Origin of the sequence: Gordonia sp. SGD-V-85 (assembly GCF_001456905.1) — a bacterium.
GTDB classification, from domain to species: Bacteria; Actinomycetota; Actinomycetes; order Mycobacteriales; family Mycobacteriaceae; genus Gordonia; species Gordonia hongkongensis.
In genome coordinates this window covers 230,686-286,969 of the sequence record NZ_LNQO01000005.1, presented here as the reverse complement: position 1 = coordinate 286,969, position 56,284 = coordinate 230,686, and the positions used below count along the sequence as shown (strand labels likewise).

Annotated in this window: 58 protein-coding genes and 1 tRNA gene (2 of these 59 running past the window's edge); 23 read left to right on the top strand and 36 right to left on the bottom strand. The window is 68.6% G+C overall.

Annotated elements, in window-relative coordinates; translation table 11 throughout:
* Both AS181_RS08355 and AS181_RS08350 read left to right on the top strand, forming a co-directional pair.
* Positions 1-1,372, top strand: partial view of a DEAD/DEAH box helicase gene (locus AS181_RS08355; protein ID WP_058251103.1) — the 3' portion only. The gene continues 956 nt to the left of window position 1, outside the view; only the last 1,372 of its 2,328 coding nucleotides appear in the window; the start codon falls outside the window, past its left edge; it ends in the stop codon at positions 1,370-1,372.
* A complete protein-coding gene (locus AS181_RS08350; protein ID WP_058251102.1) occupies positions 1,365-1,916 on the top strand; it encodes a hypothetical protein in 552 nt (183 codons plus the stop codon). The genes AS181_RS08355 and AS181_RS08350 overlap by 8 nt, the downstream gene beginning before the upstream one ends.
* A 17-nt stretch (positions 1,917-1,933) precedes the next feature.
* Here the strand turns inward: AS181_RS08350 and AS181_RS08345 are convergent, their stop codons facing one another.
* From AS181_RS08345 to AS181_RS08305, 9 genes are all read right to left on the bottom strand, one after another.
* Complete coding sequence (locus AS181_RS08345) at positions 1,934-2,305, bottom strand: Rv3654c family TadE-like protein (RefSeq protein ID WP_058251101.1); 372 nt, start codon at positions 2,303-2,305, stop codon at positions 1,934-1,936.
* On the bottom strand, positions 2,302-2,697 hold the full coding sequence (locus tag AS181_RS08340) for a TadE family type IV pilus minor pilin (RefSeq protein WP_058251100.1): 396 nt from the start codon (positions 2,695-2,697) through the stop codon (positions 2,302-2,304). The genes AS181_RS08345 and AS181_RS08340 overlap by 4 nt, the downstream gene beginning before the upstream one ends.
* Entirely contained in the window at positions 2,697-2,957 is a 261-nt protein-coding gene (locus tag AS181_RS08335) for a DUF4244 domain-containing protein (protein ID WP_082652892.1), read from the bottom strand. Before AS181_RS08335 ends, AS181_RS08340 begins: the two co-directional genes overlap by 1 nt.
* 127 nt (positions 2,958-3,084) lie before the next feature.
* The gene (locus AS181_RS08330; protein ID WP_058251153.1) at positions 3,085-3,459 is read right to left on the bottom strand and encodes a VOC family protein; all 375 of its coding nucleotides are present in this window, start codon (positions 3,457-3,459) and stop codon (positions 3,085-3,087) included.
* A gap of 35 nt (positions 3,460-3,494) precedes the next feature.
* Positions 3,495-4,115, bottom strand: coding sequence for a type II secretion system F family protein (locus AS181_RS08325; protein WP_058251099.1), 621 nt, complete (start codon positions 4,113-4,115; stop codon positions 3,495-3,497).
* Entirely contained in the window at positions 4,112-4,963 is an 852-nt protein-coding gene (locus AS181_RS08320) for a type II secretion system F family protein (RefSeq protein ID WP_058251098.1), read from the bottom strand. Before AS181_RS08320 ends, AS181_RS08325 begins: the two co-directional genes overlap by 4 nt.
* The gene (locus AS181_RS08315; protein WP_082652891.1) at positions 4,960-6,168 is read right to left on the bottom strand and encodes a TadA family conjugal transfer-associated ATPase; all 1,209 of its coding nucleotides are present in this window, start codon (positions 6,166-6,168) and stop codon (positions 4,960-4,962) included. Before AS181_RS08315 ends, AS181_RS08320 begins: the two co-directional genes overlap by 4 nt.
* Positions 6,165-7,226 (bottom strand): septum site-determining protein Ssd, encoded by a 1,062-nt coding sequence (gene ssd, locus AS181_RS08310; protein WP_058251151.1) that lies wholly within the window; start codon positions 7,224-7,226, stop codon positions 6,165-6,167. The genes AS181_RS08315 and ssd overlap by 4 nt, the downstream gene beginning before the upstream one ends.
* A 955-nt stretch (positions 7,227-8,181) precedes the next feature.
* On the bottom strand, positions 8,182-8,937 hold the full coding sequence (locus tag AS181_RS08305; protein ID WP_058251097.1) for a hypothetical protein: 756 nt from the start codon (positions 8,935-8,937) through the stop codon (positions 8,182-8,184).
* A 396-nt stretch (positions 8,938-9,333) separates the two neighbouring features.
* Here AS181_RS08305 and acs point away from each other — a divergent pair, with 396 nt between their 5' ends.
* The 3 genes from acs to AS181_RS08290 all read left to right on the top strand — a co-directional run bounded on the left by acs (position 9,334) and on the right by AS181_RS08290 (position 13,020).
* Entirely contained in the window at positions 9,334-11,274 is a 1,941-nt protein-coding gene (gene acs / locus AS181_RS08300; protein WP_058251096.1) for an acetate--CoA ligase, read from the top strand.
* Positions 11,275-11,442: 168 nt separating this feature from the next.
* Positions 11,443-11,952, top strand: coding sequence for a phage holin family protein (locus AS181_RS08295; protein WP_058251095.1), 510 nt, complete (start codon positions 11,443-11,445; stop codon positions 11,950-11,952).
* 3 nt (positions 11,953-11,955) lie between these two features.
* Complete coding sequence (locus tag AS181_RS08290) at positions 11,956-13,020, top strand: alpha/beta fold hydrolase (protein WP_058251094.1); 1,065 nt, start codon at positions 11,956-11,958, stop codon at positions 13,018-13,020.
* Here the strand turns inward: AS181_RS08290 and AS181_RS08285 are convergent.
* The 4 genes from AS181_RS08285 to nth all read right to left on the bottom strand — a co-directional run bounded on the left by AS181_RS08285 (position 12,935) and on the right by nth (position 16,348).
* Positions 12,935-14,128: a MarP family serine protease gene (locus AS181_RS08285; protein WP_058251093.1), complete on the bottom strand. Its 1,194-nt coding sequence runs from the start codon at positions 14,126-14,128 to the stop codon at positions 12,935-12,937. The two genes, AS181_RS08290 and AS181_RS08285, sit on opposite strands and share 86 nt — an antisense overlap.
* Complete coding sequence (locus AS181_RS08280; RefSeq protein WP_058251092.1) at positions 14,125-14,961, bottom strand: NUDIX hydrolase; 837 nt, start codon at positions 14,959-14,961, stop codon at positions 14,125-14,127. Before AS181_RS08280 ends, AS181_RS08285 begins: the two co-directional genes overlap by 4 nt.
* Positions 14,958-15,578, bottom strand: coding sequence for a TlpA family protein disulfide reductase (locus AS181_RS08275; protein WP_249145213.1), 621 nt, complete (start codon positions 15,576-15,578; stop codon positions 14,958-14,960). Before AS181_RS08275 ends, AS181_RS08280 begins: the two co-directional genes overlap by 4 nt.
* A gap of 80 nt (positions 15,579-15,658) precedes the next feature.
* Positions 15,659-16,348 carry an endonuclease III gene (gene nth / locus AS181_RS08270; RefSeq protein WP_223258841.1) on the bottom strand — a complete coding sequence of 230 codons (690 nt, stop codon included), beginning with the start codon at positions 16,346-16,348 and terminating at the stop codon, positions 15,659-15,661.
* A gap of 333 nt (positions 16,349-16,681) precedes the next feature.
* On the opposite strand from nth, the gene AS181_RS08265 reads away from it, so the two are divergent.
* Together AS181_RS08265 and AS181_RS08260 are read left to right on the top strand one after the other, a co-directional pair.
* On the top strand, positions 16,682-16,945 hold the full coding sequence (locus AS181_RS08265; protein ID WP_058251089.1) for a hypothetical protein: 264 nt from the start codon (positions 16,682-16,684) through the stop codon (positions 16,943-16,945).
* A gap of 179 nt (positions 16,946-17,124) precedes the next feature.
* The gene (locus tag AS181_RS08260; protein ID WP_004022089.1) at positions 17,125-17,799 is read left to right on the top strand and encodes a Crp/Fnr family transcriptional regulator; all 675 of its coding nucleotides are present in this window, start codon (positions 17,125-17,127) and stop codon (positions 17,797-17,799) included.
* A 264-nt stretch (positions 17,800-18,063) separates the two neighbouring features.
* Here the strand turns inward: AS181_RS08260 and AS181_RS08255 are convergent, their stop codons facing one another.
* The 7 genes from AS181_RS08255 to AS181_RS24930 form a co-directional block, all read right to left on the bottom strand.
* A complete protein-coding gene (locus AS181_RS08255; RefSeq protein ID WP_058251088.1) occupies positions 18,064-18,885 on the bottom strand; it encodes an MBL fold metallo-hydrolase in 822 nt (273 codons plus the stop codon).
* Positions 18,886-18,961: 76 nt separating this feature from the next.
* Positions 18,962-20,104, bottom strand: coding sequence for a flotillin family protein (locus AS181_RS08250; RefSeq protein ID WP_058251087.1), 1,143 nt, complete (start codon positions 20,102-20,104; stop codon positions 18,962-18,964).
* Between the two features lie 77 nt (positions 20,105-20,181).
* Positions 20,182-20,418 (bottom strand): hypothetical protein, encoded by a 237-nt coding sequence (locus tag AS181_RS08245; RefSeq protein ID WP_058251086.1) that lies wholly within the window; start codon positions 20,416-20,418, stop codon positions 20,182-20,184.
* A 40-nt stretch (positions 20,419-20,458) separates the two neighbouring features.
* Positions 20,459-21,709 carry an MFS transporter gene (locus AS181_RS08240; protein WP_058251085.1) on the bottom strand — a complete coding sequence of 417 codons (1,251 nt, stop codon included), beginning with the start codon at positions 21,707-21,709 and terminating at the stop codon, positions 20,459-20,461.
* A gap of 59 nt (positions 21,710-21,768) precedes the next feature.
* Positions 21,769-22,530 carry a TSUP family transporter gene (locus AS181_RS08235; RefSeq protein ID WP_058251084.1) on the bottom strand — a complete coding sequence of 254 codons (762 nt, stop codon included), beginning with the start codon at positions 22,528-22,530 and terminating at the stop codon, positions 21,769-21,771.
* A gap of 8 nt (positions 22,531-22,538) precedes the next feature.
* A complete protein-coding gene (locus AS181_RS08230; RefSeq protein ID WP_058251083.1) occupies positions 22,539-23,012 on the bottom strand; it encodes a RidA family protein in 474 nt (157 codons plus the stop codon).
* Positions 23,013-23,014: 2 nt separating this feature from the next.
* Positions 23,015-23,179: a DUF4177 domain-containing protein gene (locus AS181_RS24930; protein WP_004022081.1), complete on the bottom strand. Its 165-nt coding sequence runs from the start codon at positions 23,177-23,179 to the stop codon at positions 23,015-23,017.
* 43 nt (positions 23,180-23,222) lie between these two features.
* On the opposite strand from AS181_RS24930, the gene AS181_RS08225 reads away from it, so the two are divergent.
* Both AS181_RS08225 and AS181_RS08220 read left to right on the top strand, forming a co-directional pair.
* The gene (locus tag AS181_RS08225) at positions 23,223-24,293 is read left to right on the top strand and encodes an ArsA-related P-loop ATPase (protein ID WP_058251082.1); all 1,071 of its coding nucleotides are present in this window, start codon (positions 23,223-23,225) and stop codon (positions 24,291-24,293) included.
* Positions 24,293-25,387, top strand: coding sequence for an ArsA family ATPase (locus AS181_RS08220; protein WP_058251081.1), 1,095 nt, complete (start codon positions 24,293-24,295; stop codon positions 25,385-25,387). The genes AS181_RS08225 and AS181_RS08220 overlap by 1 nt, the downstream gene beginning before the upstream one ends.
* A 220-nt stretch (positions 25,388-25,607) precedes the next feature.
* On the opposite strand, the gene AS181_RS08215 is transcribed toward AS181_RS08220, so the two are convergent.
* Positions 25,608-25,916 (bottom strand): WhiB family transcriptional regulator, encoded by a 309-nt coding sequence (locus AS181_RS08215; RefSeq protein WP_004022078.1) that lies wholly within the window; start codon positions 25,914-25,916, stop codon positions 25,608-25,610.
* Between the two features lie 322 nt (positions 25,917-26,238).
* On the opposite strand from AS181_RS08215, the gene AS181_RS08210 reads away from it, so the two are divergent.
* The 4 genes from AS181_RS08210 (at position 26,239) to AS181_RS08195 (ending at position 30,691) form a co-directional block, all read left to right on the top strand.
* Positions 26,239-28,686 carry a penicillin-binding protein gene (locus AS181_RS08210; RefSeq protein ID WP_058251080.1) on the top strand — a complete coding sequence of 816 codons (2,448 nt, stop codon included), beginning with the start codon at positions 26,239-26,241 and terminating at the stop codon, positions 28,684-28,686.
* A gap of 84 nt (positions 28,687-28,770) precedes the next feature.
* Positions 28,771-29,778, top strand: a complete 1,008-nt coding sequence (locus AS181_RS08205; protein WP_058251079.1) for a metallophosphoesterase — start codon at positions 28,771-28,773, stop codon at positions 29,776-29,778.
* Positions 29,775-30,500, top strand: coding sequence for a haloacid dehalogenase type II (locus AS181_RS08200; protein ID WP_058251078.1), 726 nt, complete (start codon positions 29,775-29,777; stop codon positions 30,498-30,500). Before AS181_RS08205 ends, AS181_RS08200 begins: the two co-directional genes overlap by 4 nt.
* A complete protein-coding gene (locus AS181_RS08195) occupies positions 30,497-30,691 on the top strand; it encodes a hypothetical protein (RefSeq protein WP_058251077.1) in 195 nt (64 codons plus the stop codon). The genes AS181_RS08200 and AS181_RS08195 overlap by 4 nt, the downstream gene beginning before the upstream one ends.
* A 71-nt stretch (positions 30,692-30,762) precedes the next feature.
* Here the strand turns inward: AS181_RS08195 and AS181_RS08190 are convergent.
* Positions 30,763-30,836 (bottom strand) — tRNA-Pro (locus AS181_RS08190).
* A 199-nt stretch (positions 30,837-31,035) separates the two neighbouring features.
* On the opposite strand from AS181_RS08190, the gene AS181_RS08185 reads away from it, so the two are divergent.
* Both AS181_RS08185 and AS181_RS08180 read left to right on the top strand, forming a co-directional pair.
* Positions 31,036-31,461 (top strand): DUF7144 family membrane protein, encoded by a 426-nt coding sequence (locus tag AS181_RS08185; RefSeq protein WP_058251076.1) that lies wholly within the window; start codon positions 31,036-31,038, stop codon positions 31,459-31,461.
* Between the two features lie 143 nt (positions 31,462-31,604).
* Positions 31,605-32,219, top strand: coding sequence for a lipocalin family protein (locus AS181_RS08180; protein WP_058251075.1), 615 nt, complete (start codon positions 31,605-31,607; stop codon positions 32,217-32,219).
* 64 nt (positions 32,220-32,283) lie between these two features.
* On the opposite strand, the gene AS181_RS08175 is transcribed toward AS181_RS08180, so the two are convergent.
* On the bottom strand, positions 32,284-32,727 hold the full coding sequence (locus AS181_RS08175; RefSeq protein ID WP_058251150.1) for a helix-turn-helix transcriptional regulator: 444 nt from the start codon (positions 32,725-32,727) through the stop codon (positions 32,284-32,286).
* A gap of 213 nt (positions 32,728-32,940) precedes the next feature.
* On the opposite strand from AS181_RS08175, the gene AS181_RS08170 reads away from it, so the two are divergent.
* Complete coding sequence (locus AS181_RS08170; RefSeq protein ID WP_058251074.1) at positions 32,941-34,008, top strand: acyl-CoA dehydrogenase family protein; 1,068 nt, start codon at positions 32,941-32,943, stop codon at positions 34,006-34,008.
* Here AS181_RS08170 and AS181_RS08165 read toward each other — a convergent pair.
* On the bottom strand, positions 33,995-35,365 hold the full coding sequence (locus tag AS181_RS08165) for a dipeptidase (RefSeq protein WP_175404292.1): 1,371 nt from the start codon (positions 35,363-35,365) through the stop codon (positions 33,995-33,997). The genes AS181_RS08170 and AS181_RS08165 overlap by 14 nt on opposite strands.
* A 15-nt stretch (positions 35,366-35,380) precedes the next feature.
* On the bottom strand, positions 35,381-36,757 hold the full coding sequence (locus AS181_RS08160) for a DUF2252 domain-containing protein (protein WP_058251149.1): 1,377 nt from the start codon (positions 36,755-36,757) through the stop codon (positions 35,381-35,383).
* Between the two features lie 265 nt (positions 36,758-37,022).
* Here AS181_RS08160 and AS181_RS08155 point away from each other — a divergent pair, with 265 nt between their 5' ends.
* Positions 37,023-37,547 carry a hypothetical protein gene (locus tag AS181_RS08155; RefSeq protein ID WP_091344296.1) on the top strand — a complete coding sequence of 175 codons (525 nt, stop codon included), beginning with the start codon at positions 37,023-37,025 and terminating at the stop codon, positions 37,545-37,547.
* Between the two features lie 77 nt (positions 37,548-37,624).
* Here AS181_RS08155 and AS181_RS08150 read toward each other — a convergent pair whose 3' ends face one another.
* The 7 genes from AS181_RS08150 to AS181_RS08120 form a co-directional block, all read right to left on the bottom strand.
* Positions 37,625-38,098: a Dps family protein gene (locus AS181_RS08150; RefSeq protein WP_058251072.1), complete on the bottom strand. Its 474-nt coding sequence runs from the start codon at positions 38,096-38,098 to the stop codon at positions 37,625-37,627.
* A gap of 78 nt (positions 38,099-38,176) precedes the next feature.
* Positions 38,177-38,608, bottom strand: a complete 432-nt coding sequence (locus AS181_RS08145) for an organic hydroperoxide resistance protein (protein WP_058251071.1) — start codon at positions 38,606-38,608, stop codon at positions 38,177-38,179.
* Positions 38,609-38,737: 129 nt separating this feature from the next.
* Positions 38,738-39,427 carry a hypothetical protein gene (locus AS181_RS08140; protein ID WP_058251070.1) on the bottom strand — a complete coding sequence of 230 codons (690 nt, stop codon included), beginning with the start codon at positions 39,425-39,427 and terminating at the stop codon, positions 38,738-38,740.
* 63 nt (positions 39,428-39,490) lie between these two features.
* On the bottom strand, positions 39,491-40,753 hold the full coding sequence (locus AS181_RS08135) for a lipase family protein (protein WP_058251069.1): 1,263 nt from the start codon (positions 40,751-40,753) through the stop codon (positions 39,491-39,493).
* Positions 40,754-40,880: 127 nt separating this feature from the next.
* Complete coding sequence (locus tag AS181_RS08130; RefSeq protein ID WP_091344308.1) at positions 40,881-42,290, bottom strand: hypothetical protein; 1,410 nt, start codon at positions 42,288-42,290, stop codon at positions 40,881-40,883.
* A gap of 43 nt (positions 42,291-42,333) precedes the next feature.
* Complete coding sequence (locus tag AS181_RS08125; protein ID WP_058251067.1) at positions 42,334-43,731, bottom strand: GntP family permease; 1,398 nt, start codon at positions 43,729-43,731, stop codon at positions 42,334-42,336.
* Entirely contained in the window at positions 43,731-44,249 is a 519-nt protein-coding gene (locus AS181_RS08120; protein ID WP_058251147.1) for a gluconokinase, read from the bottom strand. The genes AS181_RS08125 and AS181_RS08120 overlap by 1 nt, the downstream gene beginning before the upstream one ends.
* A gap of 125 nt (positions 44,250-44,374) precedes the next feature.
* On the opposite strand from AS181_RS08120, the gene AS181_RS08115 reads away from it, so the two are divergent.
* Positions 44,375-45,094: a FadR/GntR family transcriptional regulator gene (locus AS181_RS08115; RefSeq protein WP_058251066.1), complete on the top strand. Its 720-nt coding sequence runs from the start codon at positions 44,375-44,377 to the stop codon at positions 45,092-45,094.
* Here AS181_RS08115 and AS181_RS08110 read toward each other — a convergent pair.
* Both AS181_RS08110 and AS181_RS08105 read right to left on the bottom strand, forming a co-directional pair.
* Positions 45,091-46,116, bottom strand: coding sequence for an aspartate-semialdehyde dehydrogenase (locus tag AS181_RS08110; protein ID WP_058251065.1), 1,026 nt, complete (start codon positions 46,114-46,116; stop codon positions 45,091-45,093). The genes AS181_RS08115 and AS181_RS08110 overlap by 4 nt on opposite strands.
* A gap of 2 nt (positions 46,117-46,118) precedes the next feature.
* Positions 46,119-47,384, bottom strand: a complete 1,266-nt coding sequence (locus tag AS181_RS08105) for an aspartate kinase (RefSeq protein ID WP_058251064.1) — start codon at positions 47,382-47,384, stop codon at positions 46,119-46,121.
* Between the two features lie 148 nt (positions 47,385-47,532).
* On the opposite strand from AS181_RS08105, the gene AS181_RS08100 reads away from it, so the two are divergent.
* Positions 47,533-48,834: a mannosyltransferase family protein gene (locus AS181_RS08100; protein ID WP_058251063.1), complete on the top strand. Its 1,302-nt coding sequence runs from the start codon at positions 47,533-47,535 to the stop codon at positions 48,832-48,834.
* Between the two features lie 162 nt (positions 48,835-48,996).
* Here the strand turns inward: AS181_RS08100 and AS181_RS08095 are convergent, their stop codons facing one another.
* Complete coding sequence (locus AS181_RS08095; RefSeq protein WP_058251062.1) at positions 48,997-49,659, bottom strand: TetR/AcrR family transcriptional regulator; 663 nt, start codon at positions 49,657-49,659, stop codon at positions 48,997-48,999.
* A 114-nt stretch (positions 49,660-49,773) separates the two neighbouring features.
* On the opposite strand from AS181_RS08095, the gene AS181_RS08090 reads away from it, so the two are divergent.
* The 3 genes from AS181_RS08090 to AS181_RS08080 are packed head-to-tail and all read left to right on the top strand — an operon-like array spanning position 49,774 to position 52,974.
* Positions 49,774-51,390: an MFS transporter gene (locus AS181_RS08090; protein WP_058251146.1), complete on the top strand. Its 1,617-nt coding sequence runs from the start codon at positions 49,774-49,776 to the stop codon at positions 51,388-51,390.
* Positions 51,391-51,430: 40 nt separating this feature from the next.
* Positions 51,431-52,009, top strand: coding sequence for a nitroreductase family protein (locus AS181_RS08085; protein ID WP_058251061.1), 579 nt, complete (start codon positions 51,431-51,433; stop codon positions 52,007-52,009).
* A gap of 59 nt (positions 52,010-52,068) precedes the next feature.
* Entirely contained in the window at positions 52,069-52,974 is a 906-nt protein-coding gene (locus AS181_RS08080) for a glycoside hydrolase family 16 protein (protein ID WP_058251145.1), read from the top strand.
* Positions 52,975-53,072: 98 nt separating this feature from the next.
* Here the strand turns inward: AS181_RS08080 and AS181_RS08075 are convergent, their stop codons facing one another.
* The gene (locus AS181_RS08075) at positions 53,073-54,476 is read right to left on the bottom strand and encodes an MFS transporter (RefSeq protein ID WP_058251060.1); all 1,404 of its coding nucleotides are present in this window, start codon (positions 54,474-54,476) and stop codon (positions 53,073-53,075) included.
* A 357-nt stretch (positions 54,477-54,833) separates the two neighbouring features.
* Here AS181_RS08075 and leuA point away from each other — a divergent pair, with 357 nt between their 5' ends.
* A protein-coding gene (gene leuA / locus AS181_RS08070; RefSeq protein WP_058251144.1) for a 2-isopropylmalate synthase crosses the window boundary here: on the top strand, positions 54,834-56,284 show its 5' portion. The gene runs 400 nt beyond the window's last position; the window shows 1,451 of its 1,851 coding nt (coding positions 1-1,451); it begins with the start codon at positions 54,834-54,836; its stop codon lies off the right edge, out of view.

Sequence of the window (56,284 nt, the reverse complement as noted above, 5' to 3'; positions counted from 1 at the left end):
CAGCGCACGACACCTGTTGTCACTGAGCGCCCCCGAGCTCGAGTCCCGGGTCGGCGCGTACCGGGCGGGATACCTGGCCGACGATCGGCGACGTCTGGAGAAGGCCATCTCCGACGGCGAACTGCTGGGCGTGGCCACCACCAATGCGCTCGAACTCGGCGTGGACATCAGCGGACTCGACGCCGTGATCGTCAGCGGGTACCCCGGCACGGTCGCCTCGTTCTGGCAGCAGGCCGGGCGCGCGGGACGCCAGCGCGAGTCCGGCGACTCACTCGTCGTGCTCGTCGCCCGCGACGACCCGCTCGACACCTACCTCGTGCATCATCCGGAGTCACTCCTCGGCAAACCCGTCGAGGCCACGGTCACCGACCCCGCCAACCCGTACATCCTCGGTCCGCACCTGCTGTGCGCCGCCATGGAGAAACCGCTGTCGGACAGCGAGATCGACGCCTGGAACGCCCGCGACGTGGCGCAGGACCTGGCCGCCGACGGCCTGCTGCGCAAACGTAAGTCCGGCTGGTACGTCACGGCCGGAACCGAACCCCACGCCGACGTCGACATCCGCGGCGGCATCGGCGGGCAGGTCCTGATCGTCGACACCACGACGTCGCAGCTGCTCGGTACCGTCGACACCGGCCGGGCCATGTCGACGGTGCACCCCGGCGCCGTCCACATCCACCAGGGCGAGACCTATCTCGTCGACGAGCTCGATCTCGACGACGGTCTCGCGCTGGCGCATCCGGAGGACCCGGACTGGACGACGTCGGCGCGGGAGACGACGGACATCAGCATCACCGCGACGCTCGCGAGCCGGCGATTCGGCCCGCTGACGGTCGCATTCGTGGAGGTCGACGTCACCCATCAGGTCGTCGGTTACCTGCGCACGTTGCGCACCGGAGAGGTGCTCGACGCCGTCGAGCTCGACATGCCCGAGCAGACCCTGAGCACCCGCGCCGTGATGTACACCCTCACACCGGAGGCACTCGCCGACGCCGGTATCGACGAGACCCTGTTGCCCGGTTCGTTGCACGCCGCGGAACACGCGGCCATCGGCCTCCTCCCTCTGGTTGCGACCTGCGACAGGTGGGACATCGGTGGACTCTCGACCGACCTCCACCCGGACACCGGTCTGCCGACGGTCTTCGTCTACGACGGGTACATGGGCGGTGCCGGTTTCGCCGAACGCGGGCATTCGGCGTTCCTGACCTGGATCGACGCCACCCGAGACGCCGTGGCCAGCTGCGGTTGTGAGAGCGGTTGCCCATCCTGCGTGCAGAGTCCCAAATGCGGCAACGGTAACGATCCGCTCGACAAGAATGGCGCAGTAGCCGTCCTGGATCTTCTCCGTCGGGAATACTTGGCCCATGCATGACGAGGCATCCGACCGGGGAACCCACACGTATCGTCAGGTCACCCGACCCTCTCGTGCCTTCTTCCTGCTCGCCCGCGCGACGCAGAACACCGACCAGTTGCCGTCGTCCATCGGCGAGCGCGACGTGTTCTTCTCCGAAGACGAGGCGCTCGACGCCCTGGACCTCCACTACGCCTGGTGCGCGGCCCGTTCCGGAGGTTTCACCGATGTCGTGACGACGGCACAGTGGTATCTGCAGACGGCGATGGTCGGTCCGCGGGTCACCGCCTCCCTCGGTGAGGTCTATCTGGCGTCCACCGATGCCCAGTCCGGCGAAACCTGGGCAGCAGCAGGCGGTTTCCTCACCGAGGGGGAACTCATCCACTGGTCGTCGTTCGTCCGGGCCGCCCGATCGTGGATTCCGCTCAACACCGGGACCGATGCGCTCGAACTCGCCTATCGCGGCGACACCGACGTGCACTTCCACCAATTGTGGTTCGCGCCCATGCAGTCCATCCGGGTGTATCCCAAGCGGATCTCCGTCGAATCCGACGGTCTCGGGTAGAGCCGCCCTCCGGCACGTCAGTCAACCGGTCCCGCGCGCGCCTGGGCGGTGGCGTCGCTCGTCCCGAAACTCCCGAGCGCCACCGGCACCCGAACCGTCACCACCACATCGTCTCCGGCGGTACGGCACTCCACGAGCTCGGCCCCCGAGTCCTGTCGGCGGCTCAGATCTCGTGCCGCCGCGCATGGATTCGGCTCACCCGCGGCATGCTCGATCGCCGCGGCCAGTGCGGACAGGTCGGCCGCCGACTGGGCGCGGTGGCGGGCGAGCACCGCTGCCCCGACATAGATCACCATGACGAGAACCGCAGCCAGCGCCGCGATCACGAATGCGCCCAACACCGTTGCGTGACCGTCGTCGTCGGCGGTCAGCCCACGACGGCGCGTCATGGCCCCACCCCCGGCGCGAACACCACCTGATCCGCACCTGTCGGCTCCTTGGCCGCGACCGCCCGGGCCGACACCGTGAGACCCGGCAGCATCGCCACACCCGATCGGACCTCGACCACGACGACCCGATCGTCTGCATCCGAGATCGACACGCGCGCACCGTCTCCGACCAGCCGTTGCGCGACTTCGCGCCCCGAAGCATCACCCGCAGCGGACAGGCGAGCCACCTCGCGCGCCGCATCGGTACAGCGGATCTGGGTGGTCACCGCGGCGACCGCACCCACGGCGATGAGCACCATGACGACGATCGCGGCGATCGCGTACGCGGCCTCGACCGTCACCATGCCTGATTCGTCGGCGAGCAGGCGTCGCAGCCACTTTCGGCGGTACATCAACCGACCGAGGTGTTGAGCGCCTTTCCGATGATGCCCGTCAGGGCACTCACGATGTTGTCACCGGTGACCACCGTGTAGAGGATCGCCCCGAACGCCGCCGCGGCGATGGTGCCGATCGCATACTCCGCCGTGGACATGCCTTCCTCGTCGGCCATCAGGCGCGTCATGTGCGCGCCGAGACGTCCGATCACATCGCTTCGATCGTGCGGCGCCGCGGCCTGGGTGGCGTCGTGGGTCCGGAACATGGTGCGTGACATGGTCTCTCCTGGGAGTCGATGGAACCGAGTGAACGGTGTTGCACGTACTTGGACGCAGCGCGTCGCCGTTCGGATCCCTCGGATTTGCCGACCATGCCGTTCCGGCGCAAACCCGGACGATCGCCAGTTACGAGGTCGACCACACCCCGAGTTCGTTGCCGCTGGGATCGGTGAAGTGGAACCTACGACCACCGGGGAAAGCAGAGGGGCCGTTCACGATCTCGCCACCCGCCGCGCGCACCCGCTCCACTGAGGCGTCGAGATCGTCGGAGTAGAGCAGCACCAGCGGACCACCGCGCACGGCTGCGACCTCGCTCGTCGCGAGACCCCCGACCTCGGGCAGGTCCGGGCCGCCCGGATTCGCGATCCCCGCGTATGCGGGACCGTAGTCGTTGAACTGCCAGCCGAACGCAGCAGCGTAGAACGCCTGCGCCGCGGCCGAGTCGGTGACGGTGAGTTCGATGTAGTCGATCGCATGGTGTCGGTGCCCGGAGTCGGTCATGGAGAACATTCTGCGTCGTCGCACCGACAAGCACGTCAGATCGAACCCAGAACCGACGAGGCGAGCCCGACGACGACCGGGACGATCCCGAGACAGATGAACGCGGGCAGGAAGCACAGTCCGAGCGGGCCGCTGATCGCGACACCGGCCCGTTCGGCGGCGGCGAGTGCGTCGTCGTGCGCCCGGCGTCGAACATCATCGGCGAGTTCGGCGAGGCCGCCGGCCAGCGACGAGCCGGCCCGCGCCGACCGGCGCGCCATCGCGGCGAGTGCATCGAGATGGTCGTCCGACGTCTCGCCGTCCGGTCCGTCGAGCAGGGCCGACCATGCCGCGTCCGGATCGGCGCCCAGCTGCAGCAGGTCGGCGACGTGAGCGAGGGGCGCCGCCATCGACGCCGGCGCGTGTTCGGCGACCACCGAGGCCGCGGTCCCCACCGGCAGACCGGCGCGTAGGCACACCGCGAACAGATCGAAGGCCGCCGCGACCGCGAACGGGTCGTCGGCGGTGGGACCGGCACCGAGCCACCGCGGCGTGCGATCGGGCGGCGGCGGATCGGTCACCCGATAGAGCAGCCAGCGCGGCGCGGGCCAGATCCACAGCGCGGCCGCGAGCAGCACCGCCGAACACGCAGTGCCGGTGAGGCCGCCGGCGATCATCGTGCCAGCACCTTGCCGGTGATGCGCTCGGACCAGCCGATCCCCGCGGCGACCAAAGCGCACCCGACCACCAGCAGGATCCCACCCAGGCCACCGCCGAGGAGGACCTGGATCGGACCCGCACCGGTCGCCTGACCCAGGGCGATCCCGAGCAATGGCAGACCGGCGAGGACCGCCGCCGTCGCCCGCGGTCCCGACAGTCCGGCTCGCGTCCGATCCGCGAAGCCACGCCGCGCCTGAAGATCCGAACGCACTGCACCGAGCAGGTCGACCATCGGCAGGCCGCGGTCCTCGGCGATCTGCCAGGCCACGCCGATACGACGCCAGGACGCCTCGCCCGAGACCCTGCCCGCCAGTCCGGCCCCGGACACCGGGTCGATCACCGACCCGCCCAGGGCGGCCCGGAACGCCATCGACTCCAACCCGTTCGCGATCTCCGCTCCGGTGGCCGGGTCATGGGGCTCGCGACGACGGAGTTCGGCGACCGCGACCTCGCAGGCCCGGACCGGTGGCGCACCCACCGACAGTTCGGCGATCATCAGCGACAGCCCCAGGAGCAAGTCATCCGACTGGTGGTCGAGGCGCTTCTCCGCCGACCGCCGCCGCCGTACCCACAGCACGACCGTCACGACGATCGCGGCAGCGACGGCGGCCGCCAACCCGCCGATCAGGAGCGCCCCGAACGGGACCGTCATCGGGATCAGCACGGCCGGAACCGATCTCCGGGCGGGGCGGGGTTGTCCGGACACCGTCTGGAGTCGGTGTCTCGCTCGCGGCGCGGCCGACAGCGGCAGCGCGACGCCCACGGCTCCCAGGACCAGCGCGACGGCGACCGGCGTGGACATCATCGTCGGTCCCCCGACCCCGGCCCACGCCCGGCGACCAACCGGTCGAAGTGATCGCGCTCCGCCGTGAATCCGCTGTTCCGCAACCAGATCGGCACGATCGTCACGCGTCCGGCGTCGTCGCGCCGGACGACCCCGACCTCGGCGAGTCCGCGGGTCCCGCCCGCGTTGCGCGCCACGCCGAGCACCACCTGCAGTGCGGCACCCAGCTGACTGTGGAGAGCGTCGCGGGCCATGCCTCCGAGGGCGGCGAGGGCCTCCATCCGCGCCGGCACCTCCGACGTCGAGTTCGCGTGGACCGTGCCGGCACTCCCGTCGTGCCCGGTGTTCAGCGCGGTGAGGAGGTCGATGACCTCACCGCCGCGAACCTCTCCGACGATGATCCGGTCGGGTCTCATCCGAAGCGCCTGACGGACCAGGGTCCGCACCGGCACCTCGCCCACGCCTTCGACATTCGACGCGCGCGCGACCAACCTCACCACCTGCGGATGGCGCGGGGCCAGTTCGAGCGCATCTTCGACGCAGACGACCCGCTCGCGCGGATCCATCGCTCCGATCAGTGCGTTGAGCAGGGTCGTCTTGCCGGTCCCCGTACCGCCTATCACCAGGAATGCCAGGCGGTTCCGGAGGATGTCCCCGATGATCGGCACCACCTCGGACGGGATCGCGCCGCTCTCGACGAGGCTCGGCAGATCCTTGGACGCCGAACGCAGGACCCTTAAGGAGATACACGTCCCGTCCGCGGCAAGCGGCGGGATGATCGCGTGCAGCCGCACGGTGTATCCGCGCCGACCGACGTTCGACAACTGCCCGTCGACCCAGGGCTGGGCGTCGTCGAGCCGCCGCCCGGCGCCCAGCGCCAGCCGACCCGCGAGGCGGCGGACCGACGCCTCGTCCGGGAAGCGGATCGTCGTCTGCTCGAGTCCGGATCCGCGGTCGACCCAGACCTCGTCGGGACCGGCGACCAGGATGTCGGCGATGTCGGGTTCGGCGAGGAGTTGCTCGAGCTTGCCCGCCCCGGTCAGCTCGGTCTGCAGGAAGCGGAGGGCGGCGAGCAGGTCGGTGTCACCCAGCACTCCCCCGGCCTCTGCGCGGATCGCGTCGGCGATGACGGCCGGACTCGGGTCGGCCGCGGCGGCGGCCAGTCGCGAGCGCACCCGGTCCAACAGCGCCTCGTCGGCCGGTCCGTCGATTCGCGCCTGGGTCACGACGCACGCTGTCGGTGCTCGGCGACCCTGGCGTGCACGGTGTGCGCCGCGCGTCCGAGCGGACTGCGGCGTCGCAACCGCAACGGACCACCCTCCAGCCGCCCCGCGAGACGGGGCTCCGGCCGATAGGCGGCGAGCAGTGGGAGTCCGATGGCATCGGCCACCTGTTGCGGACGCAACCCGCCGGGCGACGGGCCGCGCACCACCAGCTCGACGGCCACCTCGTCACCGACGACACGGTCGACGATGCGTCGAGCCGCGGCACATCCGCCGACGGTGGGTGTGGTCACCACCACCACGACGTCGGAGGATGCGATCGCGGCGCGCACCACCGGTGCGTCGGACCGGGGCAGGTCGAGCACGACGAGATCACCATGGGTGTGCCCCGCGTCGATGACCGCGGTGACCGCATCGACACTCAACCCGGCGCTCGGCAGGCGTTGTGAGGTCAACACCGCCAGGCCCTCGCCCGCGCTCGGCAGCGCCTGGTGGAGCGCCGTACCGCCGACGACCCCGCCGTCGAGCGAGAGATCCTGCCACCGCAGCCCGCGGCGGCGCTCGATGCCCAGCAGGAGGTCGGCTCCGGCGCCCATGTCGTCGAGGTCGAGCAGCAGCGTGGGCGACTGGGCACCTGCCGACGTCAGCGCGACCGCCGCTGCCAGGGTCGACGCCCCGGCACCACCGTGAGCACCGATGAGCGCCACGACACCCGCGGGTCGGCGTCTGGGCACCCGGCACTCCGTCAGTACCCGGACGAGGCGTCCTTCGTCGGCCGGGAGCGTCGATGAGTCCTCGATACCCAGCTCCATCGCCATCCGCCAGATGTGTGCTCCCGGTTCGGCCGCACTCACCAGTACGAGGCCGGGTCGCCGAGGTGGGCGCACCCGGGCGAGGAGGGCGATCGCGGATGGGTCGGCCGCGACGGCCCGGGCGGTCAACCATTCGCGCCGGCAATCGTCCGCCGGCGCGCTGATCACGTGGTATCCGGCTGCGGCGGCGCACCGTGCGACGTCGTCGTGGAGTTCGGGGTCTACGAGAACCAGGAGTTCATCGGGCATGCGGCCGATCATGCGGCAGGTGCGGCGCTCCGACGGGTGGGGTCCCGGGCAATTGGGGATGGCGGCGAAGGCTGTGGACAAACTCTCGCGACCAGCGGGGTCTCGGGCTACAAAAGACCCCAGACAGAGGACAACCCCGGCCAGGGGGGGAGGAGGCCGGGGTCGTCACGTTTCAGCCCCGGGGGGTCGGGCTGAAACGCACCGGTATGAGAACCGGGTACCGATGACTATACACACGGTTTTGGGTTATTTGCAAGCACAACAATCCCATTCACTAATGTCCGTTCTACTGCGGAGTAACCAGCAGATCGAATCAGACGCCCGTTCCGGGCGCATATTCGGGAATCGCGATTCAGGCCCGCGAAACGCGCAACGTCTTTGCAACGTTCCCGCTCGAGGCCGCCGAACTCCGAATCGGCCACCTACCACCCCCGAACCAGCTGCCGATTGCGTCGAAGATGGTGCGTCGCAGAGCGTTTCGCTGGCATCCGCAAGTCGTTCAACATTCCGGCGCGGAACGCTTGATGTGATCGGCATCACGGTGTAGAACAGTGGTTACGGAATCTCGGAAGGCCAAGTTCGATCCGGAAGAGAAGGAACGAACCCCCACGCCGAGCACTTCCCAGCACGGGCGGCAAGCACCCACGCGGAGCACGCCGCATATGGCAAAAGTGTTGTGCGCCTGCGACATCACAGTCAGGACGACCGACCGCCACCACTCGATGCGCCACCGCCTTCCTCTCGTGAGGCGCCAGGCCCGAGAGGAATGGCCCACAGCTGGCAGCACGTGGACGGTCAGTAATCCCGACTCGCGATCAATCGCCGAGGCGGTGACCACAACCCACCAAGCACGCTTGGTAACTTGAGTCCGTGCTACGCGGGCGGCAACCGCGTCGTTTACGACGCCGGCGGCCGCCCGCAGTGCTGTCCGGGCCGGGTTCGAAACCTCGCGAGACTAACCAGACCGGGCCGCGTCCGCGATCGACTTCGCCTCGGCCGCACCGGCTTCCAGGGCCTCGCAGCAGAAGATGATCCAGTCCCGCAGGCCCGACTCGGTACCAGCCCCGAAGTTCGTAGCCAACGTGCGATACTCGCCGACCCGCTTGAACCAGGTCACCTCCGGCACGCCGAGGCAGTGCGGGTCCAGCCCGGTCGCGGCGCCGACGAGCCGAGACGCGGCACGAGCGACGACACCGTTGGCAGCGGGGAAGGCGTCCACCGCCAGCAACTCGCCGTGCACCACCGCCACGAGCACCGGCGCCGGAACCGAGGTGGCGCCGGTTGTCAACTGCCCCAACAAGTTGAGACGTTCGGCGACATCCGTCCCGCTCCGGGGCCGCCCGAGATCTTCCGGGTCGTCGACGAGGTCCGCGGCGGCAAGGGTGTGCAACCTCGCCAGCGCTTGCGCGGGTGCCCGGCGGATCACCGAGGTGAGTGTGACCAGCGAATCGCCGTCGAGGGCCTGCGACACCCGCATGGCGCCGGCCAGGATGGGGTCGTCGAAGTCGCCGTCGCGTCGGAGCTCGACACTTCCACCGTCGATCGCGGCCGAGGACCGGCCCGCCCGCCACGACGCCTCGGTGGCGGTCTTGTCCCATCCCCGCAGGTTGGCGGGGTGCCGGTGCACTGCGGACAGGGCATCCCGTGCTCGATCGGCGGCGGCGACGACGCCGGGCAGCTCCAGCAGGGGCATCAGTGGGTCGGTGGTCACGCACCGACGATAGTTGCGGCCGCGGACCGCTCACCAGGTCGCCCTCGGTCCGGTCGATCAGGGCTACCGATTCGGACACCCGCGGCGCTCAACCGAATAGATACCGATGATCCATTGTTAGTCACCGTTTCAGATATTGCGCACCTGTAATTGTTCACGGTGTTCGTCAGTTGACTGACTGAAACGCATCGCTCCGACGTCGGCGCGGGGTCCACAGGGCATCGCGACCGTTCGTCGCCGCCCACCCGCCGTTCGTCGCCAATCGGCCGCGCTCACATACCGGACGGTTCCACCCTAGACCGCGACGTGACTACGCTCACACTGATTGCCCGTTCTGACGCCAGGTCACCCTACTGTTGAGTGACCGCCGTCGACAGCGAAAGGCCCTTGTCACCGATGTCCTCCACCGTCCAGGCATTTCCTCCCTCCGACGAGTTCGCCGCCCAGGCCAACGGCACCGCCGAGATGTATGACCATGCCGATGCCGACCGCCTCGAGTTCTGGGCCGAGCAGGCCCGGCGGCTGGACTGGGCCACCGAGTTCACCACCACCCTCGACTGGTCCGACGCCCCGTTCGCCAAGTGGTTCGTCGGAGGCAAGCTCAACGTCGCGGTCAACTGCGTGGATCGGCACGTCGCCGCAGGCAAGGGCGACCGCGTCGCCATCCACTGGGTCGGTGAACCCGGCGACACCCGCGACCTCACCTACAGCCAGCTGCTCGCCGAGGTCAGCAAGGCCGCCAATTACTTCTCGTCCATCGGGCTGGTCGCCGGCGATCGCGTCGCCATCTACATGCCGATGGTCCCCGAGGCCCTGATCTCGATGCTCGCCTGCGCCCGCCTCGGCCTCACCCACTCCGTGGTCTTCGCCGGCTTCTCCTCCGGAGCGCTGCGCTCCCGCGTCGACGACGCCGAGGCCAAGCTCGTCATCACCACCGACGGGCAGTACCGCCGCGGCCAGCCGGCGCCGTTGAAGACCCAGGTCGACGAGGCGCTCGGCACCGGCGACGACGCCGCGAAATCCGTCGAGAAGGTCCTCGTCGTGCGTCGTACCAACCACGACCCCGACCTGAACTGGGTCGAAGGCCGCGACGTGTGGTGGGAAGACACCGTCGACGAACAGTCGGACACCCACGACGCCGAGGCCTTCGACGCCGAACACCCACTCTTCCTGCTCTACACCTCGGGCACCACCGGTAAGCCCAAGGGCATCGTCCACTCCTCCGGCGGTTACCTCACCCAGGTCAGCTACACGTTCCACTACGTCTTCGACCACAAAGAAGGCCGCGATGTCTTCTGGTGTGGCGCCGACATCGGCTGGGTGACCGGCCACTCCTACCTCGTCTACGGTCCGCTCTCCAACGGCGCTACCGAGGTCGTCTACGAGGGAACCCCCAACTCCCCCAACGAGCACCGCCACTTCGAGATCATCCAGAAGTACGGCGTCACCATCTACTACATCGCGCCGACCCTGATCCGCACCTTCATGAAGTGGGGACGGGAGATCCCCGACGCCCACGACCTGTCCAGCATCCGGCTGCTCGGCAGCGTCGGCGAACCGATCAACCCCGAGGCCTGGAAGTGGTACCGCGAGGTCATCGGCGGCGACTCCGCGCCCATCGTCGACACCTGGTGGCAGACCGAGACCGGCGCCATCATGATCTCGCCGCTGCCGGGCGTGACCGCGACCAAGCCGGGATCGGCGATGAAGCCCCTGCCCGGCATCAGCGCCAACATCGTCGACGACCAGGGCAACCCCGTCGGCGCCGGTGAGCAGGGCTATCTCGTGCTCGACCAGCCGTGGCCGTCGATGCTGCGCGGGATTTGGGGCGACGACGAGCGCTTCCGCGACACGTACTGGTCACGGTTCGCCGAGCAGGGCTGGTACTTCGCCGGCGACGGCGCCCGCTACGACGAGGACCACGCACTCTGGGTCCTCGGACGCGTCGACGACGTCATGAACGTCTCCGGCCACCGCATCTCCACCGCCGAGGTCGAGTCCGCGCTCGTCGGGCACTCCGGTGTCGCCGAAGCCGCGGTCATCGGCGCCGCCGACGAGACCACCGGCCAGGGCATCGTCGCCTTCGTCATCCTGCGCGAGGGCGTGGAGAACACCGGGGACCAGCTGATCGCCGAACTGCGCCAGCAGGTGTCGGTGGAAATTTCGCCGATCGCCAAACCCCGCGAGATCAACGTCGTGCCCGAACTGCCCAAGACACGCTCGGGCAAGATCATGCGCCGTCTGCTCAAGGACGTCGCCGAAGGCCGCGAACTCGGCGACACCTCCACCCTCGTCGACCCGTCGGTCTTCGAAGCGATCCGCGCGAAGAAGGCCTGAGGCCGTTCGAGTTCTCCAGGGCCTGCCGACCTGAGGTCGGCAGGCCCTGCCCGTCTTCGCGCCACGCCATTCGATGGGTGGCTCGCCACTCCATTCGACGGGTGGCTCGCCACCCGGATCGCCCGCGCATGGCAACATATGGCCATCAGCCGAACAACGGAGGATTCTGTGAGCCCCAACGAGCACGGCCTGCCCGACGCGGGCCGGGACTCCGTCCCGTCGATCCCGCTCTCCGACGCCAACGCCGGCCGCAACGGCGAGCCGACGATCGGAAGCCTGGTCAAGGACGCGACCGCCAGTGTCTCCACCCTGTTCCGATCCGAGGTCGCGCTGGCCAAGGCCGAGCTGGTCACCGAGGCCAAGAAGGCCGGCGCGGGCACCGGGCTGCTCATCGTCGCCGGTGTGATGGCGCTCTACGCGAGCTTCTTCTTCTTTTTCTTCCTCGCCGAACTGCTCGACGAGTGGGTCTGGCGCTGGCTGGCGTTCCTCATCGTGTTCCTCATCCTGGTGGCGGTCACCCTGATCGCCGCGTTCGTCGGATACCTGTTCTTCAAACGCGTGCGCGGACCCGCGAAGACGATCGAGACGGTCAACGAACTGCCGACCGTCCTGCCCCACCGCGGCTCGGCGCACGACACCACCACGCACCCGAGAATCCCGCCCGCCCGCGAAGGGTGATCCGTGAGCGAGGAGCCCGACCCCTCGACCGTTCGTCTCCCGGGTGATTGGGAGCATCTCGACGTCCGCGCCAACGGAGTCCGTTTCCACGCCGTCCAGCCCGCCGGCGTTCCCGCCGACGACCGCCCGTTGGTGCTGCTGCTGCACGGATTCGGCGAGTTCTGGTGGAGCTGGCGACATCAGCTGACCGCGCTCACCGACGCCGGCTTCCGCGCCGTCGCCGTCGACCTCCGCGGCTACGGCGACACCGACAAACCACCGCGCGGCTACGACGGCTGGACCCTGGCCGGCGACACCAACGGCCTCGTCCGCGCGCTCGGACACACCCGGGCCACCCTGATCGGACACTCCGACGGCGGCCTGGTCTGCTGGGCGACCGCCACGCTGCACCCGCGCGTCGTCGACCGGATCGTCGTCATCGCGTCCCCGCACCCCCGCGCCCTGCGTCGACGCGTGTTGCGGGACAAGGCACAACGCGCACAGTTCTTACCTCTGTTCCTGCGCAACCAGATCCCCCGCCTCGGTGAACGGCAGGTCACCCGCGACGACGCGGCCTTCGTGTCCGACTACTTCGCGGAACGGTCGTCTGCCCCCTGGCGCGGTGAACCCGACTACGCGCACACCGTCGAACTCAACCGGTCGGCCATGCTGATCCCCAACGTCGCGCACTGCAGCCTGGAGTACCAGCGCTGGGCGTTCCGTTCGCAGTTCCGACCCGACGGCGCCCGCTTCATGGAATTGATGGACCAGCGGCTGCATCTCCCCGTGCTGGCCCTGCGGGGCCGCGACGACCCGTACATCCTCGACGACGCGATGGCCGACAGTCACCGATGGGCCGCGCGCCAGACGTATCGGCAGGTCGAGGGCAGCGGCCACTTCGTCCATCAAGAACAACCGGCCGCGGTGACCGACCACATCCTCGAGTTCCTACGCCACGAACCCGCACCCACGCCTGACCGCGCGCGCCGATCGGCCCGCGAGGTCAGGCGAGGACGCAGCGTTGCGTACTCACCCGCTCGCTTCGTCGCTCGGATTCGTCGAAGTCGGAGCGCACCTGACGGGCGGTGAGCACGAAACCGGTCTCGTCGGCGGCATTCTCGGCCGCGCCGAAGACCACACCGAGCACCTCGCCGTCCGAATTCAGCAGCGGCCCACCCGAATTGCCCTGCCGGATCAGACCACGGACGGCGTAGACCTCACGGGTCACCTGCCCGGTCCGGTAGATGTCGTCACCGGTGTGGGCGAAGACCGCACGCACCCGCAGCGGGCTCACGTAGAACGGTCCGGCCTCGGGGAAACCGAGTGCGATGGCGTCGTCCCCGGTCGACGCGGGGCGTGAGGCGAACCGCAGGGCCGGCGCCCGGAGGCCCGGGACGTCGAGAACCGCGATGTCGTTCTCGCTGTCGAAGAGCACGACGCGCGCCGGGAGCTGCGCCCCCGTCGAGGTCTGGACCTCCAGCCGTTCGGTGCCCGCGACCACGTGCGCGTTCGTCATGACGCGCTCCGGAGAGACGACGAACCCGCTCCCCTCGAGCGCCTGCCGGCAGCTCGGTGCCACGCCTTCGATCTTCACCACGCTGGGACGCGCCTGCGTCACCACCGGCAGTTCGGCCAGCGCCTGATCGGGAGGGTCGACGTTCGTCGACGGGGTGCTGACGAACGGGAGCTTCGGGAGTCCCGAACTGTCCAGGAGCGCCTTGAAGTCGTCCGGGATGTCGTCGACCCACTGCGGTGACACCGCGTCGACCCCGGTGAGCACCTTCGAGTCCCGAACCGCCCCGGCGATGGCCGGGTCGGCGGACTCGCGAAGCGGGATCGCCAGCAGGCCCGCGGCCAGCAACACCGCGACCACCTGTAGGAGCGAGCCGACTCCGCTGTCGACGGCGCGCAGCCCGGGCGACCGGATCCCACCGCGAGCCGCACGTCCCAGAACCATGCCGGCCACCTCGCCGACGACCACGAGCACGACCAGCACCAGAATCCCGGCGAGCACCCGCACCTGCAGATCGTCGAACTGCTCGATCAGGCGGGGCGCGAGCAGCAGACCGGCTACGGCGCCGAGTGCGACTCCGATGAACGCCAGGGCCGAGGCGACCGCACCCGACCGGTACCCGCTGGCCGCCGCGAGCAGGCCGATGCCGATCACGATGATGTCGACCCATGTCGAGCCGGTCATCGGGTACCTCCGGGCTCGGCGTTGCCGGCGTCGACCACGTCGCGGTCGTCCGGGTGCAGCTCCGCGAACCCGGATTCCTGCCGGCTCCCGGCGAGCTCGATCATCTTCTCCAGCGAACGAACGTCGGCGGAGTCCCACGGACGGTCCCAGCCGGACACCTCGCTGATGGCGGCGATGAGCCCACCCGTGAATCCCCAGACGAGCAACTGGTCGACGAAGAACGCGGGCCCCTTGTAGACGATGCCGACCGCCTTGCGGCGGACCTGGAACCGGTTGTCCGGGTTCAGCAATTCGCGCAGATTGATCCGGTCCACGCGCGCGGTCTCGCCTTGGTCGACGACGCGCACCTCGCTCGGGCGGTGCCAGTAACCGATCACCGGGACGACGTCGAAGCCCGAGACCCCGACGGGAAAGCTCGGCAGGGTCGCGAGGATGGTCACCCCGGATGCGTCGAGGCCGGTCTCCTCGGCCGCCTCGCGCAGCGCGGTGCCCACCGGGAAGTCGTCGCCGGGATCGGCCGCGCCCCCGGGGAACGCGACCTGCCCGCTGTGCTGGCGAAGTGTGGGAGCGCGCTCGGTCAGCAGTACCTCGGCGTCGGCCGGCACCCCGCCGGGATGATCGTCGGCCGACTCCCACGAACCCGAGAACAGGATCAGAACGGCCGCCGACCGGGAGTTCGTCGGCAACATCGACGCCCAGCGCGATCGATCACCGCCGCGGTTGTCGACGCTTGTCGTGACGGCGGTGACATCGTCGGTCAACGCCCGCAGCCACGGCGGGATCTCGTCCCGCGGGACCAGCGGTCCCGCATCGGCGCGCGAACGCCCGCTCATATCCGCACGCCCAGATGCTCGGCCACCGAATCGGCGATCTCCTCCGGACTGTCGAAGACACCGGGATAGACCTCGGCGACCGTGCCGTCGGGTCGAAGGAAGACGGTCGACGGGAACACCCTGGGCGCGTTGATGGCCGCGGCCACCTTTCCGTCGAGGTCGAGCACGGACGGCAAGCGGACTCCGATCTCGGTGAGCAGCGTCAGCGGGAAGAACGGGTTGCTACCGCCTTCCTTGGCGTGCAGGGCCAGCACGGTGACCCGGTCGCCGGCCCGCGCGGCGAACTCCTCGAAGTAGGGCAGCTCGGTCTTGCACGGACCGCACCACTGCGCCCAGACGTTGATGACGAGCGGCCGGCCGGCCGTCGAGGCACCGAGGTCGTAGGGCGCTCCGGTGCTCAAGCAGGGTTCGACGACGCCGTCGAGGACGGAGTCCGGCGATTCCGGCAGTCCGGTGACCGGGCAGTCCGGCAGGTCGGCGGTGCTGCGCGCCTCCGCCAGACGCGCCTCGTCCACCGGCGCATCGATCGGGCGGACTCCACTCGACGAGGGCGGTGCGCTCGACATCGGCGCCGGATCGTCCCCGCGCGGCCAGATCGCCACGATGAGCGCGATCATCACGACCACGAAGACCACGGTCCATCGCGCGGCGGGCGGGAAACGAGAACCCCGGGGCGACGCCGGGCCGCTTGGTTCGCTCACGGGGCCGCGATCCCGGCCAGCGCGAGGAGATGCTCGGTCTCCGGCCCCTTCACCAGGGCCGCGGCCTCGGTCTTGTCCATCGGTCCGGTGCCCACCGACGGACAGTCCTTGGCGAGGACGCACACCCCACACGCCGGCTTGCGCGCATGACACACCCGTCGGCCGTGGAAGATCACCCGGTGCGACAGGTCCGTCCACTCCCGCCGCTCGATCAGCTCGCCGACGGCGTGCTCGACCTTCACCGGATCGGTCTCCTCGGTCCACTGCCAGCGCCGGACCAGGCGGCCGAAGTGGGTGTCGACGGTGATGCCGGGCACACCGAACGCGTTGCCCAGCACCACGTTCGCGGTCTTGCGCCCGAACCCGGGCAGCGACACCAGATCCTTCAGATTGTCTGGGACCTCCCCGTCGAACCGCTCGACGAGCGCCTGCCCGAGTCCGATGATCGAGTTCGCCTTGTTCCGGTAGAAGCCGGTGGGTCGGATCATCTCCTCGAGCTCGGTGCGGTCCGCCCCGGCATAGTCCGCGGCCGTCCGGTATCTGGCGAACAGCGCGGGGGTGGTCATGTTCACACGCACATCGGTGCACTGCGCCGACAGGATCGTCGCCACCGAGAGCTCGAGCGGGTCGGTGAAGTCGAGTTCGCAGTACACGTGCGGGAAGGCGACCTGGAGGGTCCGATTCATCCGCCGCGCGCGCCGGACCAATCCGAGATGGGTCTCCTGCTTGCGTGCCGGGGTCGGTCCCGCGGCCGCAGACTTGCGTGCGCTCACCTGATTCAGGTTAGCGATGCGCACGGCGAAGCCCGATTCCGCTGGCCCCCGACACGGGGCGAAGCACTCTCACACACCCCCTGAATGGAACATCACCGCAGGTCAGAACCGCGTGTTCGCCCTGGGAGAAGGGCTGGTCACGGCCACATCGGCGTGCTCACGCGCAACCTACGGTCAGGTAACAAGTCAATGACGGCGGCCCTCTCGATGCGGTTCCGGGCGGGTCGATTGTGTTTACTTGTCCCCATGCACGGTCTCGCGGCGCTGCTGTTCCCGGCTGTACTCATGTTGTTCGCCATGGGCATGGACAAGGTCCAGTCCCGGATCGACCGCTCGGCGGTCTCACGCGATGAGGTGGAGGACTTCCTCGACTCGGCCGACGCCCAGAACGTCCAGACCCTCGCCCGCGAGGGCATGCCGGCCGCGCTCGACGAACTCCGCGACCGACGGGTCACCCGTCACGAATCAGCGGTGTCCGGCCACACCGAATCGCCGCAGCGGGCCAGCTGACCGGCCGTCGCCGCCCCCGCTTCCGTACCGCCCGACCACCGCGTCGACACTCCGCCAATCGGACACACCCGCAATGAGCTTCCAGTGACCCATCCAACACATATGCTTGTGCGCGGGGTAGCGTAGCCAACGGCGCGATCTGACGCGGGCTGTAGAGAGATTCGAGAAAGGTTCCCTAGGTGGAAGAAGTACTGGCGCGGGCGGGCATATTCCAGGGCGTCGAGCCCTCCGCCGTCGCGGCGCTGACCAAGCAGCTTCAGCCCGTCGACTTCCCTCGCGGACACGTGATCTTCCACGAAGGCGAGCCCGGCGATCGGCTCTACATCATCATGTCCGGCAAGGTGAAGGTCGGCCGACGCTCGCCCGACGGACGCGAGAACCTGCTGACGATCATGGGCCCGTCCGACATGTTCGGCGAACTCTCCATCTTCGATCCCGGCCCCCGTACCTCGTCGGCGACGACGGTCACCGAGGTCCGCGCGGTGTCGATGGACCGTGACGCGCTGAAGGCGTGGATCAAGGACCGTCCGGAGATCGCCGAGCAGCTGCTGCGCGTGCTGGCACGCCGCTTGCGCCGCACCAACAACAACCTCGCCGATCTCATCTTCACCGACGTGCCCGGTCGCGTCGCCAAGCAGTTGCTGCAGCTTGCGCAGCGCTTCGGCACCCAGGAGGGCGGCGCGCTGCGCGTCACCCACGACCTGACCCAGGAAGAGATCGCCCAGCTCGTCGGCGCATCGCGCGAGACCGTCAACAAGGCGCTCGCCGACTTCGCCCAGCGCGGATGGCTGCGCCTCGAGGGCAAGAGCGTGCTCATCGCCGACTCCGAGCGTCTCGCGCGCCGCGCGCGCTGACTCGAGTTCACCACGAAGCCGCTCGCTCCTCCGGGAGCGGGCGGCTTCGCTCCTCCCCGCCCCCTGAGGTGCGAGCGGCTTCGCTCCTCGCCGCTCCCTGAGGTGCGAGCGGCTTCGCTCCTCCCCGCCCCCTGAGGTGCGAGCCGCGTTGCTCCTCCCCCCTCCCTGAGGTGCGAGCGGCGTTGCTCCTCCCCGCTCCCTGAGGTGCGAGCGGCGTTGCTCCTCCCCCCTCCCTGAGGTGCGAGCGAAGCGAGCCTCGAAGGGTCAGGCCTCGCGCAGATACTCCAACTGTGCCTTCACCGACATCCGCGCGGCGGGCCACAGCTTCTTGTCGACGTCGGAGTACACCTTGCGCACCACCTTCATCGGCTTCGCGTCGCGGGCCGAGACACCCATCGTGTCCAGAGCGGCGACGATCTGGTCGATCCGCTCCTCGCGATGCGCCTTGTAGTACCGCGCGACGGGGCCCAGATCGGGATGGTCCGGACCGTGCGCCGGGAGCAGTGCCGCCCCTTCCCCTTCGACGATCAGACGGTTCAGCGAGTTCAGATAGTCGCGCAACCCGCCGTCGGCGGGATCGAGCACGGTCGTGCCACTCCCGAGGATCGTGTCGCCGGTCAGGACCGCACGTTGTCCGTCGTGTTCGACGAGGAAGCTGACGGAATCCCCCGTATGTCCCGGGGTGAACAGCACCGTGATCCGCAGACCCGCGGCCTCGATCACCTCACGATCCCGCAGTGGCGCCCCGTTGCGGCAGTGCTTCTCCAACCGAGCGCGTACCGGCGCACCCGTGCGCTTGTGCAGGCGCGACACCCCGCCGGTGTGGTCGAAGTGCCGGTGGGTCACCAAGACCAGTGCGACCCCGGGCGATTCGGCGAGGCGCCGGGCGTGGTGTTTGTACTTCGGCGGTCCCGGGTCGACGACCACGCATTCCTCGCTGCCGGGAGCGCGCAGCACGTAGGTGTTCGTGCCGTCGAGTTCCATCATCCCGGAGTTGTCGCACAGCAGGACCGACGCGAAGGGGGTCACTTCCCGCAGCACCCCGTAGGCAGGGTGCGTGGGTGCGGCGTCGTTCGGTGAGCTCATGGTCCCCGAGCCTATCCACTCGGTGCGGAGAACCGGGCGAAGCCCGACGATCCGACCAGCCGAGTCGATCCCCGGGTCAGACCCCGCCGACCGTCGCACCGTTCACGGACTGCTCGCCGGCCGACCCGTCCACCACCGTGGGCGCCACCTGATCCTGCAGGCTGCGCAGCAGCGCGGCACCCTGGGTGATCACACCGGTCATGATCTCGTTGACGCCCTCGGCCCCGTTGTACACGGTGAGGTTCGCGGTGCTGAGGCCCTTGGCGACCTCGCCGACGAGCGTGGGCAGGGCCTCGATGAGCTGCTGATCGAGGGCGATGCGGTTGTGCTGTGCGGCGGCCGCCGACTGGATCTCGACCGCCTTGGCCTCCGCCTCGGCGATGATCTGTCGTCGTAGCGCCTCGGCCTCGGCCGGTTTCACCACTTCGGAGATCAGTTCCTGTTCACGGAGTTCGGCCTGCGCCTGCGCGAGCACGGACTGTTCGCGGATGACCTCTTGGTTGACCCGCGCCTGCGCGAGCGGACCGGCCTGGGCGGCTTCGGCATTGGCCTTGTCGGTCTCGGCCTTGATCGCAGCCCGCTTGATCGCGGTCTCCCGCTCGTAGTCGGCCTGGTTCCGCAGCGACTCCTGCTGCGCCTTCGCCGACTCCTGGTCGGCGCGAGCACGCTCGACCGCCGCCTCGCGCTGCACCTTGGCGATGTTCGGGGCAGCCAGCGCGTTGATGTAACCGGAATCCATGTCGTCGATCGACTGGATCTGGAACGAGTCGACGACGAGACCGATCGATCCCATCTCACGCTTGGACGCGTCGAGCACCTGACGAGCCAGGGTGTCGCGCTCGCGAATGATCTGCTCGACGGTCATCGAGCCCACGATGGAACGCAGGTGACCCGAGAAGATCTGTCCGGTCAGCTGATTCATCTCGTTCTCCTGCTCGGAGATGAAGCGCTGTCCGGCGTTGACGATCGACGCCACGTCATTCCCGACCTTGTGGGCGATGACCGCACGCACGTTGAGTTGGATGCCCTGGGTCGTCACACAGACCTCGCGAATCGTCGCTTCGTGCAACGCCATCGACAGGAAACGGACCTTCCGGAAGAAGGGCATGACCCACTTCCCGTGCCCGACGACGACCACGAACGGCGCATCGTCGAAGTCGGACTTGGCGCCGGAGATCAGCATCGCCTCGTCGGGTTCGGGAACGTAGTAGCCGAGCATGGTCTCTCCTCGAGCGGCAGGCGATATGTATCGACGTCAGATCCTGCCGCATCCGGGACCTTTCGACGATCGGTTGTTCACATGGTTCGGTTCGCCGTGCCCGGGACCGGTACCCATGGCTCGACGTCGACGACTCGGCCGGAACGTTCGGCGATGACCAGAACGGGCGCGTCGAGCCCGATCGGTGCGGCGGCGCGGGCGAGGAACCGCTCGGTTCCGCCGGCCAACGGCAGTTCGATCTCCCCGAGGAGTTCGCCGCCCGGTATCGACATCGTCACCGTCCCGGTACGCCCGACGAGTTGCGATGCTGCCATCCGACGGCCTCCCTGGTGTCCCCGATCCGTGTGTCGAACCCTAGGCCATGGCGGTCCGTCGTCGGTCGCGGACACCGTCGAGCACCACGTAGGCCGCCGTGAGCACCGCGATCACGGCGGCGCCGAGTACCAGCACCCCGTAGCCGAAAGCCCCGACGACGAGTCCGGAGAGCGCGCCCGCCGCCGCGCCGGCCAGACTCATCGCGGTGTCCGAAACCCCCTGCGCCGGTGCGCGTCGCGCGGTGTCGACACTGTCGGTGAGGAGCGTGGAGGCCGCCACGGTCGACGCCGACCATCCCATGCCGAGCAGGACCAGCGCGACGACGAGACCCATCTGCGATTCCGCGAAGACGAATCCGACCACGCAGCTGACGACAAGTGTCGCCTGACCGCCGAGGATCACCGGGATCCGGCCGGTCCGGTCGGCGAGCAGGCCCATCACCGGTGCGAGCGCGTACATCCCGGCGATGTGCGCGCTGATCGACAGGCCGACCAGCGTCACCGAGGCGCCCCCGTGATGCATGTGGACCGGCGTCAGCGCCATCACCCCGACCATGACCGCGTGCGCCGACACCACCGCGGCCATCGCGGCCCGCGCCGGCGGCGAGTGCGTGATCGCCGAAAGCCCCTCGGCCAGCGACACTTTGACACGTCCCCCGTCCGTGTCGCCGGTCGCCACGACCAGCGGGTCGGGGCGGAGGCCGACGAACAGCACGGCCGCCGCCCCGAGGCACCCGACCGCACCCACGAGGAACGGACCCGACAGATCGGCCATCGCGAACCACCCGGCGACGGTGGCACCGATCGGGACCACCGCCGGCCCGATCACCGCGCCGACCATCGTCGTCCACACCACGAGCGAGAGGTCGCGGCCACGAGTGCCGGCCGACGACAGATCCGTTGCCGCGAAACGTGCCTGCAGGCTCACCGCGGTGCCCGACCCCACCCCGGCCATCCCGACGAGCATCAACGCGAACCAGCCGCGATCGACGGCGGCGGCCACGACCAGCGAACCGGCCCCGGCGATCACCAGGCCCGTGGTCAACGCGGGACGCCGCCCGCGTCCGGCGGCCAGGGACGCCAACGGGAGACCGGCGGCCGCAGCCCCCAGCGTGACCACGGTCGTCGGTATCCCGGCCAGGGACGCCGTTCCCGACAGTTCCTCACCGAGGATCGCCCCGAGCGCCAGCGCTCCGCCCATCGACAGGCCGGCCAGGATCTGGGCTGTGCCCAGCAGGACGATGGTCCGCCGTTGCAGAGCGAGGCGACTGGAGGCGGCGTCGATGTTCACCCGATCAGCATCGACGTTGACCCGGCGCCCGCCAAGTCGGATCGCACCCCGGCGCGGTGTCAGCCGACGATCAGGTCGTACCCGAGCTTCCCCACCATCACGACGACGACGGCCAGCAGGACCCACCGCACGAACGAACTGCCGCGGCCGATCGCCATGTGCGAGCCGATCTGGGCGCCGACGACGTTGGCGATGGCCAGGCCGAGACCCAAGAGCCACAGCACATTTCCCTGCAGGCCGAAGACCGTGAGGGCGCCGAGGTTGGTACCGGTGTTGATGACCTTCGCCATCGCCGAGCTCTCCAGGAAACTCGTCCCGACCAGCGCGGTCAGGCTGATGATCAGAAAGGTACCGGTCCCAGGACCCATCACCCCGTCGTAGAAGGCCACGACGACACCGGCCAGCACCAGACCCGCGATCGTCGAGACGCGCGAGCGCGGTCCCGTCGACGCGTCGGTCCCGAAGCCGGGATTGAGCGCGACGAACAGTCCGACCCCGACCAGCATGACCAGCACGATCGGCGTGAAGATCTCGGTGGGCAGGACGACGGCCACCGTCGCGCCGAGGGCCGAGAAGACGAGCGCCGCAACGAACACCGGGATCAGGCGACGAAGATCGATCCGGACGTGCCGCACGTAACGCCACGCTGCCGACGCGGTCCCGAAGACCGCCGCCAGCTTGTTGGTCCCCAGGGCCGTCGCTATCGGCAACCCCGGCTGGGCGATCAGCATCGCCGGGATCAGCACGAGGCCACCGCCGCCGACCACGGCGTCGACCCACCCGGCCGCGGCGGCCGCCGCGATCAGCAGCGCGACGTCCAACGGAGACGTCAGGCCACTTCGACGATCAGTTCCACCTCGACCGGTGCACCGAGCGGGAGTTCGGCGACCCCGACAGCGGACCGGGCGTGCACGCCGGCGTCGCCGAAGATCTCACCGAGGACGTCCGACGCCCCGTTGATCACCGCCGGCTGCCCGGTGAAACCCGGTGCGGACGAGACGAACCCCACGACCTTGACCACCCGGACGACCGAGTCGATCCCGACCAGCGCGTGGATCGCGGCGAGGGCATTGAGCGCACAGACCCGAGCTGCCGCAGTCGCCTCATCCGGCCGAACGACGCCTTCGGCGCCCTCATGGACCTTGCCCCGCGCCGACAGTTCGCCGTCGACGATGGGCAGCTGTCCCGAGGTGTAGACGAGGTTGCCGGTGCGCACGGCCGGGGTGTAGCTCGCCACCGGTGGCACCACCGACGGGAGTTCGATGCCCAGTTCGGCCAGACGATCGGTCCACGTGGTCGCCATGGTCAGCCCTTCGGTCGCTTCAGGTAAGCGACGTGCTGCTCGCCGGTGGGACCGGGCAGAACCGAAACCAGTTCCCAACCGTCTGCGCCCCACTGATCGAGGATCTGCTTCGTGGCGTGCGTCAGCAGCGGCACGGTCACGTATTCCCACGCGGTCACTTCACTCATGGACTCACCCTATCTGGCGACGGTCAATGGATAAGGTGTTGCGGTGGCCAACGAACAGGGCTCACGATCCGGGTCGGGTGAGGCGCTCGATTCCGGCGTGACAGACAACTCCTCCGTCGCGCGCGAGAACGAGTGGCCGGCGGCCGCCGCGCGAGCTCGCCTGCACTTCGTGACAGGCAAGGGCGGCACCGGCAAGACCACGATCGCCGCGGCGCTCGCACTCGCGCTCGCCGCCGACGGCAAGAAGGTCCTCCTCGTCGAGACCGAGGGTCGCCAGGGCATCGCGCAGGTCTTCGACATCCCGCCGCTGCCACCCACCGACACCCGCATCGCGACCGCCGAGGGCGGCGGCGAGGTGTCCGCGCTGGCCATCGACATCGAGCACGCCCTTCTCGAGTACCTCGACATGTTCTACAACCTCGGCTTCGCCGGCCGCGCGATGAAGCGGATCGGCGCGATCGACTTCGTGACGACGGTCGCTCCCGGACTCCGCGACGTCCTGCTCACCGGCAAGATCAAAGAGCGCATCATCCACACCGACAAGCAGGGCAACCGCGTGTACGACGCGGTGGTCGTCGACGCGCCGCCGACCGGCCGGATCGGCAATTTCCTCGACGTCACCCAGGCCATGGCCGACCTCGCCAAGACCGGCCCGATCCGCAACCAGAGCGAAGGTGTCGTCCGCCTGCTCCACTCGGAAGAGACGATCATCCACCTGGTGACGCTCCTCGAGGCGATGCCGATCCAGGAGACGATCGAGGCGATCGACGAACTGCGGGGCAAGAACCTCAACCTCGGCAGTCTCGTCATCAACCGCGTCAGCGAACCCCACCTGCCCGCCGAGGTGATCGACGAGATCGCCGAAGGTCGGGTCGACGCGGGGCGTGTCGAGGACGGCCTCACCGCCGCCGGACTCAAGCTCGCCGACGGGGACCTGGCCGGCCTGCTCACCGAGACGATCGAGCACGCGACCCGCCTGCAGGCGCAGCAGATCGCCAAGGCGCAGCTCGACGAGGTGGAGATGCCGACACTCGAACTGCCGTCCCTCGGTGACGGCGTCGACCTGGGGTCGATCTATGAGCTGGCCGACCTCCTCCAGAAAGCGGGTGCGTGATGCCACTCGACCTCAAGATGGGCGCGGTGCTCACCGACCCCGCGACCCGCGTCGTGATCTGTTGCGGCGCAGGCGGAGTCGGCAAGACAACGACTGCTGCCGCGATGGCGATGTACGCCGCCGAACAGGGCCGGACCGTGGCCGTGCTGACGATCGACCCGGCCCGGCGCCTGGCGCAGTCGCTCGGGATGTCCGAACTCACCAACGACCCGCAGCCGGTCGCGATCGACGGCAAGGGCACGCTCGACGCGATGATGCTCGACATGCGGCGCACGTTCGACGAGATGGTGCTCGAGTACTCCACTCCCGAACGCGCCGAGGCGATCATGCAGAACGCCTTCTATCAGACGGTCGCCTCGTCGTTCTCCGGGACGCAGGAGTACATGGCGATGGAGAAGCTCGGCAAGCTTCTCGAGCAGGACCACTGGGACCTGATCGTCGTCGACACCCCGCCGTCGCGCAACGCACTGGACTTCCTCGACGCCCCGCAGCGGTTGGGGTCGTTCCTGTCCGGGCGTCTGATGAAGGTGCTGGTCGGCGGCGGTCGCGGCGTCGGCCGGATGGTGACCGGCGCGATGAGCCTGGCCATGCGGGGTGTCTCGACGATCATCGGCGGCGAGATGCTCCGCGACGTGGCGACCTTCGTGCAGTCACTGGACTCGATGTTCGGCGGCTTCCAGGACCGCGCCGCGAAGACCTATGCCCTGCTGAAACAGCCGGGCACCCAGTTCGCGGTGGTGGCTGCGGCCGAAGCCGATGCCCTGCGGGAGGCCGCGTTCTTCGTCGACCGCCTGTCCGAGGAGTCGATGCCGCTTGCCGGACTGATCCTCAACCGGACCCACCCGAACCTGACGTCGATCCACGAGGAGGCAGCGCTGGTCGCCCTCGAATCGGTCAACGACGAACTGGCTCGCGGTGTACTCCGGATTCACGCGGATCGGGCCGCCACCGGGAAGCGCGAACTCCATCTGCTGCAACGGTTCACGGCGTCGCACCCGCGGGTGCCGATCGTCGGGGTCCCGGCGCTGCCGTTCGAGGTGGCCGATGTGACCGCCCTGCGCGCGGTGGCCGAGCAGATCACCGGCCGCGGCTGATCACCGAGCGCGACCAGCAGTCACCCGCTGGTTGAGCAGGCGAGGCGTGCGCCGAGACCGCCCCCTGCTGGTTGAGCAGGCGAGGAGCGTGCGACGAGCCGCCTCCTGCTGGTTGAGCAGGCGAGGAGCGTGCGACGAGCCGCCTCCTGCTGGTTGAGCAGGCGAGGAGCGTGCGACGAGCCGTGTCGAAACAACTCGACACGGCTCGGCGGAGAAGAGGTCAGACGGCGTCGCGGTGCCGCCGGCGCTGCGCGGCGAAGAACGCCGACCAGGACGTGACCTCGGGGTGCTGGCGGAGGAGTGCGCGACGCTGACGTTCGGTCAGTCCGCCCCAGACGCCGAACTCGACGCGGTTGTCGAGTGCATCGGCACCGCATTCGAGCTGCACCGGGCAGTGGCGGCAGATCGTGGCGGCTTTGCGCTGGGCCGCGCCCCGCACGAACAGATCATCAGGGTCTCCCCCTCGGCAACGCGCCTGAGCAACCCACGCCAAGCGATCCTCTTCGTTGGAAACTGCCGCTGTCGCCATCCGCCACCCCTACCTGTCGTATCTGCGTAGCTGCGAGAACGTCTCGACCTCGCTGCTCAAGCCACATTTGCAGCGAACTGTTAAGTGAGTCACATTCTGCACTCAATCTAGGGATCTGTGCTTGGGGGCGCAACCCCTGGAGCGAACAAAGTGGGACAACCGTGCAAACTCACCCGAACGGACGGCCCGCGGACGGCGGCCTCCGGCACCTCCGCCCGGCGACCCGCGGGCACCCCGACCGTCGGCTCGGGACCACGCTGCGCCGATGCCGCGGGCGAGGCAGGACGATGTTCGGAACCAACGCACGTATCCTGTCGGGGTGATGTCGAAGAAACTGTGGTCGCTGGCGTGGGCGAGCCTGCTGGCCGGAGTTCTCGTCGCCGGCCTGCTCTACCCCGTGGCCAGCGGAATCGGCGTCGTCTCCAACCGGGCGGCGGCCGCTGTCGAGAACGTGTCCTCCGAACTGCTCAACGGCACGTTGCCGGAGGTCACCACGATGACCGACGTCGACGGGAAGCCGATCGCGGTGCTGTTCGACCAGTACCGGTATCAGGTCGGCTACAACGACATCTCGCCCGACATGATCCGGGCGATCATCTCCGTCGAGGACCGCCGGTTCCTGGAACACGACGGCGTCGACTGGAAGGGCACCATCCGTGCCGCGCTGAAGAACTCATCGTCGGGCGAGGTCCAGCAGGGTGCGTCGACGCTCGACCAGCAGTACATCAAGAACTATCAGCTCCTGGTGCTCGCACGGACCGAGGCGGACCGCCAGGCCGCGATCGAGACCACACCCGCGCGCAAGCTCCGCGAGGTGCGCATGGCGCTGACCCTCGAGCAGACCCTGATCGATCAGGCGAAACGCGACAAGGGCCTCGACGACGCCGCTGCCAAGCAGGAGGCGAAGAAGCAGATCGTCACGCGGTACCTGAACGTCGTCCCGTTCGGCAACAACGCCTACGGCATCGAGGCCGCCGCGCAGACCTACTTCGGCATCCCCGCCAAGGACCTGCGGGTCGAGCAGGCCGCGTTGCTGGCCGGCATGGTGCAGTCCAGCTCCGCGCTGAATCCGTACTCGAACCCCGAAGCCTCCCTCGCGCGCCGGAACATCGTGCTGGACACGATGATCGACAACTTCCCGGAACGACGCGCCGAGCTCGTCGCGGCCAAGGAGGCGCCCCTGGGCGTGCTCCCGAGTCCGCGGACCCCGACCCAGGGCTGCATCGCGGCCGACAACAACGGCTTCTTCTGCGACTACGCCCTGCAGTTCCTGGCCGAGAACGGCATGTCCCGCAACTCGGTCCTGCGCGGCGGCTACATCATCCAGACCACGCTCGACCCCGAGATCCAGCGGTCCACGGTGCGGGCGGTGAAGAGTCAGGCCAGCCCGACCGCCGACGGCGTCGCCGACGTGATGAGCACCCTGCGTCCGGGCAAGAAATCGCACGACGTGCTCTCGATGGCGTCGAGCCGCGACTACGGTCTCGATCTCAACCGCGGCGAGACGATGCAGCCACAACCCTTCTCGATGGTCGGCGACGGTGCCGGCTCGGTGTTCAAGATCTTCACCGTCGCCGCCGCAATGGAGAAGGGTCTCGGCGCCGGCTCGAACATCCCCGTCCCCGGGTCCATCGCCGTCGAGGGCATGGGCAACAGCGGCGGGGCCAACGGATGTCCGGCCAATGCGTACTGCGTCAAGAACGACGGCCGCTACCCGGCGTCGATGTCGGTGACGAACGCCCTGGCACAGTCGCCGAACACCGCTTTCGTGAAGCTGCTGCAGCAGGTCGGCGTCAAGCCGGCGGTCGACATGGCCGTCCGCCTGGGCCTGCGTTCGTACACCATCCCCGGGTCGTCGGGTTACGGCGAGAAGAGCATGGCCCAGTACGTCAAGGACGGGAACTTCGGCTCCTTCACCCTCGGCCCGCTACCGCTCAACGGCCTCGAGCTCGCCAACGTCGCCGCCACCATCGCGTCGGGCGGCACCTGGTGCCCGCCCAACCCGATCAAGTCGATCAGCCAGATCAAGCGGGACCAGTACGGCAACCCCGTCATCGGACCGGACGGCCGGCGCGCCCTGACCGCGGTGCCGTTCACGCCACCTCCGTGCGAGCAGGTCGTGGACGAAGGCCTGGCACACTCGCTGGCCAACGCCATGAGCAAGGACGACGTGGGCGCCGGCACCGCGGCCGGTGCCGCGGGCTCCGCGGGCTGGACGCTGCCGATGTCGGGTAAGACCGGCACGACGGAAGCGCACCGCTCCTCGGCATTCGTCGGGTTCACCAACCAGATCGCCGGCGCCGCGTACGTCTACAGCGACGGCCCGAACCCGCAGGGCGTCTGCAGCAGTCCGCTGCGCTCCTGCTACGACGGCGACCTCTACGGCGGCATGGAACCGGCGCGCACCTGGTTCCAGGCCGTCAAACCGGTGGCGACGAAGTTCGGCCCCGTCAACCTGCCCCCGATCGACCGCGAGTACTGGAACGGCAGCGACCGGGGCCGTATCCCGCAGGTCAGCGGCCTGCCCGCCAGCGAGGCCACATCGCGCCTGCAGGGTGCCGGGTTCAAGGTCAGCGAGCTCGACGTGGACAGCGGACGCCCGCAGGGCACCGTGGTCTTCACCGCACCGTCCGACTCGGCCATGCCCGGCAGCACCGTGACGATCTACGTCAGCAACGGCCGCCGCGCCGGCGGTGACGAGGGCGGCCCCACCGAGACCACCGTCGTGGTACCCGGTGTCGGCCCGGTGGTGATCCAGCTACCCGGCTGACCCGCGATCAGACAATCGACGCCCCGCCCGCGCTGCTCACGAAACCGGGGCGGGATCGTCGTGGGGGATGCGTATTCTGGGGTGATGCAGCACTCCGAACTCGACATCGCACGCCTCGGCATCTCTCGCCTCGGTCCGTCCGGTTCCGGGGTACCCGCGCGCGCTCTGGCCGGCGCGGCGGGACTCGCCGCCGCCGGACTGCTCTACTCGACGGTGATCGAGCGCAACGCCTTTGCGTTGCGACACACGACGCTGTCCGTTCTCGAACCGGGCGCCTCGCCGTTACGTGTCCTGCACATCAGCGACCTGCACATGATGCCCAACCAACGCCTCAAGCAGGCGTGGATCGCCGAGCTCGAGGCGCTCGAACCCGACCTTGTCGTCAACACCGGGGACAACCTCGCGCACCCGCAGGCCGTGCCGTCGGTCATCCAGTCGCTCGGTGGGTTGTTGTCGCGGCCCGGCCTGTTCGTCTTCGGGTCCAACGACTATTTCGGCCCCAAGCCGAAGAATCCGTTCAAGTACTTCAAGAAGGACCATCAGCGCACGCACGGCGAGCCCCTGCCGTGGCAGGATCTGCGTGCGGCGTTCACCGAGCGTGGATGGCTCGACGCGACGCACACGGTCCGCGAGCTGGAGGTCAGCGGCGTGCGGGTCGTCGCGGCCGGCGTCGACGATCCCCACATCGAGCGAGACCGCTACGAGACGATCGCGGGCCGCCCGAACCCGCTGGCACACTTGCGGCTCGGACTCACCCACTCCCCCGAACCGCGGGTCCTCGACCGGTTCGCCGCGGACGGCTACGACCTCGTGATGGCCGGACACACGCACGGCGGCCAGCTCTGCCTGCCGTTCTTCGGCGCGTTGGTGACGAACTGCCAGTTGGATCGCTCCCGGGTCAAGGGTCCGTCGAGCTGGGGGTCGTCGATGAAGCTCCACGTGAGTGCGGGTCTGGGCACGTCCCCGTACGCCCCGGCACGCTTCTGCTGCCGCCCCGAGGCCAGCCTGCTCACCCTCACACCTGTGTCGCACGGTGATGCCGACTACGACGCCGACCAGTCGCTCCCGCAGCTGGCCCGGGAGACCATGTGAGCGTTGACCTTCATCCCCGCGTGAAGGTCCTGGCGTTCGACACCTTCGGGACGGTCACCGACTGGTTCACCGGGATCTCCGGCGCCGTCGGCGCGATCGCACCGGAGGTCGACGCAGCGGCGTTCGCGAAGGAGTGGCGACGCCGGTACTCGCCGATCCTGGCTCGCGTGGAATCCGGCGAACTGCCGTGGCGTCGCCTCGACGACCTGCAGACCGAGACGCTGCACGACGTCGCCTCGCTGTTTGCACTGACACTCGACGACGATCAGGCCCGCACCCTCGTCCGTGCGTGGCGGACGATTCCGGCCTGGCCGGACGCGGTCGAGGGTCTGCAACTCCTCAAACGCGATCACATCGTCTGCGCACTGAGCAACGGCACTGTCGCACTGCTCACCGACATGGCCCGGTACAACGCGTTCCCCTGGGACGTGATCGGCGGGTCCGACCTCTGGCGGCACTACAAACCTGCGCGCGAGACCTACTGCGGGCTGGCGGATCTGCTCGAGGTGGAGCCCGCCGAGGTGATGATGGTGGCCACCCACCAGAGCGATCTCGACGCCGCGCGCTCCTTCGGCCTGCGGACGGCCTTCGTCGAGCGGCCGGACGAGTGGGGCGGGGACGAGAAGGATGATTCCGGCTCGCCGGACAACGACTTCCACGCGACGGATCTCCTCGACCTCGCGCGGCAGCTGAGCCCGTCGGTGACCGGCCCGTCCCGATGACACTCGACGACCTGCTGCGCTGGGAGGATTCGGGGGCGTCGTGGCGGGTGGTCCATCACGGACCGGATGGAATCACCCTGGGTCTGCTGCGCTGCGACGGTGGCGAGGAGGTGGACCGCGTCGTCACCGACGATCCGATCATCCTGGCCCACATCGGTGGCCGGTCGTCGTCGGCCGAGGAACCGGAGTGACCCCGCAGAGACGAGGAGACCCCGACCGGATTTCTCCAGGTCAGGGTCTCTTCTGCAATCTCAACCTTGCGTCGGGGTGGCGGGATTCGAACCCACGACCTCTTCGTCCCGAACGAAGCGCGCTACCAAGCTGCGCCACACCCCGTGTGTAGCCTGCGATAGCTTATACCCCGCCCCGGCCGACTACTAAATCGCCTGGTCAAAGATGTGCCCGGTGTGGCTGAAACCCGTGCGAAGTAGCGTCGCACATCCCATCCTTGATGTGGTCCATCCGTACCAGTGCTGCCGCGCCGTCGGTCGGGACCAAGGAATCGGCGTACAACCACTGAAAGGACACGCCAACCATGAGCGCTTCCCCCGATCAGCAGGCCAACTCGTCTGCCAAGCAGGGTTTCGCCTTCGGTATCGCGATCGTGGCCGCCGCGCTGCTCTTCGTGGCCGGCTTGGTCTCGATCTTCCAGGGCATCTCGGCCATCGCGAACGACGATTTGTTCGTCGCCGGCCAGAACTACATCTTCGAGTTCGACCTCACCACCTGGGGCTGGATCCACCTGATCCTCGGCATCGTCGGGGTCCTCGTCGCCGGCGGTCTCGCGGTGGGCGCCGACTGGGCGCGGATCTCTGCGATCATCATCGCCTCGCTGTCGATCATCGCCCAGTTCCTGTGGCTTCCTTACTACCCGGCGTGGGCCATCCTGATCATCGTGCTGGACCTGATCGTGATCTGGGCTGTCTCCACCTGGAACCCCAACAACGAATACAACCTGTGACCGACCGCTCTGACGCAGTGACGACACTTCGCTGAGACGAGGGCTGCGGGGGTAACCAATCCACGACGCGCATGCGGTCCGAATCGTCTGGTGACGCTGCTCCACCTGGGCGGCGCGACGACGAACCGCCCGAAAGGAACACCATGCGCATCACCCGGTCCCTCGCAGCCCTTGTCGCCGGCGTCCTCCTCAGCGTCGGCTTCGCCGCCGGGACGGGTCCGGCACAAGCCGCACCGCTGGCCCCCGTGGCGAAGGTCGAGGTGGATCGCTACCTCGGCAAGTGGTGGCAGCTCGCCACCGTGCCGTCTTTCTTCGGGGTCACCTGCGCCCGGGACACCAGCGCGACCTACACCTATATCGACGCCAAGACGATCGGCGTCGACAACCGCTGCACCGGGCCCACCGGCATGCGTGGTGGCGTCGTCGGCCGTGCGACGGTCGTCGACCCGCAGACCAATGCCCAACTGAGCGTCCGGTTCCCACAGACACCGGGCAGCATCAACCCGGGCGGCGCACCGAACTACATCGTCGCCTACCTCGAAGACGGGCCGGATCCCGCCGGGCCGTACCGGTACGCGGTCGTCGGGGACCCCTCGCGCGGATCGGGATTCCTGCTGTCGCGCGACAAGGTGGTCCCCAACTCGGAGTTGCGTCGCCTGACCAAGGAGATCGAGAAGGTCGGGTACAACCCGTGCGCGTTCCTCGTCTCGCCGACCACCGGTGGTCGCAGCGACTATTCACCGCTCTGCACGGTGTGACGGTCAACGCCATACGATGACGCGACTCCGGCGCAGACATGAAAAGGTCTGCGCCGGAGTTGTTTCAGCCGGCCTCGGCGTCCGGTCCCGACGCTGGCGCCATCCGGCGGAACTCGTCGGGGGTGCAGCCGAACTTCGACCGGAAGCGGTTGCGCATCGTCGCCGTCGAGGCGAATCCCGACGCGTGGGCGACGGCCTCGAGTTTCAGGTTGCCCGGACCCATGAGCAGCCCCTCCGCCCACTCCAGGCGTCGATCGGCGATCATCTCGGCGAGCGACGTGGTGCCACCGGCGAGCACCCGGTACAGGTGCCGGCGGCTCACGTGCAGGTGCCGGGCGACGACCTCCACACTGAAGTCGGGATCACGAAAATTCTGCTCGATGAGGTCGGCGACCGCGGCACGCAGGTACCGCTCACTCGTCCGGACGTCCGACCGTACTACACTCGAAACCGATTCCGGCACAACACGTATCGACTGAACGTCACGACCATTGAGGACTGCGGTCACCTGGGTTCCTTCCACGCGAGAGAATGCTCCCACCCGATACACGAGTTTATCGACGGTCACACCTGCGGTCTTGGGCCTTTGGTCCCACTTTCAAGTATTCCGGTCCCGCGATTGTGCTGCGCGACGCGAACTTCCGTGAGCGGCCGCGACGGCGGAGTCGGTCAGTCGTCCAACTTCCCTGCCGGCCCGGACACTCGTCGTACTGTGAGAGTCGTGACCACCCAGGACGCCGGAGGCGAGCGACTAGCCGAGTTGCGAACAGCAGCGCTCAGGGTGGCCGACGAGGTCCTGTTCCCGGCGGCCGGCGAGGTGGACCGCACCGGAGCGGTCCCCGAATCCCACTGGCGAGCGCTGGCCGACGCCGGCCTGTACGGCATCGCGGCGCCGGTCGAGGCCGGCGGGCCGGGACTCGAATTCGGTGAGGTCACCGAGATCCTCGAAGTGCTCACCAGTGGTTGCCTCGCCACCGCTTTCACCTGGATCCAGCACCACGGCGTCGTCCTGTCCCTCGCCCGGAGCACCAACGACGAGCTACGTCGCGAACTCCTCGACGCGACCGTGAGCGGACGTCTACGCGCAGGCGTCGCCTACGCCGGAGTCGTCCCCACGCCACCACGGATGGTCGCGACGCGCACCGACGACGGCTGGCTCCTGAACGGGCACGCGCCGTTCGTCAGCGGCTGGGGTGTCGTCGACCTGCTCCAGATCTCGGCGCGCGACGCCGCGACCGATGACGTCATCTCCGCGATCCTGCGCATGCCCGATCTGGTCGGCGGCAGGTCGTCCGCAGCGGTCCGGGCAACACCCGTGGATCTGTCCGCCGCCGCCGCGACGACCACGGTGTCCCTCCGGGTCGACGGTCTGATGGTCCCGTTCGATCGCGAGGTCACGCGCGTGGGCCTCGCGGAATTCTTCGCGACCCAGAACGTCGGCGTCCGATTGAACGGCACCCTGCCCTTTGGTCTGGTGCGGCGCTGTGCGGCACTGCTCGATGTCGGCGGCCACCACCGGGAGGGGCGGGCGCTGCGCGAGCGCGCCGACGTCGTCCGAACCGCGCTCGACGCCGGGATGGCTGATGCCACCGCACTACTGGCGGCCCGGGCCGACGCCGCGGCTCTGGCGCTCGATGCCGCGGCCGCGTTGGTGTCCGCGGACGGCGGCCGCGGCGTCGTGCGCGGAAGTGATACCGAACGGTTGTTCCGCGAAGCCGCGTTCGTCCTGGTGGCCGCGAGCCGCCCGGAACTCAAAACAGCTCTGCTACACCGCTTCAGCGGTACCTGAAGTCGCGCAGGAAGAGCGCCTCGGCCAGGGCGATCCGCTCGATCTCGGACGGGTCGACGCTCTCGTTGGGTGCGTGGATCAGGCACCGCGGTTCCTCGACGCCGAACAGCATGATCTCGGCGTCGGGGAACAGCGACTGGAGAACGTTGCACAACGGGATCGATCCACCCTGCCCCTGGATCAGCACCTCGCTGTCGTAGGCGGTCGACAGGGCGCCGGTGAGCGTGTCGTACGCCGGACCGCTGGTGGATCCGACGAAGGGCGCGCCCACCGCCTCGCGCTCGAAGGACACCCGTGAGTTCCAGGGTGCGACCTTGCGGAGATGCTCGACGAGCGCGTCCTGCGCAACCATCGGGTCCATCCCCGGTGGCACGCGGAGGTTGATGCGCGCCCGCGCACGCGGCTGCACCGCCGCCGACGATCCGACCACCGGCGGGCAGTCGATGCCGAGCACCGTCGCGGCCGGGCGCGCCCACACCATGTCGGACACCGATCCCGATCCGACCAGGTCGACCCCGTCGAGAACCGTTGCATCGCTGCGGAATCGGTCGGGCGGGTAGGACACACCCGGCCACCGGGCGTCGGCATCGAGTCCGGCGACGGTGGTGTTGCCGTGCTCGTCACGCAGGGTCGCGAGCATCGAGATGAGCGCCGCGAGTGCATCTGGGGCGGCCCCGCCGAACATTCCGGAGTGCATCGCCGACCCCAGCGTCTCCACGGAGACGACGACGTTCGCGATGCCGCGCAGCGTCGTCGTCAGACTCGGTTTCCCGACCGCGAAGTTGCCGGAGTCCGCGATCAGGATCGCGTCGGCGGCAAGCAACTCCGGGTTCCGGACCGCAAAGTCCTCCAGGCCGCCGGTCCCCTGCTCCTCCGAGCCTTCCCCGATGATCTTCACGGTCACTCCGGCCCGGCCGGCGAGTGCGCGCAACGCGGTGAGGTGCACGGCGATGTTGCCCTTGCAGTCGGCAGCTCCGCGGCCGTACCACCGCCCGCCCCGCTCGGTCAGTTCCCAGACGGGAGAGTCCCATTCGTCGTCACCGAGCGACGGTTGCACGTCGTGGTGGAAGTAGAGCAGGACGGTCGGAGCACCCTCCGGGCCGGGAATGGACCCGGTGATCGCCTTGCTGCCGTCGCTGGTGACATGCGCGGCGGCGTCGTCGACGCCGACGGCACCGAAGGCCGCCAGCAGCCAGTCGACCATCCCGTCACACTCCTCGACGGGGAACTGCTGTGGGTCGTGCACCGACCGGAACCGGACCATCTCCGCGAGATCCGATCTCGCCTGCGGCATCAGCGCGGCGACCTGCTCCCGCAACGACGTCTCATCCTCGCGCGCAGTCGATTCCACCCGCATCCTTCCCTGTCGGACTCAACTCTTACCCTCGGCCGCCAGGTCGTACACCTCGAGCTCGCCTCGACCGATGGCCTCCATCATCCGGGTGTGGTCGGAGTCGTTGAGATCCGCGTACGCGAGCGAGAACTCGGCGATCGCGTCACTGAAACCCTTCGTGGTCCCGAGGTACTCGGCGATCCGGAACCGGCTCGCGGTCCGGGCGTGCGCCTGACCGAGAACCAGCCCGCACAGCTGTGCATACAACTTCATCCCCTCCGCGCTCAGGGCTTCGACGACGACCGAACCCTTTCCGTCGCGGAGCTGCCGCACGTAGAAGTCGCGTCGCTCACCGTTCTCGTCGATCCCGGTCGACCAGCCGAGGAAGAGGTCGCTCGTCGCCTGGAGCAGGCGTTGACCCTCGACCACCCGCTGCCCTTGGTTGTCGAAGCCCGATGCCGGCACATGGTCGGCGAGCACCGACCGCTGCGCTTCTTTGACCTGCAAGAACAACGGATCACCCAGCTCCTTTCCGGTGAGCAGGATGATCCACGCCCGCGTGCCGACACTGCCGACGCCGACCACCTTGAACGCGATGTCGACGATCGCGAACTGGTCGAGGAGCGCCTGCACGTGCAAGGGCACGGTGTCCCGGTAGGCACTGACCCGCTCGCGGACCCGTTCGGCCACGATCTCGGCGGTCTCGGCCGGGAACCGCTCGTGCAGCGGTACCAGCAGCGGCGGGTCGCTGCGGATGTGCGCGGAGCCGTCGGCGCCGATCACACAGAGCTTCGCGAGGGCCTGCGCACTGTCGCGGTGCCGCGCCTTCTTCAGTGCTTTCTGCGTCCGCTCGCTCATCGACGTGTCCAGCTTGGGTCCGAACTCCGCCAGGAAATGGTCGACGTCGATCCCGGCGTACCAGTTCTCCAGAGTCGTCTTCGACGCACTGCGCACGACCGCCCGCCGGTACGCCTTGGCAACGGTCTTGGCGACCCTGCGATTGGTCGCGTCGTCGAATCCGTTGTTACGCCCGGCGATCGCGAAGCTCGCGGCGAGACGCTTGACGTCCCACTCGAACGGTCCGATGTGCGTCTCGTCGAAGTCGTTCAGGTCGAACACCATTCGACGCTCCGGGCTGAAGAAGAGGCCCAGATTGCTCAGGTGCGCGTCGCCGCACAGCTGGGTGATGATCCCGGTGTCCGGCGTTCTCGACAGGTCGTCGGACATCACCGCGGCCGCACCACGATAGAAGGTGAACGGCGTCGCCGACATCCGCGCGTGCCGAACCGGGATGAGATCGGCGACCCGGGTCTGCGCCTGCGCTTCCAGGATGCGCAGCGGGTCGGCCCGCTCCGTCGGCGTCGGGCACGCGGCGAGTTCGACAGCGCTGGGCGGAGTGGACAGAAGTGTCGACACGGAGTGCTCCTTCACGTCGATGCGGCCCCGCCACAGGCAGAGGTCCGTGTGTCCGGGCCCGGTCGGAACCCGCGGGTGAACGCCGCCGAAAACGAAGTCCTCCGAGGGAGAATTCTTGCAGCCCGTCGGCAGTTCCGCCGATGGATCGGTGATCAATCTGCGCCACGTTCCCTCGGTCGCGTCCGGGTCGCGTCCACCGGGATCTGCCGACCGCCGCCCAGGGCGTGTGACCCGCTTCACGACTGCAACAGGTTCTAGTTGTAGCGTGAACGTCGTGGATTACTGGGGTGTGATGGTCGGGTTGGGGCTCGTGGCGACGGCGTTCGGCGTGATCGGGTTCGTGCGGTACCGCGAGCGGGAATCGACGAGTCTGCAGCGTCAGACCCAGCTGGCGCGCGAACTGCGTGACCTCGCCGGCGGCGACGAGGTCCGGCTGGCCGCGGTCGACGAGTTCTCGCTGACCATCTACCAACGGCTGTTCTACGTCTCGGTGGTGGCCCCGTGGATACGGAGTGCCGCGTGGGCTCTGCTCGGCGCGGCGCTGGCCGGTGCGGGAGCGCTCGCGACCGGGCCGCTCGACGGGGTGTTCGCGACCGTCGCACACATCGCGGCGATCCTCGTGTCCGCGGTGTTCGCGGTGGCCGCCCTGGTGTACGTCGGCATCGCGCTGTACCACTCGGCGACCACGCCTCGGGTGTCCTTCAGCGACTCCTATGCCGACGATGACGCCGATCCCGCCCCAGACACCCCCGATCCCGGCACCTCCGAATCTGCTCGGTCCGTCGACTGATCAGGCCCCCCGGACACAACGAACCCCCGTCGCAGTCGACGGGGGTTCGTTGCTGTGGGAGGGTCAGGCGAATTCGCTCACGCGATCTGCGCCTGCCACATCCAGTGCAGCTGCTCGAGTTTCGACGCGAACGAGATCAGCAGGTCCTGAGTGACCGGATCGGCCTCCTCGGTGATCCCGATTCGCTCGCGGAGACCCGCGACCACTGCCTTGAGATTGTCGACGATCGACTCGACGACGTCGCTGTCCTTGGTCCAGCCCTCACCGAATCCCTTGGTGTGGGCGGTCTTGGCAACTGTCTCGGCGCGGCCGTCCGGGCTCACGCCGATCGCGGTGGCCCGCTCGGCGGCCGCGTCGGTGAACTCCCTGGACACCGTGACCAGTTCATCGAGGTCGAGATGCACCGACCGGAACTGCTTGCCGACGACGTTCCAGTGCGCCTGCTTCGCGATGAGGGACAGGTCGATGAGGTCGACGAGGGTGTCCTGCAACGCCTTTCCGGCGACGGACTGCTGTTCGTCGGTGAGCGTGCTGGTGATCGGGGTGGTCATGATCAAGAATTCCCTTCTTGTCATATCTGCGCGCAGTACGACTCCGACTGCGCTGGTGATTACCGGGGGGCCGGGCGATCAGACGCGTACGGTGACCGACGAGTCGATGTTGCCCTTGGTCGCCTTCGAGTACGGACAGAATGTGTAGGCGAGGTCGGCGAGTTCCTTGGCCTTGACCTCGTCGAGGCCGGGCAGCGAGACCTCGATGGCGACGGTCAGACCGAATCCGTTGTCCGCGGGGTCTTTTCCGATCCCGACGGCCACGTCCACGGTCGCCCCGTCGGGCACCGGGGTGTCGGCCTGCTTGGCGGTGGCGCGCAGCGCGCTCAGGAAGCAGGCCGCATAACCCGCCGAGAACAATTCCTCGGGATTGGTCCCCTCACCGCTGCCACCCAGTTCCTTCGGCGGCCGCAGGTCCAGATCGATCTGGCCGCTCGCCGAGACGACTTCGCCGTCGCGTCCGCCGCCGGACGCCTTCGACGAGATGGTGTACACCGGTTCGATTGCCATTCGAAATCCTCCTGGATGCTCAGTGCGGGTTCGGGCCAACGGTCGGTTCAACCCGACCCGCTCGCGGAACATTCCGACGACACCGGCCACAGCGACGTGATGGTCACGACACCGGTGTCGGAGTCCGGTTCACCGTCCCCGCATCATCCGCGTGGGCTTCATCCGGGTCGACTCCGGCAGCCACTGGTTGACCGGTCGCCGGAGGGTGCAGAGGGCGGCGACCACCAGGAGACCGAACTGGAGGTAGCTCAGGACGACCATGACGGACGACACGTCCGGGTATCGGAACAGCAGGTCGACGCCGACGGGGATACACAGCAGATGCACGACGACGGCGGCCAGGAAGAAGTTGCGGAGATGGCGGCTGTGTTGCGACGCAGCGGTCACCAGGCACGCGTACTCGATGGCGAGCACGACGACGATCATCACCAGCATGAACGGCGGGAAGAAGCCGGCGAGGGTCTCGACCTCACTCTCGGGTGCAGAGTTCGCCGGGTCCGAGACCACTCCTTCGAGCAGTCGGTTGCGCAGATCGTCGGTGATGGTGCCGAGGTTGAAGAAGCCGTAGATCGTCAGCACGAGACCGATCACGGCCGCGCCCCACCACACGATGCGTGCGTGCACCGCCAGCGCCTCCGGCGGCGGTCCCGCATCGCCCGGCCGCGTCGGATAGAGCGCGGACTGGTCCCGATCGCGCGAGGACCGCTCGATGGCCGCCAGATCCTCGGCGTCCAGCTCGGCCTGGCTCGGGACGCGATCGGGGTCATCCGCGGCAGAATCGCCGGACGCGCCCCCGGCCGGGTCCTTCGGATCCGTCATGTCCCGATCCTGCCACTCACCCCGGCGGGCCTCCAGCGTCGAGGAGGTTCGGCCGCGAGCGGCTCACTTCCGGAACTCGGCGAGGACGAACTCCATCCCGGGGACGAATGTGCCGAGCATGGGGACGACATGGTTCACGATCGACTTCGTCAAGATGGGCGGGGTGGGGTCGGTGACGAAGGTGACGTCGGCGCCCTGGGCGCGCCAGTCCGCCACGAGTTGCGCGACCTGGCCGTACGGGATCACGTCGTCGTGCAGTCCGCCTTCGACGAAGACGGGCGCGTTCGGCTTCAGGCGACCGATCCGCTGCTGGCGGACAGCCTCTTGCAGTCCGGGGGATCGTGCGATGAGGGACGACAGTGTCTCGCCGGTTCGGGTCCATGTCTCGACGCGGCGGAAACCGAAGGCCGGGATGATGTCCCCGATGCAGCTGGTCGAGAGCTGTTTCAGCGCGGCTTTGCCGGTGGGGTTGGTCTCTCGTCGCACCACTTCGGCGACGTTCGGATACCGCTCGGTCAGCCCGTTGACAGCGAAGCCGATCGCCCCCGCGATGGTGGTGCCGTCGATCGCGGGGATGACCTTCTCGAGGTCGGCCGGGGGCGCGCCGGCGTAGGTCGCGCGCACGTCCAGTTCCGGTGCGTAGGTCTCGGCGAGTTCGGCGGCCGACGCGGCTGCGCCGCCGCCCTGCGAGTAACCGGCGAAACCTACGGGGGCGTCCTTCGGGGCGCCCGAGATCGCGAGTGCGGCCCGGGCGCCGTCGAGCATCGCCTGACCGGTCTCCGCGCGGTTGACGTAGGTGTGGACACCGGGCGTGCCCATCCCGATGTAATCGGTGATGAACACCCGCACGCCGTTGACGAGCATGTAATACATCTCCGGCGCGGTGTAGTTGACCGAGATGCCCGGCTTCGTGATGTCCACCGCGAGGGGCACGGTCATCAGCTTCGATGGCGCACACTGGTCGCCCTGACCGATGGTCCCGGAGCCGACGACGACGGTCGGGCGCGGACCCGGGCCGCGCCATGGCGCGGTGGGTTCGATGACGGTTCCGGTGACCGCGGCGGGTTTCCCGTCCTGGTAACGCGAGGTGTACATGACCTTGCGGGCGGTCCCCGGCCACTGACCCGCCATGCCGGGGATCTGGAGCAGCAGCGGACTCGGCTGACTGCGGATCACCGATCCCGGCTCGGACGCGAACCGGGCCGGCGGGGTGTAGAAATCCGCCGCCGCTGCAGTACCGACCGCTGTTGGGGCCAGCGACGCGACGCACGCTGCCACCAGCGCGGCGATCCCGAGCGTCCGTCTCGATGTCTTGCGATGGGTCATGGTTCTCCCCGACTTCCAGTTCATGGCTGTGTAACCTACCACACAGTAACTTGAGGTAGGTGACTGGTGTCGCTTCCGGGCGCGCGACGCCTCGCAGAGGGCCACAGGGGTGTCGCCGATCGACGGCCTAGCGGCCCGGCGTCACCTTGAGCATGCGGCTGAGAGTTGCCTGCCACAGCGATCCGTCGGCCGTGATCGTCCCGGTCAGCTCGAGTGGTTCGTCGAACGGCGCCGTCCCGACCGGCACCGTCGCCACCCGCCGGCCGGTCGCGAAGTCGGTTGCCACGTAGGCGACTTCGCCGATCTGCTGTGGGAGGTTCGGCCGGATCGGGCCATACCCGATCGCGTGGATCAGACCGTCTGCGCGAGACAACTTGGGGAGCGTCGCGATCCGGTCGCCGTTCTCCCACACGCGACGGCAGCCGCCTTCCCCGACGTCGATCCGGGTGGCGCCGCCGACGAACGGGGCGTCGGCCGGGACCGACGGACCCTGTACCGCCATCGGCGGGTACTGGTAGCCGTAGGTGCTCGGGATGACCAGCGAATCGCCCCAGGCCATCGGCGAGTTCTCGGTGCCCGGCCCGGACGTCGAAAAGGCCCGCATGCGGCAGACCTCGGAGCCGTCATCGCTGCGCAGCACGCGGAGATCCGGCGGTTCCGCGTTGTCGACGATGGCGACCCAGCCATCGCCACCGGGACCGAAGTACGTCGGCGTCGTCCCCGAGCCCCAGGTGAGCTGTCCGGGTTTGCGTGCTGGTCCCCGGTCATACGCGCGACGCCAGACGACTCGCGGTGCGCGCCCCGGTTCGGCGCGCATCTCGTACAGCGCGTGCGTCGTCAGGATCGACGCCCCCGTTCGCCGGATCGACAAGCCGTTGCCCAGTTCCTCTCCCGCCGGCAGCCGGGTGGCCTGCACGGTGTCATGCCGGTCGACTGTCCCGACCACCCCGCGCGTCGTCGCGAACCACACGCGGCCGTCGAAGTCGGGCGCCAGGCCGGTGATGGCGTCACCCGCCGGTACCGCGTGGTCGACGTCGACCCGATCGTCGACGAACACCCGCCAGCCGCTGGCCGTCTTCGCATGCGCGACACGGAGAATCGACCCGGACCCGTCGGCGACGACCACCCGGTCGCGGTCGTCGAGATAGCCGTACACGCCGCCGAGCAGTCCGCCCTTCGTCAGCTGCGTCGACGCCAGTGGTTGCGCGGTCCGGGGATCGAAGAGGACGACCGACGGCGCCGCGAATGCCGGTGGCGACGATCCGACGAATTGCGTGCACAACGCGACGGGCATCCCGTCGCGTCCGACGAACGTTGCCGCGCAGGCGCCGCCCGGGATCGAGGAGCCGGCCAGTCGAGCCCCGCGGCCGGGGCCTCGATGCGCCGTGGAGTCCGTGGAGGCGAGGTCGCCGTGTATGAGCGAGGTGTCGCTCGGTCCGAGTCCGGTGCTCGGCGAATCGGGTTGTGCCGCTGCGGGGTACGCGAGCGTCGCCACCAACGTCAGAACCCCGGTGACCACCGCCGCCCGGACCCGCATCTTCCGTGTCATGAGTGGTCAAGCTACCGCACAGAGGGCCGGCTCAGATGACCAGACCGAGTGCGAGTACCACGATCAATCCGGTCACCGAGAGGACCGTCTCCATCATCGACCAAGTCTTGAAGGTCTGTCCGACGGTCATGCCGAAGTACTCCTTCACCAGCCAGAAACCGGCGTCGTTGACGTGGGACAGGAACACCGACCCGGCACCGATCGCCAGGACGACCAGCGAGAGTTCTCCCGAACCCATCCCGTCGACCAGACCCAGGATCAGCGACGACGCGGTGATCGTGGCAACGGTCGCCGATCCGGTCGCCAGGCGGATCAGCGCCGCGAGCGTCCAGGCCAGCAGGAGCACCGAGACGTTCGCGCCGGTCGCCCAGTCGGCGAGCAGGGTGCCGATCCCGGTGTCGACGAGGACCTCCTTGAATCCGCCACCCGCGGAGACGATCAGCAGGATGCCCGCGATCGCGGGGAGTGCCGCGCCCGTGCACTTCGAGATGGTCTCGCGGTCCATGCCGGAACCGCGGCCGAGGGTGAACATCGCGACGATCACCGCGATGAGCAGCGCGATGAGGGGCGTGCCGAGGATGTCGAGGACCTTGCGCACGGGCTGGTCCTCGTCGGCGATGAAGATCTCGGCGAGTGCCTTGCCGAGCATCAGCACGACGGGCAGCAGAACGCTGAACATGGTGATCGCGAAGGACGGTCGCTTGGTGGTCGGGCCGTCGGACGGATCGACGTCGAAGGTTGTCGGGGCCTCGACCGTCACCCATCGCCCGGCGAGCACGCCGAAGAGCGGCCCGGACACGATGATGGTCGGGATGGCGACCAGCACACCGAGTCCGAGTGTCATGCCGAGATCCGCGCCGAGGGCGTCGATCGCCACAAGTGGGCCGGGATGCGGCGGGACGAACCCGTGCATCGCCGACAACCCGGCCAGTGCGGGAATGCCGATCGGGATCAGGCCGAGACCCGAGCGTCGGGCCACGAGGTAGATCACCGGCATCAAGAGTACGAGACCGATCTCGAAGAACATCGGCAGACCGATGATCGCGCCGACGAGCGCCATCGCCCACGGCAGCATCCGCGGTGAGGCGTGACCGACGATCGTGTCCACGATCTCGTCGGCACCACCGGAGTCGGCCAGCAGCTTGGCGAACATGGCGCCGAGTGCGATCAGGATGCCGACTCCCGCTGCGGTGGTGCCGAACCCGGCGGTGAACGACTCGAGGACCGTCGGGATCGACTCACCCGCGACGATGCCGACGGTCGCGCCGCCGCCCACCAACGCGAGGAAGGGATGGACCTTGGCGATCGTGATCGCCACGACGATGACGGCGATACCCGCCAGCGCCGCGACGATGAGTTGCCAGCCGGGCGCGACCGGCTGCGGCAGATCTGTGCTCGCGGCGAGGATCGTGGTGGTGGTCGGCGACATCAGTTCTCCTCGGCGTCGAGATCGGAACCGCGCGAGAGGGCCTCGACCAGTTCATCGATGATGGCGTCCACGCTCTGGTCCACGTCGACGGTCAGGCCGCATTCGTCGGGGGTCAGCTGCTCGAGGGTCTCGAACTGCGAGGCGAGCAGGGCCGGTGGCATGAAATGCCCCGGGCGTGATGCCTGCCGTCGCGAGATGACCTCGACCGACCCGGCCAGATGCGCGAACAGCGTCGTCGGTGCGTGATCACGAAGATGGTCGCGGTAATGCCGTTTGAGCGCGGAGCAGCTCATGACACCGCCGTCGGCGTGTTCGGCGAGCCAGACGCCGATCGACTCGAGCCAGGGTCGGCGGTCGTCGTCGTCGAGCGGTTCTCCCGCCGACATCTTGGCGATGTTCTCGGCGGGGTGGAAGTCGTCGGCGTCGGCGAACGGCACCCGCAGGCGCTGTGCCAACGCCGCTCCGACCGTCGACTTCCCGGACCCCGACACCCCCATGACGACGATCGGCGATCGCATGTTCACTCCTCACCACGCTGTGCTGCTGATCACGTAGGCTGCCTCAATAGTCATACTTTTGCAAGCCTTTGCTGAGTTTAAGTACGCACATTGGTCCGTACCTCGATGAATGAGAAGATGAAACGGTGAGTCAGGGCACACGGAGCACAGGCGAGCGGCACGACGAGATCCTCGCGGCTATCGGCCGACGCATCGTCTCGGGAGCGCAGCCGGCCGGCAGCGTGCTGACCCTCGACGCCATCAGCGCCGAACACGGGGTGTCGCGGACGGTATCCCGCGAGGTGATCCGGGTTCTCGAGTCGATGGGCCTCGTCGAATCCCGACGCCGCGTCGGCATCACGATCCAGCCGCGGACCCGATGGAGCGTGTTCGACGCCCGGCTGATCCGTTGGCGCCTCGACGGCGCCGACCGCGCCGAGTTCCTCGCCACCCTCTCGGAGTTACGACGCGGCTTCGAGCCGGTGGCGGCGGCCCTTGCCGCCGAGCGCGCGAACGAGCACCAGTGCCGCATCCTGGCGGCGGCGGTGTCGGACATGTCGGTGCACGGGCGCAACGGCGATCTCGAGTCGTACCTGTTGGCCGACAAGGTCTTTCATCGAACGCTCTTGGAGGCCAGCGGCAACGAAATGTTCCGGTCGCTCACCGGCGTGGTGAACGAGGTCCTCGCCGGCCGCACCCATCACGGGATGATGCCCGCGACACCGAGTCCGGTGGCCATCGCACTGCACGACGATGTCGCCAGAGCAATACGCCTCCGCGACCCGGAGGCCGCGGAGGCGTCGATGCGCGCGATCATCACCGAGGCGGCGGCTGCTGTATCGCCCCCGCCACCTGAGGTGCTCTAGACCAGCAGCTCGGCGATCTGAATCGTGTTGAGGGCAGCGCCCTTCCGGAGGTTGTCCCCCGAGACGAACAGCGCGAGACCCCGGCCGTCCGGAACACCCGGGTCCTGCCGGATCCGGCCGACCAGCGAGGCGTCCTTGCCGGCGGCGGCCAGTGGCGTCGGCACGTCCACGAGCTCCACACCCGCTGCGCCACCGAGGATCTCCTGTGCACGTGCTACCGACAGCGGGTTCGCGAACTCCGCGTTGATCGACAGCGAGTGGCCGGTGAACACCGGCACGCGTACGCAGGTTCCGCTCACGAGGAGTTCGGGCAGCCCGAGGATCTTGCGCGACTCGTTGCGCAGCTTCTGGTCCTCGTCGGTCTCACCCGAACCGTCGTCGACGAGCGAACCCGCGAGCGCCACGACGTTGAACGCGATGGGCGCGACGTATTTGTTCGGGGCGGGGAAGTCCACGGCGGAACCGTCGTGCACGAGCTTCTCCGCGTCGCCGGCGACCGCACGCACCTGGGTGGCCAATTCGTCGACACCGGCCAGACCGCTACCCGAGACCGCCTGGTAGCTCGAGATGATCAGGCGCTGCAGACCGGCCTCGTCGTGGAGCGGCTTGAGGACCGGCATGGCCGCCATCGTGGTGCAGTTCGGGTTGGCGATGATGCCCTTGGGCGGGTTCTTGGCCAGCTCACCGTTGACCTCCGAGACCACCAGCGGCACCTCGGGATCCTTGCGCCAGGCCGACGAATTGTCGATGACGGTCACGCCGGCCTCGGCGAAGCGGGGCGCCTGCTCGCGCGACATCGTGGCACCCGCCGAGAACAGCGCGATGTCGAGTCCGGACGGATCGGCGGTGGCCGTGTCCTCGACGACGATCTCGCCGTCGCCCCACGGCAGCTTCTTGCCCGCCGAGCGCGAGGACGCGAAGAAGCGCACCTCGTCGGCCGGGAAGTTGCGCTCCGCCAACAGGGTTCGCATGACGGCGCCGACCTGACCGGTCGCGCCCACGACTCCGATACGTACGCCCACTGCTATCGCCCCGTTCCGGCGTAGACGACGGCTTCTTCTTCGCCGCCGAGATCGAAGGCGGCGTGCAGAGCGCGCACCGCGTCGTCGAGTTCGGTGTCCCGGCACAGCACCGAGATCCGGATCTCCGACGTGGAGATCAGCTCGATGTTCACGCCGGCCTCGCTGAGGGCCTCACAGAACGTGGCCGTCACGCCGGGGTGCGACTTCATGCCCGCGCCCACGAGCGACACCTTGCCGATGTGATCGTCGTAGAGCAGATCGGTGAACCCGATCTCGGACTGCAGCTTGGTGAGCTTCTCGACGCCGAGCGGCCCCAGCTCGCGGGGCAGGGTGAAGGTGATGTCGGTCTTGCCGGTGTCGACCTTCGAGACGTTCTGCAACACCATGTCGATGTTGATCTCGGCGTCGGCCACGGCGCGGAACACCCGCGCGGCGTAACCGGGCTTGTCGTCGAGGCCGACGACGGTGATCTTGGCCTCGCTGCGGTCATGTGCGACGCCGGTGAGAATGGCTTCTTCCACGGGGATGTCCTCCATCGATCCGGTCACAATGGTGCCGGGTTTGGTCGAGTACGACGAGCGCACGTGAACGGGAACGTTGTATCGGCGCGCGTATTCGACGCACCGCAGCATCAGCACCTTGGCGCCACAGGCAGCCAGCTCGAGCATCTCCTCGAAGCAGACGGTGTCGAGACGGCGGGCGTCGGGCACGATCCGCGGATCGGCCGAGTAGACGCCGTCGACGTCGGTGTAGATCTCGCAGACGTCGGCCTCGAGCGCGGCCGCCAGCGCGACCGCGGTGGTGTCGGAGCCGCCGCGTCCCAGTGTGGTCACGTCCTTGGTGTCCTGCGAGACGCCCTGGAAGCCGGCGACCAGCACGATCTTGCCCTCGTCGAGTGCGCTGCGGACGCGTCCGGGCGTGACGTCGATGATCTTGGCCTTGCCGTGGCTGCTCGTCGTGATGACACCGGCCTGCGAGCCGGTGAACGACTGCGCCTGCGCGCCCATCGAGCTGATCGCCATCGCGACGAGCGAGTTGGAGATCCGCTCACCCGAGGTCAACAGCATGTCCATCTCACGGGCCGGCGGCGCCGGGTTGACCTGCTGGGCGAGGTCGAGGAGCTCATCGGTGGTGTCGCCCATCGCCGACACGACCACGACGACGTCGTTGCCCTGCTTCTTGGTCTCGACGATCCGCTCGGCGACGCGACGGATGCGTTCGGCCGTTGCGACCGAGGATCCGCCGTACTTCTGCACCACGAGGGCCACGTCGAGTTACCTCCCGCCGGCCAGTGTGCCGGTCGATAGACGTCAACTTGCCGGGACAACCTTACCGGGACCGCCGCGACCGCTCTGACCTGGTCTCCGCCCCACCCGACGGGACCGGACCGAGGTGATCCGCCCTAGGATCGCTCGCGTGGCCTCCCCAACCGACGTCGGTGACACCGGAACCGGTCCCGTCGGTACAAACAGCTACGGCCGTCGACTGGCGTCGATGACCCGCGGTTATTTCGGTCCTCTCGGGTCGTCGCCCGCCGCGGTCCGTGGTCATCGCTGGTGGCTCGACGCGCTGCTCGTCTTTCTCGTCATCCGCGCCATCGGCATCCTCGTCCTGGCGCGGTTCGCCGATCTCCGGGGCACCACGCTGGGCGACTCCCTGGCGGTCTGGGATGGGCAGTGGATGATCGCGATCGCGACCCACGGCTACGACGGCGTGCCCTACACGCTCACCGACGCCCGGGGTCTGCACACCGTCGACACCGCGTACGCCTTCTTTCCCGGTTACCCGTACCTGGTGGGCCTGATCGCGAAGCTGCCGGGCCTGAGTCCCTTCGGTGCGGCGATCACGGTGAACCTGGTCCTGGGATGCGTGGCGGCGGTCGGTGCGGCACGTCTCGGAATGGTGTGCGCCCGACTCATGGCACGACGGTCCCCGATCGGCCCGGCACCCGAACGCGGAACCGGACTGTTCCTGGTGGTGCTCTTCGCGGCGACGCCGATGTCGATCGTGCTGAACATGGCCTACACCGAGGCGCTGTTCTGCGCGCTCGCGGTGTGGGCGCTGGTGGGGGTCCTCGAGAAGCGCTGGCTCCTCGCCGGCGTCGTCGCCGCGCTCTGCGGTCTGTGCCGGCCGACGGCGGCGGTCCTGATCGGGGTCGTGATGCTCGCGGCCCTCATGTTCCTGTGGCAGGCGCGCGGGACCGACGTCCCGAGAGCGGCACGCGTCCGCGCGATCGTCGCCATCGTCATCAGCCCGCTCGGTTACCTCACATATCTCTGCGTGGTGTGGGCACACACCGGCTCGCCGACCGGGTGGTTCCGCATCCAGACCGAGGGCTGGGACACCCAGTTCGACTGGGGCGTGGCAGCTTTCGAGTTCATCAACGAAATGCTCGTCCATTCGGCCGAGATCGCCCCGGTGGCCACGTCGTGGATCGTGCTGAGCACGCTGGTGATGTTGGGCGTCGCCGTCTGGTCACGGGTGCCGTGGCCGGTCCTGCTCTACGGTTCGCTGCTGGTCGCGCAGATCGTGCTGTCGAGCGGACTGATGATGAGCCGGCCCCGGTTGCTGCTGCCCGCCTTCGTCCTGCTGATCCCGCTGGCGATGGCGCTGGCGCGGATGCGGCCGGTGGTCGCGGGACTGATCGTCGTGCCGATCGTGGTCGGCAGCTCATGGTTCGGCGCGCACATGCTCACCGTGTTCCCCCACGCGATGTGACAACCGCTTGCCCTGCTCCCCGAGGAGCGCCCGGAGCCTGCGGAGGGCGCGTCACGAAGGGTCCGGTGACCGGGGTTGCGAAACCCTTCGTGACGCTCGCAAGCTCGCTCCTCAGGGAGCAGAAAAACCCTCTTCGCACGCCTCTCAGGGAGCCGAAGGTTGTCACACCGCCGACGCCGCGAATCCCAGGCAGAGGTAGTCGATTCCGGCGTCGAGCCGCGCCCGGGGATCGAGCAGCCGGCCGGCATCGCGACGGCCGGCGAGGCGGGCGAGATGCGACGGGACCTCGACTTCGGACTCCCCCGAGATCACCTCGGCCAGTCCCGCGGACGGCAGCAGGGCGTCGTCGTGGAGCAACTGATCGCTCACTGCGACAAGGGCGACGCCGTGGACGAAGCTCCAGACCGACAGCGCCATGTCGGTGGCGCGTTCGATGCCGACGCCGAGCTCGAGGAATCCGGCCGCCAGCCAGTCGAGGCACGCCAGCGAATCCTCGCCGTAACTGTGCCGGGGCGACGAGTAGGCCAGGACCACCCACGGATGCCGGGTGTAGAGGTCCCAGTCGACGTCGACGGCGATCCCGACCCGGGTCCGCCACTCGGGCGCGGTGTCGACGGGGTACGGAAACCGCCGGCCGACCTCGGTCGACATCGCCTGCAGCAGCGCGTCCTTGTCCTCGACGTGGCGATACAGCGACATGGCCCCGACCCCGAGCTTCTCGGCGACCCGCCGCATCGACAGCGAGCCGATCCCGGCATCGTCGGCCACGGCGATGGCGGCATCGACGATCGTCGCCGTCGACAGTTTCGAGGTGTCGGCCGTCACGTTCTCGTTCCTCCTGCTCAGGGCGGGAATAATCCGATTGCGTACAGCGTACTCATCCCCGTACGCTGACCCGCGTACACCGTACGCGTAGGTAGCTGCCGCGAAGGAGGAATGATGTCCGCCCAGCTCGACCCGTCGAACCGGCTCCGCCCGACCACCTCGGGTACCGCCGACCGGCGAACGTGGCTGGGACTGGCCGTGCTGACCCTGCCGGTGTTCCTGGTCTCGATGGATGTCTCGGTGCTGTACCTCGCCATCCCGTCGATCACCGATGCACTCGCGCCGTCCGCGGCCCAGCAGCTGTGGATTCTCGACATCTATGGCTTCCTCATCGCCGGCCTGCTGATCACGATGGGCAATGTCGGCGACCGCGTCGGCCGGCGACGGATCCTCCTCGCCGGCGCCGCCCTGTTCGGCATCGCGTCGGTCATCGCCGCTTTCGCACCCTCGCCCGAGATCCTGATCGCGGCGCGCGCCCTGATGGGCATCGGCGGTGCCACCCTGCTGCCGTCGAGCCTGTCGCTCATCGCCAACATGTTCCCCGACGCCCGCGAGCGCGGGCGCGCGATCGGTGTGTGGACCGCGGCGTTCGCCGGCGGCAGTGCGGTCGGCCCGGTCATCGGAGGCGTTCTGCTGCACCACTTCTGGTGGGGCGTGGTCTTCCTCATCAACGTCCCGGTGCTCGCCGCACTGTTCGTCTTCGGGCCGCGCCTGATCCCCGAGTACCGGGCCGCGACGAACGACCCGTTCGATGTCGTCGGCGTCGTGCTCTCGATGGCCGGAATCCTCCCGCTCGTCTATGCCGTCAAGACGGTCGCGAGCGAAGGCGCCACGACCGGCGTGGTGGTCGCCGGAGTGGTGGGTGCCGCGCTGCTCGTCACATTCCTGCTGCACCAGCGCCGGGTCACGTCACCGCTCCTGGACCTCAAGCTGTTCGGCAACGCGCAGTTCAGCGGAGCGGTCGCCGTTGCGCTGATCGGCATGATGGCCCTCGGCGGCATGTCGTACCTGACCGGCGTCTACCTCCAGTCGGTCATGGGCCACGACGTCCTGGCCGCGGCCATCGCCGGCCTGCCGATGGCCGTCGCGGTGGCGGTGTTCTCCATCGGCGCGACCCGGGTCGCCGCGTTCCTGGGCACCCGGCTGGCCTTCGTCGGTTCTGTCGGCCTGGCCGCCGCAGGCAATCTCGGCATGCTGACCCTCGGCACCTCGACCCCGGTCTGGGTGTACGTGCTGTGCACGACGATCGCGGGCGTCGGCTACGGCATCCAGTTCAGCCTGGTGTCGGTCGTGGTCGTCGGCTCGGTTCCGCCGGAGCGGTCGGGCGCCGCGTCGGGTATCTCGGAGACGAGCTTCGAGCTCGGGACCGCGATGGGCCTGGCCCTTCTCGGATCGCTGGCCACCCTCGTGTTCCGAGACGGCGACCGGGGTTGGTCGTTCGGCGACACCCTGGGCGAGACCCTGCACCGGGCGACCGACATGGGTTCGGCCGGAGAGGGGTTGGCCACCGCTGCGAAGCAGGCCTTCGTCGACGGCATGCACGCGGCGTCGCTGGCGAGCGGTCTGGCGCTCCTCGCACTCGGCACGGTCCTGCTGTTCGTGATGCGCGACGAGCCCACCGATCCGCAGGCCGAGGTCGCCGAGGTGCAACTGCCGGACGGTGCAGATTCGGTCCCGCTCGCTTCGCTCCCGGCGACCGGCCCCGTGGGCGTCGCACGCACCGACTCCTGACGGCGAGCCCGGCGGTCGCCGCGCCACTACCCTCGGGCGGATGCACGAACTCATCTCGGGCCGCCGTAGCGCCCGCGGCTACGATCCGTCCGCGACCATCTCGCTCGACGACGTCACCACGATCGTCGACGCCGGGCGCTGGGCTCCCACCTGGGGCCGGGTGCAGCCGGTGCGCTTCATCGCGGGACTGCGCGGCGACCCGACGTTCGACGGCCTCGCCGGCGTCCTGACCCGGGGGAACTCGGGGTGGGCGCCGCGCTCGGCAGCCCTGATCCTGGTCTGCACCACCGATGACCCCGACGACGCGAAGGCCCACACGTACGGGGCCGTCGACTGTGGACTGGCGGTGGCGCAGATGATCCTGCAGTCCGAGGCCCTCGGCTTCAATGCCCATCCGATGGCCGGTTTCGACGCCGAGGCAGCCCGCGACATCTTCGGGATCCCCGCCGACAAACGACCGCTGGTGCTGCTCGGAGTCGGCGCGCTCGCCGACCCGGCGTCCCTTCCCGAGGAGATCCGCGCCCGCGACGAGAAATCCCGCACCCGGCTCCCGCTGTCCGAGGTCGCGTTCGCGGGCCGCTGGGGACGTCCCGCGTTCCCGGACTCCACAGGCGCCTGACCGGCGAATGTGACGAACGAGGCATATGAGACAGAAGTGACGTGTGGTACTTGTTCTCCATGACTGTCACACCTCAACCTCGAGGACTCCTCCGCCGACTGGGAGCGCACCTCGCGCCCGTCGCCGCCGTCACCGCACTGACAGCCGCGGCAGCACTGTCCGTGCCGGCGGCCGCCCACGCCGACGAGCCGTTCAGCCTCGAATTCGACGGCGCCGCCGGCACTCTCCCGTCGGCGCTGCAGCACGAGACCGGCGCCGGCGGCTGGGGCAACAACGAGGTGCAGAACTACACCGCCGATCGGCTGAACTCGCGGCTCGACGGCAACGGCAACCTGCTCATCGAGGCGCGCCGCGCGGCGACCGGCGGCTGGACGTCGGCCCGGCTCACCACCAAGGACAGCTTCGAGTTCACCTACGGGACGATCTCCGCGCGCATCTCCCTGCCGCAGGGTCGCGGGTTGCACCCGGCGTTCTGGCTGCTGGGGAGCGACATCGACTCCGTCGGGTACCCGGCGGCCGGCGAGGTCGACATCGCCGAGACGACCAACTCCTCCGACTGGGTCCACGTGGGCGTGCACGGCCCGACGGCGCTGGGCACCGCGATGGGATCACTCGATCTCTCGCTCGCCGATCTCCTCCCCGGACTGCCGCTGCCGGGGCCGCTCGCCGGCCGCTGGGAGCGGGGCCACGACCTAACCGGCATCGATCCGGGCGACTTCCACGTCTACGCGGTGACCAAGTCGTCGTCGCAGATCCGTTTCACCATCGACGGGAACGCGGTCTACACGATCAACCGCTCCTCGCTCACCGGCGACGAACGGTGGGTCTTCGACAAGCCGATGTACGCACTGCTCAACGTCGCGGTCGGCGGCATCTGGCCCGGGCGCCCGTCGTCGACGACTCCGAGCCCGGCGACGATGAGGGTCGACTGGTTGCGCTACACCCCGTCCACCCCCGCTGCCTGAGCTGAGGAGCGCCCGTAGCTTGCGGACGGTGGCAACAACTCCGCCCCGAGCCGACCGGCCCGGGGCGGAGTTCTTGTATGCGGTTGCGGGACAGTCGCTTACGCGACCAGCACCTGCTCGTCGTCGGTGACCGACGCCCGCATCGTCTTGTCCTTGGTCTCGACGATCTTGATCGTGCACACGACGCTGAGTGCCGACAGACCGGCGAGCAGGACACCCACCCAGATCGCACCGGGACCCGCGATCAGCGGGGCGGCGATCAGCGGCGGGATCGCCCCACCGAGGATGCCGGCCAGGTTGTAACCCATCCCCGCACCGGTGTAGCGGTACCGCGCCTCGAACAGTTCGGGCAGAAGCGCACCGGCCGGACCGTAGGCGATGCCGAAGATCAGCAGCGTCCCGAAGAGTCCGACCACGAACGCGAAGCCGCCGCCGATCTCGAGGATCGGGAACAGCACCAGCGCCCAGGGGATCGCGACGCTGCACGAGGTGAGGATGACCCGGCGACGACCCACGCGGTCCGACCACACCGCCGACGCCGCGGTCGACAGTCCGAACACCACGGCCGCGCCCATCCCCGCGGTCAGCACGAAGGTCCGCGACAGTTCCAGTGACTTGGTGCCGTAGTTCGTGAGGAACGCCGTGCCCATGTAGAACAGCGAGAACAGGCTCGCCAGCGCGCCGCCGGCGATGAGGATCTCGCGCCACTGGTGGCGGAAGGCGTCGAGGAACGGCAGTGCCGGACCGTCGACCTCGGGACCGCCGATTGTCCCGCGCTGCTGCGCTTCTCGGAACACCGGCGTCTCCGCGACCGCGAGCCGGACCCACAACCCGACGGCGACGAGCGCGAAGGACAGGATGAACGGGATGCGCCAGCCGTAGTCGAGGAACGCCGAACTGGTCTCGCCGAGCGTCAGGCTCGCGATGAGGAACGTCAGGCTCGACAGGAAGAACGCGAAGGCCGGGCCGAGTTGCGGGAACATCGCGTACAGCCCCCGCTTGCCCGGTGGGGCGTACTCGGCGGTGAGAAGCGTTGCGCCCGCCCATTCGCCGCCGACGGCGAAGCCCTGCAGGAACCGCAGGAAGACGAGGAGGATGGGCGCCGCGATGCCGATCCCGGATTCGGCGAAGCCGAACACACCGGTCTCGTAACCGGGGAGAAGACCGATCGCGACCGTCGCCAATCCCATGATGAGCAGGGTCCACACCAGGGTGCGTTTACGGCCGATCCGGTCGCCGAAGTGACCGAAGAGCATCGCGCCGACCGGCCGCGCGAAGAATGCCACGGCGAAGGTGGCAAAGGACGCGATGGTCCCGGTGACCTCGTCGGCGGCCGGGAAGAACACCGTCGGGAACACCAGGGCGGCGGCGGTGCCGTAGATGAAGAAGTCGTAGAACTCGATCGTCGTGCCGATAGAACTCGCGGCGGCCACGCGTCGAAGGCTCGTGCGTTTACCCTCCGGCGGTTCGGTCACCGGCGGTTCGGCGGGGATGGTCGTCACTGGCGTTAGCCCTTTCTGCAGACGGCCGCGTCGGGGTGGCGGCTCGAGATCCCGGGCATCATCGGTCCGGGTGCCCCTGTCCGCCGCTCGGATGATTTGGGTCACTCCGGCTGCACGGTGAGAGGCATGTCATAGTCTGGAGCCCGTGTCGGTGAGGCGGCACCCCCCGAAGAGGGGGACGTCATGACCCGGCCTCACCTGCAGCTTTGGCCACCTCGTCGCCGGGGAGTACAGTCGAGCGCATGCAGCGCGCACTCCTCCTCGGTTGCCGCGGCGGGGTCTGAAACGACCGGCCCTCCGTCGCGGGGCCTCATCACGCGCCGGTCACTTTCCTTCCACACACGGAGAATGACCACCATGGCACCAGCAGACAGCTTCACTTCCGGCGCCAGCCGAATCGTCGAGCCCGCAGGCCCGATTCCCGCCGGACAACCCTCATGGAACCCGCAGCGCAGCTCCGCGATGCCCGTTCATCGTTATCGCCAGTTCGCCGACGAGGTCGAGAAGGTGGCGGTTCCCGACCGCACCTGGCCCGACAAGGTCATCACCACCGCCCCGATGTGGTGTGCGGTCGACCTGCGCGACGGCAACCAGGCACTCATCGACCCCATGAGCCCGGCACGCAAGCGCCGCATGTTCGACCTCCTCGTCCGGATGGGCTACAAGGAGATCGAGGTCGGCTTCCCGTCGGCCAGCCAGACCGATTACGACTTCGTCCGCGAGATCATCGAAGACGGCGCCATCCCCGACGACGTGACGATCCAGGTGCTGACCCAGTGTCGTGACGAACTGATCGAGCGCACCTTCGACGCCTGCCGCGGGGCGGCCAACGTGATCGTCCACTTCTACAACTCGACGTCGGTCCTGCAGCGTCGAGTCGTGTTCCGCGCGGACAAGGCGGCGATCACCAAAATCGCGACCGACGCCGCGCACAAGGTCCTCGAGGTACAGCAGAACTACCCGGACACCAACTGGCGGTACGAGTACTCGCCGGAGTCCTACACGGGCACCGAGCTGAGCTTCGCCAAGGAGGTGTGCGACGCGGTCACCGAGATCATCGCCCCCACCCCGGAGCGGCCGATGATCATCAATCTGCCCGCGACCGTCGAGATGGCCACTCCCAACGTCTACGCCGACTCGATCGAGTGGATGCACCGCAATCTCGCGCGGCGCGACTCGGTCATCCTGAGCCTGCACCCCCACAACGACCGCGGAACCGCCGTCGCCGCAGCCGAACTGGGCTACCAGGCGGGCGCCGACCGCATCGAGGGATGCCTGTTCGGCAACGGCGAGCGCACCGGCAACGTCTGCCTGGTGACCCTCGGCATGAACATGTTCAGCCGCGGCGTCGACCCGCAGATCAGCTTCTCCGACATCGACGAGATCCGCCGGACGGTCGAGTACTGCAACCAGCTCAACGTCCCCGAGCGTCATCCCTACGGCGGCGACCTGGTCTACACCGCGTTCTCGGGCAGCCACCAGGACGCGATCAACAAGGGCCTCGACCAGATGAAGGTCGACGCCGACAACGCCGACTCCGACGTCGACGACATCATCTGGGCCGTCCCGTATCTGCCGATCGACCCCAAGGACGTCGGCCGCAACTACGAAGCGGTCATCCGCGTCAACAGCCAGTCCGGCAAGGGCGGCGTCGCGTACATCATGAAGGCCGACCACGGCATGAACCTGCCGCGTCGTCTGCAGATCGAGTTCAGCCGGGAGATCCAGAAGATCACCGACGGCGAGGGCGGCGAGGTCAATCCCAAGGAGATGTGGGACGTCTTCGCGGAGAACTACCTGCACCCGAT

What these genes read in the sequence shown, in the direction of transcription:
- AS181_RS08335 (WP_082652892.1), bottom strand. Translation starts at nt 2,957, where the DNA reads ATGTCACGCACCATGTTCCGGACCCACGACGCCACCCAGGCCGCGGCG.
- AS181_RS08205 (WP_058251079.1), top strand. Translation starts at nt 28,771, where the DNA reads ATGCAGCACTCCGAACTCGACATCGCACGCCTCGGCATCTCTCGCCTC.
- AS181_RS08090 (WP_058251146.1), top strand. Translation starts at nt 49,774, where the DNA reads ATGTCCGCCCAGCTCGACCCGTCGAACCGGCTCCGCCCGACCACCTCG.
- AS181_RS08265 (WP_058251089.1), top strand. Translation starts at nt 16,682, where the DNA reads ATGCACGGTCTCGCGGCGCTGCTGTTCCCGGCTGTACTCATGTTGTTC.
- AS181_RS08085 (WP_058251061.1), top strand. Translation starts at nt 51,431, where the DNA reads ATGCACGAACTCATCTCGGGCCGCCGTAGCGCCCGCGGCTACGATCCG.
- nth (WP_223258841.1), bottom strand. Translation starts at nt 16,348, where the DNA reads ATGAATCGGACCCTCCAGGTCGCCTTCCCGCACGTGTACTGCGAACTC.
- AS181_RS08220 (WP_058251081.1), top strand. Translation starts at nt 24,293, where the DNA reads ATGCCACTCGACCTCAAGATGGGCGCGGTGCTCACCGACCCCGCGACC.
- AS181_RS08250 (WP_058251087.1), bottom strand. Translation starts at nt 20,104, where the DNA reads ATGCTCGGCTACTACGTTCCCGAACCCGACGAGGCGATGCTGATCTCC.
- AS181_RS08320 (WP_058251098.1), bottom strand. Translation starts at nt 4,963, where the DNA reads ATGATGTCCACGCCGGTCGCCGTCGCGCTGGTCCTGGGAGCCGTGGGC.
- AS181_RS08195 (WP_058251077.1), top strand. Translation starts at nt 30,497, where the DNA reads ATGACACTCGACGACCTGCTGCGCTGGGAGGATTCGGGGGCGTCGTGG.
- AS181_RS08150 (WP_058251072.1), bottom strand. Translation starts at nt 38,098, where the DNA reads ATGACCACCCCGATCACCAGCACGCTCACCGACGAACAGCAGTCCGTC.
- AS181_RS08210 (WP_058251080.1), top strand. Translation starts at nt 26,239, where the DNA reads ATGTCGAAGAAACTGTGGTCGCTGGCGTGGGCGAGCCTGCTGGCCGGA.
- AS181_RS08140 (WP_058251070.1), bottom strand. Translation starts at nt 39,427, where the DNA reads ATGACGGATCCGAAGGACCCGGCCGGGGGCGCGTCCGGCGATTCTGCC.
- AS181_RS08145 (WP_058251071.1), bottom strand. Translation starts at nt 38,608, where the DNA reads ATGGCAATCGAACCGGTGTACACCATCTCGTCGAAGGCGTCCGGCGGC.
- AS181_RS08080 (WP_058251145.1), top strand. Translation starts at nt 52,069, where the DNA reads ATGACTGTCACACCTCAACCTCGAGGACTCCTCCGCCGACTGGGAGCG.
- AS181_RS08180 (WP_058251075.1), top strand. Translation starts at nt 31,605, where the DNA reads ATGCGCATCACCCGGTCCCTCGCAGCCCTTGTCGCCGGCGTCCTCCTC.
- AS181_RS08285 (WP_058251093.1), bottom strand. Translation starts at nt 14,128, where the DNA reads ATGACCGGCTCGACATGGGTCGACATCATCGTGATCGGCATCGGCCTG.
- AS181_RS08185 (WP_058251076.1), top strand. Translation starts at nt 31,036, where the DNA reads ATGAGCGCTTCCCCCGATCAGCAGGCCAACTCGTCTGCCAAGCAGGGT.
- AS181_RS08120 (WP_058251147.1), bottom strand. Translation starts at nt 44,249, where the DNA reads ATGCGATCGCCGATCGTCGTCATGGGGGTGTCGGGGTCCGGGAAGTCG.
- ssd (WP_058251151.1), bottom strand. Translation starts at nt 7,226, where the DNA reads ATGCCCGATGAACTCCTGGTTCTCGTAGACCCCGAACTCCACGACGAC.
- AS181_RS08245 (WP_058251086.1), bottom strand. Translation starts at nt 20,418, where the DNA reads ATGGCAGCATCGCAACTCGTCGGGCGTACCGGGACGGTGACGATGTCG.
- AS181_RS08340 (WP_058251100.1), bottom strand. Translation starts at nt 2,697, where the DNA reads ATGTACCGCCGAAAGTGGCTGCGACGCCTGCTCGCCGACGAATCAGGC.
- AS181_RS08325 (WP_058251099.1), bottom strand. Translation starts at nt 4,115, where the DNA reads ATGATCGCCGGCGGCCTCACCGGCACTGCGTGTTCGGCGGTGCTGCTC.
- AS181_RS24930 (WP_004022081.1), bottom strand. Translation starts at nt 23,179, where the DNA reads ATGAGTGAAGTGACCGCGTGGGAATACGTGACCGTGCCGCTGCTGACG.
- acs (WP_058251096.1), top strand. Translation starts at nt 9,334, where the DNA reads ATGTCCTCCACCGTCCAGGCATTTCCTCCCTCCGACGAGTTCGCCGCC.
- AS181_RS08130 (WP_091344308.1), bottom strand. Translation starts at nt 42,290, where the DNA reads ATGCGGGTCCGGGCGGCGGTGGTCACCGGGGTTCTGACGTTGGTGGCG.
- AS181_RS08125 (WP_058251067.1), bottom strand. Translation starts at nt 43,731, where the DNA reads ATGTCGCCGACCACCACCACGATCCTCGCCGCGAGCACAGATCTGCCG.
- AS181_RS08215 (WP_004022078.1), bottom strand. Translation starts at nt 25,916, where the DNA reads ATGGCGACAGCGGCAGTTTCCAACGAAGAGGATCGCTTGGCGTGGGTT.
- AS181_RS08345 (WP_058251101.1), bottom strand. Translation starts at nt 2,305, where the DNA reads ATGACGCGCCGTCGTGGGCTGACCGCCGACGACGACGGTCACGCAACG.
- AS181_RS08350 (WP_058251102.1), top strand. Translation starts at nt 1,365, where the DNA reads ATGCATGACGAGGCATCCGACCGGGGAACCCACACGTATCGTCAGGTC.
- AS181_RS08275 (WP_249145213.1), bottom strand. Translation starts at nt 15,578, where the DNA reads ATGATCGCGCTCATCGTGGCGATCTGGCCGCGCGGGGACGATCCGGCG.
- AS181_RS08280 (WP_058251092.1), bottom strand. Translation starts at nt 14,961, where the DNA reads ATGAGCGGGCGTTCGCGCGCCGATGCGGGACCGCTGGTCCCGCGGGAC.
- AS181_RS08230 (WP_058251083.1), bottom strand. Translation starts at nt 23,012, where the DNA reads ATGGCGACCACGTGGACCGATCGTCTGGCCGAACTGGGCATCGAACTC.
- AS181_RS08255 (WP_058251088.1), bottom strand. Translation starts at nt 18,885, where the DNA reads ATGAGCTCACCGAACGACGCCGCACCCACGCACCCTGCCTACGGGGTG.
- AS181_RS08165 (WP_175404292.1), bottom strand. Translation starts at nt 35,365, where the DNA reads ATGCGGGTGGAATCGACTGCGCGCGAGGATGAGACGTCGTTGCGGGAG.
- AS181_RS08330 (WP_058251153.1), bottom strand. Translation starts at nt 3,459, where the DNA reads ATGACCGACTCCGGGCACCGACACCATGCGATCGACTACATCGAACTC.
- AS181_RS08135 (WP_058251069.1), bottom strand. Translation starts at nt 40,753, where the DNA reads ATGACCCATCGCAAGACATCGAGACGGACGCTCGGGATCGCCGCGCTG.